The sequence below is a fragment of the Moorena sp. SIO3A2 genome (assembly GCF_010672265.1).
GTDB classification, from domain to species: domain Bacteria; phylum Cyanobacteriota; class Cyanobacteriia; order Cyanobacteriales; family Coleofasciculaceae; genus Moorena; species Moorena producens.
On the sequence record NZ_JAAHHC010000014.1, the window covers coordinates 1 to 57,186 of the forward strand.

56 protein-coding genes, 1 tRNA gene and 1 pseudogene (1 of these 58 only partly in view) are annotated in these 57,186 nt (G+C 43.5%); 20 read left to right on the forward strand and 38 right to left on the reverse strand.

The window, feature by feature from the left end:
* The first annotated feature begins 278 nt into the window (after positions 1-278).
* Positions 279-563, forward strand: coding sequence for a hypothetical protein (locus F6K64_RS16820; RefSeq protein ID WP_287249866.1), 285 nt, complete (start codon positions 279-281; stop codon positions 561-563).
* Between the two features lie 33 nt (positions 564-596).
* Here the strand turns inward: F6K64_RS16820 and F6K64_RS16825 are convergent, their stop codons facing one another.
* On the reverse strand, positions 597-1,610 hold the full coding sequence (locus F6K64_RS16825; RefSeq protein ID WP_287249868.1) for an IS701 family transposase: 1,014 nt from the start codon (positions 1,608-1,610) through the stop codon (positions 597-599).
* Positions 1,611-1,722: 112 nt separating this feature from the next.
* Here F6K64_RS16825 and F6K64_RS16830 point away from each other — a divergent pair, with 112 nt between their 5' ends.
* Positions 1,723-1,974 (forward strand): hypothetical protein, encoded by a 252-nt coding sequence (locus F6K64_RS16830; protein ID WP_287265882.1) that lies wholly within the window; start codon positions 1,723-1,725, stop codon positions 1,972-1,974.
* A gap of 7 nt (positions 1,975-1,981) precedes the next feature.
* Here the strand turns inward: F6K64_RS16830 and F6K64_RS38925 are convergent.
* Positions 1,982-2,161: pseudogene (locus F6K64_RS38925) on the reverse strand (PQQ-dependent sugar dehydrogenase); the annotation flags it as partial.
* A gap of 121 nt (positions 2,162-2,282) precedes the next feature.
* On the opposite strand from F6K64_RS38925, the gene F6K64_RS16840 reads away from it, so the two are divergent.
* Positions 2,283-2,585 (forward strand): hypothetical protein, encoded by a 303-nt coding sequence (locus F6K64_RS16840; protein WP_287265883.1) that lies wholly within the window; start codon positions 2,283-2,285, stop codon positions 2,583-2,585.
* An 84-nt stretch (positions 2,586-2,669) separates the two neighbouring features.
* Entirely contained in the window at positions 2,670-2,816 is a 147-nt protein-coding gene (locus F6K64_RS16845; RefSeq protein ID WP_287249872.1) for a CAB/ELIP/HLIP family chlorophyll-binding protein, read from the forward strand.
* A 243-nt stretch (positions 2,817-3,059) separates the two neighbouring features.
* Here the strand turns inward: F6K64_RS16845 and F6K64_RS16850 are convergent, their stop codons facing one another.
* The 4 genes from F6K64_RS16850 to F6K64_RS16865 all read right to left on the reverse strand — a co-directional run bounded on the left by F6K64_RS16850 (position 3,060) and on the right by F6K64_RS16865 (position 7,594).
* Positions 3,060-3,878: a squalene/phytoene synthase family protein gene (locus tag F6K64_RS16850; RefSeq protein ID WP_009148740.1), complete on the reverse strand. Its 819-nt coding sequence runs from the start codon at positions 3,876-3,878 to the stop codon at positions 3,060-3,062.
* A 207-nt stretch (positions 3,879-4,085) separates the two neighbouring features.
* Positions 4,086-5,627 carry a bifunctional phosphoribosylaminoimidazolecarboxamide formyltransferase/IMP cyclohydrolase gene (gene purH / locus F6K64_RS16855; RefSeq protein ID WP_287249894.1) on the reverse strand — a complete coding sequence of 514 codons (1,542 nt, stop codon included), beginning with the start codon at positions 5,625-5,627 and terminating at the stop codon, positions 4,086-4,088.
* 1,184 nt (positions 5,628-6,811) lie between these two features.
* Positions 6,812-6,937, reverse strand: a complete 126-nt coding sequence (psaJ, locus tag F6K64_RS16860) for a photosystem I reaction center subunit IX (RefSeq protein WP_009148746.1) — start codon at positions 6,935-6,937, stop codon at positions 6,812-6,814.
* Positions 6,938-7,099: 162 nt separating this feature from the next.
* Positions 7,100-7,594, reverse strand: coding sequence for a photosystem I reaction centre subunit III (locus F6K64_RS16865; RefSeq protein ID WP_009148748.1), 495 nt, complete (start codon positions 7,592-7,594; stop codon positions 7,100-7,102).
* 151 nt (positions 7,595-7,745) lie between these two features.
* On the opposite strand from F6K64_RS16865, the gene tsaD reads away from it, so the two are divergent.
* Entirely contained in the window at positions 7,746-8,807 is a 1,062-nt protein-coding gene (gene tsaD, locus F6K64_RS16870) for a tRNA (adenosine(37)-N6)-threonylcarbamoyltransferase complex transferase subunit TsaD (protein WP_009148750.1), read from the forward strand.
* A gap of 182 nt (positions 8,808-8,989) precedes the next feature.
* Here the strand turns inward: tsaD and F6K64_RS16875 are convergent.
* Positions 8,990-9,063, reverse strand: a tRNA-Pro gene (locus F6K64_RS16875).
* 131 nt (positions 9,064-9,194) lie between these two features.
* On the opposite strand from F6K64_RS16875, the gene lipA reads away from it, so the two are divergent.
* On the forward strand, positions 9,195-10,064 hold the full coding sequence (gene lipA, locus F6K64_RS16880; protein ID WP_287265884.1) for a lipoyl synthase: 870 nt from the start codon (positions 9,195-9,197) through the stop codon (positions 10,062-10,064).
* Positions 10,065-10,112: 48 nt separating this feature from the next.
* Positions 10,113-11,024, forward strand: coding sequence for an NAD(P)H-dependent glycerol-3-phosphate dehydrogenase (locus tag F6K64_RS16885; RefSeq protein ID WP_287265885.1), 912 nt, complete (start codon positions 10,113-10,115; stop codon positions 11,022-11,024).
* On the opposite strand, the gene F6K64_RS16890 is transcribed toward F6K64_RS16885, so the two are convergent.
* A complete protein-coding gene (locus F6K64_RS16890; protein ID WP_044494286.1) occupies positions 11,001-11,216 on the reverse strand; it encodes a hypothetical protein in 216 nt (71 codons plus the stop codon). The two genes, F6K64_RS16885 and F6K64_RS16890, sit on opposite strands and share 24 nt — an antisense overlap.
* A gap of 729 nt (positions 11,217-11,945) precedes the next feature.
* Here F6K64_RS16890 and sigC point away from each other — a divergent pair.
* Positions 11,946-13,199: an RNA polymerase sigma factor SigC gene (gene sigC, locus F6K64_RS16895; RefSeq protein WP_009148755.1), complete on the forward strand. Its 1,254-nt coding sequence runs from the start codon at positions 11,946-11,948 to the stop codon at positions 13,197-13,199.
* Positions 13,200-13,412: 213 nt separating this feature from the next.
* On the opposite strand, the gene F6K64_RS16900 is transcribed toward sigC, so the two are convergent.
* Complete coding sequence (locus F6K64_RS16900; RefSeq protein ID WP_009148757.1) at positions 13,413-14,594, reverse strand: peptidoglycan-binding domain-containing protein; 1,182 nt, start codon at positions 14,592-14,594, stop codon at positions 13,413-13,415.
* Between the two features lie 183 nt (positions 14,595-14,777).
* On the opposite strand from F6K64_RS16900, the gene F6K64_RS16905 reads away from it, so the two are divergent.
* Complete coding sequence (locus F6K64_RS16905) at positions 14,778-15,659, forward strand: SH3 domain-containing protein (protein WP_009148759.1); 882 nt, start codon at positions 14,778-14,780, stop codon at positions 15,657-15,659.
* Between the two features lie 56 nt (positions 15,660-15,715).
* Here F6K64_RS16905 and F6K64_RS16910 read toward each other — a convergent pair whose 3' ends face one another.
* From F6K64_RS16910 to F6K64_RS16930, 5 genes are all read right to left on the reverse strand, one after another.
* A complete protein-coding gene (locus tag F6K64_RS16910) occupies positions 15,716-15,892 on the reverse strand; it encodes a hypothetical protein (protein WP_009148761.1) in 177 nt (58 codons plus the stop codon).
* 200 nt (positions 15,893-16,092) lie between these two features.
* Positions 16,093-16,560, reverse strand: a complete 468-nt coding sequence (locus F6K64_RS16915; protein WP_009148763.1) for an SH3 domain-containing protein — start codon at positions 16,558-16,560, stop codon at positions 16,093-16,095.
* 526 nt (positions 16,561-17,086) lie between these two features.
* Complete coding sequence (locus tag F6K64_RS16920; RefSeq protein ID WP_009148765.1) at positions 17,087-18,601, reverse strand: Ycf46 family AAA ATPase; 1,515 nt, start codon at positions 18,599-18,601, stop codon at positions 17,087-17,089.
* Positions 18,602-19,523: 922 nt separating this feature from the next.
* Positions 19,524-21,866 carry an eCIS core domain-containing protein gene (locus F6K64_RS16925; protein ID WP_287265887.1) on the reverse strand — a complete coding sequence of 781 codons (2,343 nt, stop codon included), beginning with the start codon at positions 21,864-21,866 and terminating at the stop codon, positions 19,524-19,526.
* Positions 21,867-22,126: 260 nt separating this feature from the next.
* Positions 22,127-23,836, reverse strand: a complete 1,710-nt coding sequence (locus F6K64_RS16930) for an eCIS core domain-containing protein (protein WP_008181763.1) — start codon at positions 23,834-23,836, stop codon at positions 22,127-22,129.
* 302 nt (positions 23,837-24,138) lie between these two features.
* Between F6K64_RS16930 and F6K64_RS16935 the strand changes: the two genes are divergently transcribed.
* On the forward strand, positions 24,139-24,522 hold the full coding sequence (locus tag F6K64_RS16935; protein WP_008181765.1) for a XisI protein: 384 nt from the start codon (positions 24,139-24,141) through the stop codon (positions 24,520-24,522).
* Here the strand turns inward: F6K64_RS16935 and F6K64_RS16940 are convergent, their stop codons facing one another.
* Positions 24,523-24,735 carry a hypothetical protein gene (locus tag F6K64_RS16940; protein WP_071986840.1) on the reverse strand — a complete coding sequence of 71 codons (213 nt, stop codon included), beginning with the start codon at positions 24,733-24,735 and terminating at the stop codon, positions 24,523-24,525.
* A 315-nt stretch (positions 24,736-25,050) separates the two neighbouring features.
* Between F6K64_RS16940 and F6K64_RS16945 the strand changes: the two genes are divergently transcribed.
* Entirely contained in the window at positions 25,051-25,992 is a 942-nt protein-coding gene (locus F6K64_RS16945) for a cobalamin-binding protein (RefSeq protein WP_008181767.1), read from the forward strand.
* A 247-nt stretch (positions 25,993-26,239) separates the two neighbouring features.
* On the opposite strand, the gene F6K64_RS16950 is transcribed toward F6K64_RS16945, so the two are convergent.
* The 3 genes from F6K64_RS16950 to F6K64_RS16960 form a co-directional block, all read right to left on the reverse strand.
* Complete coding sequence (locus tag F6K64_RS16950) at positions 26,240-26,536, reverse strand: SitI3 family protein (protein ID WP_008181769.1); 297 nt, start codon at positions 26,534-26,536, stop codon at positions 26,240-26,242.
* 139 nt (positions 26,537-26,675) lie between these two features.
* On the reverse strand, positions 26,676-26,840 hold the full coding sequence (locus F6K64_RS16955) for a hypothetical protein (RefSeq protein WP_154659727.1): 165 nt from the start codon (positions 26,838-26,840) through the stop codon (positions 26,676-26,678).
* A gap of 18 nt (positions 26,841-26,858) precedes the next feature.
* Positions 26,859-27,038 carry a hypothetical protein gene (locus F6K64_RS16960; RefSeq protein WP_131827158.1) on the reverse strand — a complete coding sequence of 60 codons (180 nt, stop codon included), beginning with the start codon at positions 27,036-27,038 and terminating at the stop codon, positions 26,859-26,861.
* Positions 27,039-27,390: 352 nt separating this feature from the next.
* Here F6K64_RS16960 and F6K64_RS16965 point away from each other — a divergent pair, with 352 nt between their 5' ends.
* Together F6K64_RS16965 and F6K64_RS16970 are read left to right on the forward strand one after the other, a co-directional pair.
* Complete coding sequence (locus F6K64_RS16965) at positions 27,391-27,606, forward strand: hypothetical protein (protein WP_008181771.1); 216 nt, start codon at positions 27,391-27,393, stop codon at positions 27,604-27,606.
* A gap of 36 nt (positions 27,607-27,642) precedes the next feature.
* Positions 27,643-27,768 (forward strand): hypothetical protein, encoded by a 126-nt coding sequence (locus F6K64_RS16970; protein ID WP_267872005.1) that lies wholly within the window; start codon positions 27,643-27,645, stop codon positions 27,766-27,768.
* Between the two features lie 421 nt (positions 27,769-28,189).
* On the opposite strand, the gene F6K64_RS16975 is transcribed toward F6K64_RS16970, so the two are convergent.
* Positions 28,190-29,614 (reverse strand): DUF4139 domain-containing protein, encoded by a 1,425-nt coding sequence (locus F6K64_RS16975; protein ID WP_008181773.1) that lies wholly within the window; start codon positions 29,612-29,614, stop codon positions 28,190-28,192.
* An 870-nt stretch (positions 29,615-30,484) separates the two neighbouring features.
* Here F6K64_RS16975 and F6K64_RS16980 point away from each other — a divergent pair.
* Together F6K64_RS16980 and F6K64_RS16985 are read left to right on the forward strand one after the other, a co-directional pair.
* Complete coding sequence (locus F6K64_RS16980; protein WP_008181775.1) at positions 30,485-31,219, forward strand: hypothetical protein; 735 nt, start codon at positions 30,485-30,487, stop codon at positions 31,217-31,219.
* On the forward strand, positions 31,179-31,502 hold the full coding sequence (locus F6K64_RS16985; RefSeq protein ID WP_207554315.1) for a substrate-binding domain-containing protein: 324 nt from the start codon (positions 31,179-31,181) through the stop codon (positions 31,500-31,502). The genes F6K64_RS16980 and F6K64_RS16985 overlap by 41 nt, the downstream gene beginning before the upstream one ends.
* Before the next feature lie 150 nt (positions 31,503-31,652).
* Here the strand turns inward: F6K64_RS16985 and csaB are convergent, their stop codons facing one another.
* Positions 31,653-32,696: a polysaccharide pyruvyl transferase CsaB gene (gene csaB, locus F6K64_RS16990; RefSeq protein ID WP_008181779.1), complete on the reverse strand. Its 1,044-nt coding sequence runs from the start codon at positions 32,694-32,696 to the stop codon at positions 31,653-31,655.
* A gap of 361 nt (positions 32,697-33,057) precedes the next feature.
* Positions 33,058-34,587, reverse strand: coding sequence for a YifB family Mg chelatase-like AAA ATPase (locus tag F6K64_RS16995; RefSeq protein WP_008181781.1), 1,530 nt, complete (start codon positions 34,585-34,587; stop codon positions 33,058-33,060).
* Positions 34,588-35,130: 543 nt separating this feature from the next.
* Here F6K64_RS16995 and F6K64_RS17000 point away from each other — a divergent pair.
* The 3 genes from F6K64_RS17000 to F6K64_RS17010 all read left to right on the forward strand — a co-directional run bounded on the left by F6K64_RS17000 (position 35,131) and on the right by F6K64_RS17010 (position 36,571).
* Positions 35,131-35,559, forward strand: coding sequence for a hypothetical protein (locus F6K64_RS17000; RefSeq protein WP_008181783.1), 429 nt, complete (start codon positions 35,131-35,133; stop codon positions 35,557-35,559).
* A complete protein-coding gene (locus F6K64_RS17005) occupies positions 35,493-35,981 on the forward strand; it encodes a Fic family protein (RefSeq protein WP_202799176.1) in 489 nt (162 codons plus the stop codon). Before F6K64_RS17000 ends, F6K64_RS17005 begins: the two co-directional genes overlap by 67 nt.
* Before the next feature lie 308 nt (positions 35,982-36,289).
* The gene (locus tag F6K64_RS17010; RefSeq protein ID WP_008181786.1) at positions 36,290-36,571 is read left to right on the forward strand and encodes a hypothetical protein; all 282 of its coding nucleotides are present in this window, start codon (positions 36,290-36,292) and stop codon (positions 36,569-36,571) included.
* 240 nt (positions 36,572-36,811) lie between these two features.
* Here F6K64_RS17010 and F6K64_RS17015 read toward each other — a convergent pair whose 3' ends face one another.
* From F6K64_RS17015 to F6K64_RS17050, 8 genes are all read right to left on the reverse strand, one after another.
* A complete protein-coding gene (locus tag F6K64_RS17015) occupies positions 36,812-39,535 on the reverse strand; it encodes a hybrid sensor histidine kinase/response regulator (RefSeq protein WP_008181787.1) in 2,724 nt (907 codons plus the stop codon).
* 63 nt (positions 39,536-39,598) lie between these two features.
* Positions 39,599-39,763, reverse strand: coding sequence for a hypothetical protein (locus tag F6K64_RS17020; RefSeq protein ID WP_207554316.1), 165 nt, complete (start codon positions 39,761-39,763; stop codon positions 39,599-39,601).
* 115 nt (positions 39,764-39,878) lie between these two features.
* Complete coding sequence (locus F6K64_RS17025) at positions 39,879-41,030, reverse strand: glycosyltransferase family 4 protein (RefSeq protein ID WP_008181789.1); 1,152 nt, start codon at positions 41,028-41,030, stop codon at positions 39,879-39,881.
* A gap of 192 nt (positions 41,031-41,222) precedes the next feature.
* On the reverse strand, positions 41,223-42,338 hold the full coding sequence (locus F6K64_RS17030) for a glycosyltransferase family 4 protein (protein ID WP_008181791.1): 1,116 nt from the start codon (positions 42,336-42,338) through the stop codon (positions 41,223-41,225).
* 149 nt (positions 42,339-42,487) lie between these two features.
* Positions 42,488-44,680: an NHL repeat-containing protein gene (locus F6K64_RS17035; RefSeq protein ID WP_008181792.1), complete on the reverse strand. Its 2,193-nt coding sequence runs from the start codon at positions 44,678-44,680 to the stop codon at positions 42,488-42,490.
* A gap of 74 nt (positions 44,681-44,754) precedes the next feature.
* The gene (locus F6K64_RS17040) at positions 44,755-45,819 is read right to left on the reverse strand and encodes a glycosyltransferase (RefSeq protein ID WP_008181793.1); all 1,065 of its coding nucleotides are present in this window, start codon (positions 45,817-45,819) and stop codon (positions 44,755-44,757) included.
* Positions 45,820-45,964: 145 nt separating this feature from the next.
* Positions 45,965-46,225 (reverse strand): hypothetical protein, encoded by a 261-nt coding sequence (locus F6K64_RS17045; RefSeq protein WP_287263554.1) that lies wholly within the window; start codon positions 46,223-46,225, stop codon positions 45,965-45,967.
* A gap of 19 nt (positions 46,226-46,244) precedes the next feature.
* Entirely contained in the window at positions 46,245-47,714 is a 1,470-nt protein-coding gene (locus F6K64_RS17050) for an O-antigen ligase family protein (RefSeq protein ID WP_008181806.1), read from the reverse strand.
* Positions 47,715-47,950: 236 nt separating this feature from the next.
* Here F6K64_RS17050 and F6K64_RS17055 point away from each other — a divergent pair, with 236 nt between their 5' ends.
* On the forward strand, positions 47,951-48,259 hold the full coding sequence (locus F6K64_RS17055; protein WP_008181807.1) for a hypothetical protein: 309 nt from the start codon (positions 47,951-47,953) through the stop codon (positions 48,257-48,259).
* On the opposite strand, the gene F6K64_RS17060 is transcribed toward F6K64_RS17055, so the two are convergent.
* The 4 genes from F6K64_RS17060 to F6K64_RS17075 form a co-directional block, all read right to left on the reverse strand.
* Positions 48,256-49,188: a glycosyltransferase family 2 protein gene (locus F6K64_RS17060; RefSeq protein ID WP_044492556.1), complete on the reverse strand. Its 933-nt coding sequence runs from the start codon at positions 49,186-49,188 to the stop codon at positions 48,256-48,258. The genes F6K64_RS17055 and F6K64_RS17060 overlap by 4 nt on opposite strands.
* A gap of 161 nt (positions 49,189-49,349) precedes the next feature.
* Positions 49,350-50,375 carry a glycosyltransferase family 2 protein gene (locus F6K64_RS17065; RefSeq protein WP_008181809.1) on the reverse strand — a complete coding sequence of 342 codons (1,026 nt, stop codon included), beginning with the start codon at positions 50,373-50,375 and terminating at the stop codon, positions 49,350-49,352.
* Between the two features lie 144 nt (positions 50,376-50,519).
* Entirely contained in the window at positions 50,520-50,936 is a 417-nt protein-coding gene (locus F6K64_RS17070) for a class I SAM-dependent methyltransferase (protein ID WP_008181810.1), read from the reverse strand.
* The gene (locus tag F6K64_RS17075; protein ID WP_008181811.1) at positions 50,920-51,426 is read right to left on the reverse strand and encodes a hypothetical protein; all 507 of its coding nucleotides are present in this window, start codon (positions 51,424-51,426) and stop codon (positions 50,920-50,922) included. The genes F6K64_RS17070 and F6K64_RS17075 overlap by 17 nt, the downstream gene beginning before the upstream one ends.
* 47 nt (positions 51,427-51,473) lie before the next feature.
* Here F6K64_RS17075 and F6K64_RS17080 point away from each other — a divergent pair, with 47 nt between their 5' ends.
* Complete coding sequence (locus F6K64_RS17080) at positions 51,474-51,692, forward strand: hypothetical protein (RefSeq protein ID WP_008181813.1); 219 nt, start codon at positions 51,474-51,476, stop codon at positions 51,690-51,692.
* Here the strand turns inward: F6K64_RS17080 and F6K64_RS17085 are convergent.
* The 5 genes from F6K64_RS17085 to F6K64_RS17105 all read right to left on the reverse strand — a co-directional run.
* Positions 51,669-52,790, reverse strand: a complete 1,122-nt coding sequence (locus F6K64_RS17085; protein ID WP_044492545.1) for a glycosyltransferase family 4 protein — start codon at positions 52,788-52,790, stop codon at positions 51,669-51,671. The genes F6K64_RS17080 and F6K64_RS17085 overlap by 24 nt on opposite strands.
* A 144-nt stretch (positions 52,791-52,934) precedes the next feature.
* A complete protein-coding gene (locus tag F6K64_RS17090; RefSeq protein WP_008181817.1) occupies positions 52,935-53,858 on the reverse strand; it encodes a beta-1,6-N-acetylglucosaminyltransferase in 924 nt (307 codons plus the stop codon).
* Positions 53,859-54,170: 312 nt separating this feature from the next.
* On the reverse strand, positions 54,171-55,292 hold the full coding sequence (locus F6K64_RS17095) for a polysaccharide pyruvyl transferase family protein (protein ID WP_008181820.1): 1,122 nt from the start codon (positions 55,290-55,292) through the stop codon (positions 54,171-54,173).
* Between the two features lie 17 nt (positions 55,293-55,309).
* Positions 55,310-56,338 (reverse strand): glycosyltransferase family 2 protein, encoded by a 1,029-nt coding sequence (locus F6K64_RS17100; protein ID WP_287265889.1) that lies wholly within the window; start codon positions 56,336-56,338, stop codon positions 55,310-55,312.
* A gap of 39 nt (positions 56,339-56,377) precedes the next feature.
* Positions 56,378-57,186 carry the 3' portion of an alpha-1,2-fucosyltransferase gene (locus tag F6K64_RS17105; RefSeq protein WP_287265891.1) on the reverse strand. It continues 106 nt past the right edge of the window, so only the last 809 of its 915 coding nucleotides appear in the window; its start codon lies off the right edge, out of view; it ends in the stop codon at positions 56,378-56,380.

Consider the following 57,186-nt stretch of genomic DNA (forward strand, 5'->3'; position numbering starts at 1 on the left):
CCAAGGTCGTTTGGCGATTTACTACCGAAGATGCACGAGTCAAACTTAAACACCTATATCCTGTATTTGAACTTGATGAAGACCTAGAATCTAATGCACCAAATTAGCTGTGCCACGCCACTACGCAATATTTTAAAATATGAGATACACCCAAATTATTCAGCTACCACTAATTTTTTACTTAGATGATTAGTGGAAATTATGACAATTGTAAAAGTCATATTATTTAGCTAGTATTTCGTTAAAGATTAAACGTAAAATTTACTCGTGCTACAGTCATGCCAGAAGAAAAGTCTTCTCAACAAGTCAATTTCAACGTTGGTCAAATTTATGATAGCCAAGTTGTAGTAAATGCGGAGAAGGATACAACTCTGACCCAAAATAAACAAATTGGTAAAATTGAATCTTCTCAGCCATTGACTCAAGCCAATGTGGTTGAGGAGATTACTAAGCTTGAAGAACTGTTTCGCAGCTCACAGTTACCGGAGGCAGAGACATCTAAAGCAATCAAGTATTTAGAAGCTGCTAAAGAAGAACAGGACTTACGCAACTGGCACAACTAATGGTGGGGCTAGACTACGGCGAGAGTCTAATAACTAAACTATAGACATAGTAATGTCAGGACGTTTTAGTTGGTTAATTAAGTAATTGGAAAAGAGCCCATGCTTAATTTGATAAATTGTTTGACTACTTTTATAAGCCAAATTTTTGAGTCTGAGCCAAACTAAAATAGCACAAGCAATATGGTTTCTTTGAATACGACCCTTGCGACATTGACATGATTCAATACCAGTCAATTGTTTTAATTCTCGATGAAACTCCTCAACCTTCCATCGAACCTTACACTCTTTTTGTACAACGTCCGTAGAATTTTGAGATAAATCGTTTGTAGCGATAAAATCCGTTTTGTCGGTGGAGACACTTACCCGGAAAAGTTTCACTTTTTTGGAGGCGGTAAATTTTTTTATTTTTACTAATTTACCGGATTTTAACTCTTTTTCATCCCAAACTAATGATTCAATTCTTTGATAATCTTTTTGATTGCCAGTATCATCTACAAGTCGATTACGTTTGAGAGTACAATAATAATATTTTCCCAAATCCTCGATATATAACATTAATTTATTTGTGGCATACCAACTGTCCATCAATACAGTTCTAAATGGCAACTCCTTAGAATACACAAGGTTTTGGATATGCTCCAAAACATGTTCTATTTTTGTCTTACCATCCCGTTCTGGGTCATAAATACGATAGTCTACTACCCAAAACTTTTTGGTTTCGTGATTGACATATATGCAATTTATGAATCCAATTCCTTGAATTATACCATGGGAATTACCACTAGATTGTCGTTGGCTTATCTCTATTTTTCTAGAGTATCGTTTATCAATTACTGTGTCATCAAAAACTAGATAAGCTTGCTCATTTATTTCAATTAAGTCTTTGACATTATCCCACAGTAAGCGTGGGGTCAATTTATCATTTTTTAGATAACGGTTGATTTGATCATGGCTAATCTGCTCTAAATGTTCGGCTAAATTGGTGAGAGTATAATTGAGGTGGCTACTTAATAAGTATTGACAATAGTTAAGTTTAGTAAATTTCATCACTAACTGAATTTTTTAAAGCACCCTCCTCTGATTTGATCAGAAAATTTAAAAAACGAACGACCATTAATTACTATTACTAATCTGAAAAAGGGCTGATCACAGACGGAGCTTGACTATAGTACTAAAGTACTATAGTCAAGCTCCCCACTGTGCCAGTTGCGTAAGTCCTGAAGAAGCACAAGGAGAAGAGCCGGATAAGGATTTTGCTGCTAAGAATTTGCAAAAGGCTTGTACAGCTCTCAAAGGTTTAAAAGAAGCTGGTGAAACGGTTGAAGCAGGAAAAAACTTATGGGAAACAGTTCAGCTTATTATCACTAAGCTTCTGCCTTGGCTCGGGAAAGCTAGCAGCTACTTTATTTAAGGTTAAACAAGTCATCAGGTCTATTGACAGTAGTGTAAAGTTCACCAGTAATTGGATGACAGTCGAGACCGACAAGATTACCTCAGCCATAGGCAAAGGTCTGTTGGTTTGAGCCGTCCAGGTTCATCACCTGTACCGATGCTGGGGGTAAGGGTTCCCGATCGACATTAGACTGTGAACCCATAGAGTTGAAGGTTAGTAGGTTGCCCCTTAGTAGGTGTTGCCCCTTAGTAGGTGTTGCTGGTTAGTAGGTGTTGTCGGTTGAAGGTTAGTAGGTGTTGTCGGTTGAAGGTTAGTACCTTGGCCTATTGGCCACCCTACGCGAACAACCTTCAACAACCTTGGCCAAAAGGCCACGCTACGCGAACAACCTTCAACCAGTTAACCTTCAACCAGTTAACCTTCAACCAGTTAACCTTCAACCAGTTAACCTTCAACCAGTTAACCTTCAACCGGTTAACCTCCAACCAGTTAACCATCAACCAGTTAACCATCAACCTGTTAACCTTGGCCAAAAGGCCACGCTGCGCGTTCAACCCTATCTCCCTATAGCCTCCAGTTATCCCTACTTCAGGCAAAGCGTATCCGCATATACCATATTTTGGTTATAAAAATATAAATAAATGTTGCAAATATCCCCAAAATAGGTTAACTTATATTACAGAAGCTAACAAAACCCTAGGAGATCTATAACAATGACTCAAGAGCAAGAATCTAAGTTCGGTTTCACCAACTTTGCTGAAACCTGGAATGGCCGTTTGGCAATGCTTGGTTTCGCCATTGGCTTGGCTACCGAGTTGCTTACTGGTAACGGAATTCTGGAACAACTAGGTCTGATTTAATCTACCATAAGCAATTGGGCGCACGGTGTGCGCCCCTACAGTTGATTTGTGTTCTACTCAATATTGGAAGCAATATTGGAATTGCTATACCTGCATTTCTGACAGAGATGGCGATCGCAGTCGCTGAAAGCCTTACGCAATCTAGGGTTGACCCCGATTGAAGCTCAGCAAAAAAACGACAGTGTGTTGTTCTTAAGCGATCGCTTAACTATTCCTAATAAAATAGAACACTTTTATACCGATCTACTTAGTTGTTAATTCCTCAACAATACCCATCACTGCACTGCGGGTTAGTTTAGATTGTCCGAGAGCTAAAACATCAAGGGTTGCATGAGCTAAAGCCAGGGGAATTTGGCAAAAATTTCTGGCTGGACTATTCTTCAGTAGAGCATTGGTGTAAGCATCAGCTAAAGAGAGATTTCTCCGAGCATATTTATGTAGCTCTTCTTCGCCCCAGCCGTTGGGAAAAAAATCCACTTGCCTTGTCAAATCTTCAGACCGGTTACGTAGAATGTTGACTGCTTGTAAACCCCGACCAAAACCAACTGCATAACTACGGTTAGTTTGGGTACCATCATACCAAGCCCATAAATCAGAAAGTAACAATCCTACAGAGCCGGCAACGCTATAAGTATAAGCATCCAAATCCATTTCTGTATTAATTTCCCAACCGCATTCAGCCCAAGCTGCCATTCTATCTGCCATAGCTGCGCTAGCTTCCCAAATGCGAGGTGCAATGGTTTCCGGTGCTAGCATTGCCCATTCACCAATCCGAATGGTTACTTCTGGAAGTGGCTGTTCGTGCTTACTCAAGGCTAAAGATAATTCCGAGGCACTGAATCCATTACCTATACCTTGTAGACCGAAACTAATTTTTCGCAACAGTGAAGCCTTGGTAGGGTTATCAAGCTCAAAATCATCTTCAATTTCGTCAATTGCACGCATACATAAGTATGCAGAAGCAACAGATTCTTGTAACCCTCCTGGTAAACAACTAATTGGAATATAGAAAGTTCGACTAGTTTCTTTGAGAATTCCTAAGGCATCTTTACACAGTTGCATGACTTTACCATTCTCATCGTCGCTTTATATGATATTAATAAATTTTAAACGATAAATACTCATAAATATTGAATTTATATGTATTTTTTGTCAAGAGGACTTACAAAGTTTAGTTGGTTTGGCTCCCCTAACCCCCTCTAACAAGGGTAGTTTTTTAAACATAGGGGCAAGTACTTACTTTCATTTTCTTCTGGATAATTTAAATAACTAATGTAAAAAGTGGCGCATACCGGTGAGCACCATTACTAATCCCAGTTCATCTGCTGCCTGAATCGAGTCTTGATCTCGTAAACTCCCACCCGGTTGCACAATTGCCTCAATCCCTGCTTTAGCAGCTGTCCGCACTGAGTCATCGAACGGGAAGAATCCATCACTAGCAAGGATAGCGTTTTTGCTATTTTCCCCAGCCTGTTCTAATGCTATATTGACTGCACCTACCCGATTCATTTGACCCGCACCCACACCTAAGGTTGTGCGATCGCGCGTCACGACGATGGCATTAGACTTTACATGCTTACACACCTTCCAAGCAAATAATAATTCTGCCATTTGGTCAGGAGTAGGTTGCTTTTGGCTTACCACTTGCCAATTCTCAGGATTATCCATGGCATCATCCGCAGCTTGTACCAGAAACCCCCCTGCAATAGCTTTCACAGTTTGCTTTGCTCCGGTCTGTAAGTCTGGTAATAGCAACACCCTTAGCTTCGACTTAGCACTGAGAATTTCTTGAGCTTCTGGTTCACATCCTGGTGCGACTACACATTCTAAGAAAGTTTTCTTTAACGCAACAGCTGTAGCAGCATCAATGGGTTGATTTAATGCCACAATTCCACCGAAGGCAGAAATAGAGTCAGCATTGAATGCCTTCTGATAGGCTTGCGAGAGGGTTTCTGCCAAGGCTACCCCACAAGGATTGGTGTGCTTGAGAATTGCTGCGGCTGGAGTGTCAGTAAATTCATTAATGATCCGCCGTGCAGCTTCTAAATCCACCAGGTTGTTGTAACTGAGTTCCTTACCCTGAAGTTTAGTGGCTGCAGCCCAACCTGTGGGAACCGTTCCGGATTGATACCACGATGCCGGTTGATGGGGATTCTCGCCATAGCGTAGAGATTGGCGCTGTTGTCCAGACAAGGTAAATCGTTTTGGTAGGGAAACTGGATCTTTGTACCCGATCAGGTAGGATGCGATCGCATGGTCATAGGCAGCGGTATGACCAAAAACCTCTATAGCGCAAGCCTGACGGAATTCAGTTGATGGTTGATTTCCATTCTGGCGCAACTCCTCTAAATAATCCTGATACTGACTAGGATTACACAGCACTGTCAGATGAGCATAGTTTTTCGCAGCTGCCCTCAGCAGTGTTGGACCACCGATATCGATAGTTTCAATTGCTTCTGCTAAACTCACGTCCGGTTTAGCAACAGTCTGTTCAAATGGATAGAGATTCACCACCACCAAATCAATGGGACGAATCTGGTTTGTCTCCATTTCTGCCACATCTTCGGGGAAATCTCGCCTTCCCAAAATTCCACCATGAATTCGTGGATGTAGGGTTTTCACCCTGCCACCTAAAATTTCTGGAAAGCCAGTGTAATCAGACACTTTCGTTACCGGCAAACCCTCTGATTGCAAGGCTTTAGCCGTTCCACCACTGCTGATTAAATCAAATTCAAATTCTTCTACTAGCTGACGGGCAAAGTCGATTAGCCCAGTTTTGTCAGATACACTCAGCAGTGCCAGATTTGCCATTTCAAACAATTTTACAAAAGTTGACACTCCCCGCCCTAAAAGAGCGGGGATTCTTAGTTCTAGGACATGCCTTAAAATTAGCTATCCTGAAAGGCAATACTTAAGCCAAATACCCGTTTAAAAACCAAATATCGAGCCTAATTTAACTAACCCCAGTGGGCTTGTCTTCCTAAGCGTTGGGAATTTCCTTGTTCCCGTGTGCCGGAGACGAAACCTTATCAGAGGGTCGCCTTTATGGTTAGTCGGCTATGCGTAAAAGGGTTAAAACTTGTTGATTAAGGCTCCACTCTTCTTACGGTAACTTCTAACCCCACGGTACGTTATATATTTTGAAGTTGTTATTTTACTGGTTTTCGGTATCTGTTAAGACCCATGCGTTTTAGCGGTGCGACCCGTGGCGAATTTAATTCGACGACTGTAAGCACACCGTGAGGTTTTTCGCGCCTCGTGTACTAGCATCGCAAAACGCTCGTTGTTAAATAGGGCAGTACCGACGAATCCTGCCTGTGCTAGGCTACACATTTAAATATAATATACCTTATTTCGGAAAAAGTCGCCCTAGAAGGGAAACTCAAGTAGCGTGGCCTTTGGCCAGGCTTGAAACCCAGACTTTTGGTCAACCGAATTCTGAATTATCGTAAGCATATGCGCTACAGATGGTGCTACTTGAGGTGCCGTCAGCCGTCAGCCGTCAGCTTATTTTATTCAAAAGCACCGATTGCGCTACTTGAGGTGCTGCGCGAACAGTAGCGTCGCACAGGCTTCGACCCTGTGAGTTTCCCCATAAGCACCGATTGCGCTACACGCACGCTGCGCGAACAGTAGCGTGCCCACAAGCCCAAAGCTGATCGCTGATAGCACCTCAAGTAGCACCATCTGTAGCCCATAGGCTAATAGCTGATAGCTGATAGCTGAATGCTTACAATTATCAATTCAGAATGCAGAATTATTAGTTGCTAAATTCAGGATTCAGCAACTTAATAATTCAGAAATAATTAATTCAGAAATATTCAACTTTACTTCTGGATTATGGATTCTGCACTCTGAATTATTTTTTTAAATTGTGAATAGGTTTTTTAGGGTAAATTTAAATAATTCAGCGAACTAAGGTAGGAGCTGTATATTAATTAGCTTACCTACCAATCCGGAATGAATTATTTAAATCTTTTCCCCATTTTTCCTAATTACAACGGATGGAAAAGTAGATCAGGGAAAAAGCGGTTAAATTCAATCAAAATTCCAGCCGTAATGGTCATCCAAACAGCCAACAACACTGGTGCTAGGGACAAATACTTGAGTAAATCCTGCATGGAACATTCTCCTAAAATCGATAACTATTTCAAGACATCTTGGCACATCAATATCATGCCCTGTCTATAAAGCGTGAAAACTTGATTAGCGAGAACGGCACTAGTTTTTAGCTAACTTTTCAGTGCTAAAAGCGTTCCCGCCAGCGAGTCTAAGTATGATTGCTAGCGTGGTGAGACAGGAATCTCATCATCTTTAGCAAACATTTCACCAGTAGTGATTTCTTTGAATGCTAACAAAGGCCATGAGGCAGCCATTAGCATCTTACTAAATGCCACGGGGACATCAATGATGACTTCTTTTTCTTCTGGGTTCTTACCCTTTTGAATCGCTTGTAGATAGCTGCGACCTGCCCAGCCAATCCAGCCAGTGATATAGAGGAAGAGTAAGCTAGGAATGAGGAAGTCACCCATATGGGAGAAACGACCATCCACAATCAAGTGAGGATATCCCTCATCACCACAAAGTGCTTGAGAATACCGCTCAAATCGGTTCGCACCGGAATTGGGGTCACCTGTAGTATTTAGGAACTGAGCCTTCCGGGCTTGAAATGCAGCAGACTCACTACAAGGGGTGAGATGATCCAAAGAAGCAGAGGCTGGGCTGATGGCGCAAAGCCACACAGAGACGGCAAAAATTAAAGCTAACAATCGTCGCATAGAAAGTGTCTCCTTTTGTTAAGAAACAAAAAGTTTTTTGTACAAACCAAGAGATCAAATTATTTGTACACTCAGGCAATCTTACTCTGAGGCGTGTATCTAGTAAAGTTTAATTAACTAAAAGTAGTGTTTCAATAAAGGTCATTGGTGAATGGCTTGTGTTTTAGCAATAGAAACCAGTTGTGATGAAACAGCTGTGGCGATTGTTAACAATCGTAAATGTTGTAGCAATATTGTTGCCTCCCAAATTCCTATGCATCGGCAGTATGGGGGTGTGGTGCCAGAGGTAGCATCCCGTAGCCATCTGGAAACCATCAATAATGCGATCGCGCAAGCCCTAGAAGCAGCTCAACTGGACTGGGGAGCAATTGACGGCATTGCTGCTACCTGCGCTCCCGGCTTAGTGGGCTCTCTACTAGTGGGGGTCACAGCTGCCAAAACCCTGGCCATTGTCCACAACAAGCCCTTTGTAGGTGTCCATCATCTAGAAGGTCATATTTACGCCACCTATCTCAGTGAGCCAGAACTAGAACCACCATTTTTGAGTCTGTTGGTGTCTGGCGGTCACACTAGCTTAATTTATGTCAAAACCTGTGGTAGCTATGAGATACTGGGCGCAACCCGTGACGATGCTGCTGGTGAAGCCTTTGATAAGGTAGCACGATTATTAAAGTTAGGCTATCCCGGAGGACCAGTTATAGATAAGTTAGCACGAGAGGGTAACCCCAAAGCCTTTCCATTGCCAGAAGGTAAGATTTCCCTTGCTAGTGGCGGTTATCATCCCTATGACTCCAGTTTTAGTGGCTTGAAGACAGCGGTGCTAAGGCTGGTGCAAAAACTGGAACAGGAACACTCAGAAATTCCAGTGACCGACATTGCTGCCAGCTTTCAGGAAACTGTAGTGCGATCGCTTACCAAGCGTACCATTGCTTGTGCTCTCGACTATGGTCTGGACACGATTGTGGTTGGGGGTGGGGTGGCTGCCAATAGTGGCTTGAGACAACAGTTACAAGCTGCAGCAACTGAGCATAATTTGCGAGTTATTTTCCCTCCCCTGAAGTTTTGTACCGATAATGCCGCAATGATTGGCTGTGCCGCAACTGACCATTTAAATCAAGGACATACTTCCCCTTTGACTTTGGGAGTGCGATCGCGAATGCCTATCACTAAGGTGATGGAACTTTACTCAGAGGTTGAAGGTTTCAGAGGTTGAAGGTTTCAGAGGTTGAAGGTTTCAGAGGTTGAAGGTTGAAAGTTTCAGAGGTTGAAGGTTTAAGAACCTCTAACCTGTAACCTGCTAACCTGTAACCTGCTAACCTGTAACCTGCTAACCTGCTAACCTGTAACCTGCTAACCTGTAACCTGCTAACTTTTCAAGTTAGTCCAAAAGTACAATCGGGATGACAGGATTTGAACCTGCGACCCCTTCGTCCCGAACGAAGTGCGCTACCAAACTGCGCTACATCCCGATAAAGCCATAATTTAAGATTTCATCTATTTTATCATGCCTTAGGGGCAATCGGCCCCTAGCTTGTTAGGATCAAGATTAAAGTTACGTAACTTAAATTTATATATATATATAGTTGGAGTATAACCAAGAGTGGTAGTTAAACCAGAATGGTTGCGAGTCAAAGCGCCCCAATGGCAGCGTGTCGGCAATATTAAAGAAACCTTAAGAGATTTAGCACTCAATACTGTCTGTGAAGAAGCCTCTTGTCCCAATATCGGAGAGTGCTTCAATGCTGGTACTGCCACCTTTTTAATTATGGGACCAGCCTGCACCCGTGCTTGTCCCTACTGCGATATTGACTTTGAGAAAAAACCCAAAGCTCTTGACTCCACTGAACCCACACGGCTAGCGGAAGCCGTGCAGCGCATGGGTCTAAATCATGTGGTTATTACCTCTGTCAACCGGGATGATTTACCCGATGGTGGAGCTTCCCAGTTTGTACAGTGCATTGAAGCCATTCGCCTGGTCTCACCTGATACCACTATTGAGGTTTTAATCCCAGACTTGTGCGGGAACTGGGATGCCCTCGAAACGATTCTTCAAGCTAAACCCGAAGTCCTCAATCACAATACAGAAACAGTACCCCGACTCTATCGGAAAGTACGCCCTCAAGGGGATTATCAGCGTTCCCTTGAATTACTGTTGCGGACGCGAAACTTGGCTCCATCGGTTTACAGCAAATCTGGTATAATGGTAGGTTTAGGAGAAACTGATGCAGAAGTCCGGCAAGTCATGACGGATTTAAGGCAAGTAGACTGCGACATCTTAACTATTGGTCAGTATCTTCAACCCACTCAAAAACACCTAAAAATTTCTGAATTCATAACCCCTAAACAATTTGATACCTGGAAAGAGTATGGTGAATCCCTCGGTTTCCTGCAAGTTGTTTCATCTCCCCTTACCCGCAGTTCCTATCATGCCGAGCAAGTTCGAGAATTAATGCAGCGCTATCCCCGATGAACGGTTGCATGGTTGCAAGAAAATGGAAAGTAACAACTAACAATCATAATGACCAACATCACTATAATCGGAGCAGGTGTTTGGGGTACAGCCCTCTATAGCCTAGCCTCTAAAAACGGTGATCAGGTTTGTTTGTGGTCCCGTCGGAGTCAGACAAAATTAGCAGATGCTATAAAATCTAGCAGTATTATCTTGTCTGCTGTTTCCATGTCGGGGGTAAATGCTGTAGCGCAACAGCTAAAGTGTTTATCAGTATCTTCTGACGTGATCTTGGTCACAGCGACTAAGGGGTTAGATTTGCAAACCACCCGTACTCCCTCTCAAATCTGGCAAGCTGAATTTCCCAACAATCCTGTAGTGGTGCTATCGGGTCCCAATCTTTCCAAAGAAATTAAACAAGAACTCCCAGCCGCTACAGTAGTAGCTAGCACAGATGTAAAAGCAACTGAGATACTACAACAGGTGTTTTCTTCGCCAAATTTCCGGGTTTACACCAATCGAGACCCCCTCGGTGTAGAACTAGGGGGTACCCTGAAAAATGTGATGGCGATCGCATCTGGAACCTGTGATGGTTTACAACTAGGAACAAATGCCAAAGCAGCTTTGCTAACCCGTGGGCTTACAGAAATGATCCGTATTGGTAAAGATTGGGGTGCTAAGGTAGAAACATTTTACGGTTTGTCGGGACTAGGAGATTTACTCGCAACCTGTAGTAGTCGCCTCAGTCGCAATTATCAAGTTGGTTATCAGCTGGCTGTTGGTCAGAAACTTGCAGATATTCTGGCCAACTTGGAGGGAACAGCAGAAGGGGTCAACACTACAAAGGTTGTGATGGAACGAGCTAAGCTCAAAAGAATTTCAGTACCCATTACTTATCAAGTCCATCGATTGCTCCAAGGGGAGATAACCCCCCAAGCGGCTGTTGAAGCTCTAATGCTACGAGATACTAAGCCAGAATGATGGTCTGATCTCGAGTGCGTTCGCGTAGCGTGACCTACGGTCAATCGCGTAGCGGCTCTGTTCGCGTAGGGTGGCCTTTGGCCTTAAGAGTATCGCAATGATCATGAAAAATTTACCAAACCAGCTAGTATCCCTTGCTGCCTGACTGCGAAAGCTCTCCTGCTCCGGAAGCTCCCCTGCTTTCAAACTCATACAAAAAAACTGAGACAAAAAACTGAGACAAAAATTGAGACATTTTGCTGTTGTCTATCAGGCATCCTGAAAATATAAAATCTTTAGGGACATGCCACTGCTTGAGATAAAGCGACTACATCAAGACATTGCAAACTTTGGTAATGTTTTATCAAGTTTCGTAATATCAGTGCCAATCTAGCAACATAGCTAGGTGGCACTGATATTTGATTACTCTGGTAATTCGGCAATAATTTGGCAATTTTAAACTATGTGTATGCACTTATTCATAAGTTCGTTGTTTCTTCAAACCCATTCGAGCACAGGATATCCGCAAGTAGCTTCCCTACTGCTTAGTCCTTGATATTAGTCCCTGATACCCATAAATAAAATTTTTTCTTGAATTAGCGAGAATCTTTCTGGAATCCCCATGATGCGCACTGTAGATTAATACAGCTTTTGACCAAGGTCTCTATTTTACTATAGAGTTACTTATACAATAGCTGAAATCAGGAGATCCTGTTCCTTTTGCCATCTATAGACCTTTAGCTGAATGCGGCAAGGTAGGGTGGATAGATCGGGTGAACCGTTAGCTACCAATATTAATAAAGGCTACCAGGGATAACCGGTAAGTCTTGCCGGGAGAAAAAATTAAGTAGCTGTTTCTCCGATCATCATGGGTGGGAATTCTAGTACTAAGTGTGACAAACACAATTCCGTGTTGTCACTGGTTGTAATCGAGAGATCATTATGCCAGCCACTCCTTTCTATGCCGACACAGAATTAGATCACGAGACTTCTGCCTATAGCTTTGAGCTTAATGGCCCAAGGGACGATGGGGAAGGATCAGTGGATGACTTAGTTGATGTGGAGATTGAGGGTGCAGACGCGGCTAGCTTAACTAAAAATAGCACCCGTCGCACCACCGACCTAGTTCGGTTATATCTCCAGGAAATTGGTCGGGTTCGTCTACTGAGGCGAGATGAGGAAGTCTCGGAAGCTCAAAAAGTTCAGCGCTACATGAAACTACTACGGCTGCGCAATAATAAGTCGGCTATATCTGAGGATAAAGTCATGGAGCGCTTTGTCCACCTGATTGAAATCCATGATCGTCTAGCGTCCCAGTTAGGTCACCGTCCTTCCTTGGAACGGTGGGCAACGGCTGCAGGAATTGACGTTTCTCAACTGAAGCCGAGTATGTCAGCTGGAAAACTGCGTTGGGCAGAGTTAGCCGAACTAACATCCAAAGAGCTAGAGCAGGTACAAGCTGAAGGGCTCCAAGCTAAGGAACACATGATCAAAGCTAACCTACGTCTGGTAGTGTCAGTAGCGAAGAAGTATCAAAACCGTGGCTTGGAACTCCTAGACTTAATCCAGGAAGGAACTCTGGGATTAGAGCGAGCGGTTGAGAAATTTGACCCGACCAAAGGCTACCGATTTAGCACCTATGCTTACTGGTGGATCCGTCAAGGAATCACCCGGGCGATCGCTACCCAAAGCCGTACCATTCGCCTGCCAGTTCACATTACTGAGAAGCTCAATAAAATCAAAAAAGCCCAACGGAAGATTTCCCAAGAACGTGGGCGCACAGCAACCATTGACGATATTGCTGTGGAATTAGAAATGACTGCGGCTCAGGTACGAGAAGTATTACTACGAGTACCCCGCTCTGTTTCTTTGGAAATTAAAGTTGGTAAGGAACGAGACACCGAACTAGGAGATTTACTCGAAACTGAGGAAACTTCTCCAGAAGAAGTGTTGATGCGAGAAGCCTTACAACGGGATTTACAGCAACTCCTAGCCGATCTAACCAACCGTGAACGGGATGTGATTCGGATGCGGTTTGGCTTGGGAGATAACCAGCCTTACTCTCTAGCTGAGATTGGTCGCGCTTTGGATTTATCTCGCGAGCGGGTACGCCAAATCGAAGCTAAAGCTTTACAAAAGTTGCGGCAACCCAAGCGCCGTAACCGAGTTCGGGATTACCTGGAAGCTTTGAGCTAATCCCTTGGTGACATATTCCCACACTTTCCGATTAACTTACCGATTAGGGAAGTGTGGGCTTCTTGCCAATCCTATCCTAGCTATCACCCTAGCTATCCCTTGTCCTAGGGTTCTAGTTGTTCAAAATTTATTGAATTTATCAATACCTGAGGGAGCACCCCGATTTATTTATTTGTTAGTAGACTTTTTATTTGTTAGTAGACTTGAGCTTACTTAAAAATAGGCTACCCGGGCATCAAATCCTTGCGATCGCAATTCATGGGAACGACTTTCCGCTTCACTACGGCTAGAAAAAGCTCCAGCATTAAAATAACGGCCTCGATCATCGTCAGATATAATACCACCAGTCAGCTTCATCTGATTTCGCACTTCACTTAGCACATTATCATTAGGAATGGGGATCACCACCACATAGCGATTCTTCTCAGCTTCAGGATTTATATTAATAAGTCCCAATGCTTGCAGGGTTTGTAAATCAGCTATCCCGGTTGGAAGTAGATTATTATTACGTATCTGAAATTTAAACACTGCATCCTCAGTTTCTTCGCCATATCTCCCATCAATAGCACCAGGATTAAACCCTCGAGATCTCAACTCTTCCTGAAGCCGTCTAACCTCTGGGCCGCGATCGCCTGGTCGTAGTTCACTGCGACGAATAGGAGTACCAAATGCTATGGGTTGTTGACTGTTAAAGTCAGCAGGAGGAAGAGGGATCTGATCAGGCGGTAATCCAAACGGTTGTGATTGAGTAACTAAAGCATTAGATAGTTCTGCTCTAGTTTGTGATCCCACAATCCCATCCGCCCTGAGACCATAGTCTGTTTGGAATTCAATCACTGCTTGTTCTGTAACTGGACCAAAGTAACCGGTTGGGTCGGCATTGAAATACCCCAGTTGTCTCAACTGTCGCTGCACTTCCGTAACCGCTGATCCACGAGACCCTCGTCTGAGTCCAGATTGAGTAACATTCCTACGGGATGGTGCTGCTCTGGTTTGTGATGGAAAGAGTTTTGCTCTGGTTCGTGGTCCGACTTCCCCATCAGCAGGAAGCCCCTTTTTTCGTTGGAACCGAATCACAGCATTTTTAGTAATTGAACCAAAATAGCCAGTTGGTTGCCGATTGAAATACCCGAGTTCTCGCAAACGACGCTGAACCTCTGTTACATCAGCTCCCCTACGACCTTCCCGCAGCACCCTTTGGGCTAGGGCTTCTTCTGCCATCCCCACAATGCTAAGTATGGCAATTAGCAACAGTAAATAAATCCGATGGTAAGCAACTAGCTTATACTCCTTGAGCCACTGAAACAATTTTTGAATTGACTCCTTCAAAACTGCAGGAGTATCTGCTAGTTCTTCTTCGCTTAAGGCAAGATGAAGATAGGCAAGGGTCTCCATGATTTTTCCAAGGAAACTGTTACCGTTAGTTTAACAAATGACAGTAGAGCATTGGTAATGTTTCGGACAACATAATCTCAGAAATTTTACGTAATCGGATATTAAAGCATGTAGTTATAGAGCAAGACTCTTATCAAAACAGAGCAATTCTCCTCTCTAACCATAACGCAATAGTTTTAAATCATGAGCACTATTCGTCACTGGAGTACATTTGTCCCCCTCCTAGCTTTAGTCTTGAGCAATTTAGGGGGAGTAGGGGCTAGGGCTACCGTAATTCCGAGCACCAATTCCGCCAACAGCATCCCCTCGGCCAAACCAACCCAAGCTCAGACTCAAGGGAAATTTCAACTGGCTCAGGGATTGATGGGTAAATGTCGCGCCGCTGCTGAGTCAACGTTTATCTACAAACAGCGATCAACCTCTAACCTAATGAGAGCCTTAGAGGCTGATGAACAAGTTATTCTGGCCGAAAACAAGGTTAGCCAAGATGGTTGGATTGCGATCAACTTCCCCATTAGTGGATTTGTCCAAGCCCAAAATCTCAAGTTCTGTCCGCCGGGGATAGGAGGAGTAACCCCTACTCAAACACTATCTCTCTGCCGCCAAGCTGCTAAGTCAATGTTTATCTACAAACAGCCATCAATCGAACCAATCAGAACCTTAGAGCCTAATGAAGAAGTTATTCTGGCCGAAAACAAGGTTAGGAAAAATGGTTGGATCGCGATCAACTCCCCCGTTCCTGGATTTGTCCGAGCCAAAGATCTAAAGTTCTGTCAGGACAGAGTAATAGTACGCTCTAATCCAACACCATCTCTCTGTCGCGAAGTTATATATAAAGGTAATGATGGTATAGCTGTCCGTAGAGGACCGAATATTAACTCTTCTCGACTAGGTCTTGTCTCCTATGGAGTGGAAGTACAACTGATCAACGGTTCCCGTCAAGACCAATTTCGCAAGGACTCCCAAGGGCGCGAGTGGGCAAGAATAACTTATCCTGTTAATGGATGGATGTCTAACGGGTTTCCTGCTACGGGTGATCAGAATCTTGTGGTTTGTTCCAATTAGCCCACCAGAAAACACATAACTAGCAAGTTGTTAATTACTTATCATAGGACTTTTATTTATACTAAGTCAGCCTGATGTAACAAGGCACCAACTAAGCCAGCCATAGCAGTAATTCCTATAGCAATCATTGGGTGTTGACCTTGGCTGACAGCAAAAGAGGTGACAATCCCGGCACCCAAAGCAGCAGTCACAGCAGCACCCAAAAGATCTTTATTGGTATTTTTGTTGTACATAAACGTGTTAGCCAGAAATTAAGTTAACCAGAAATTTAACTTTTTTGATGGTGTTAAAAGTTAGTTTCATCACCCTATCATTCTGGATTCTGGCATTAAAGCTAGATCGGCAATATTGCAATCAAGATTAATATTTAGCTATTTTTCTTAACAAAAACAATACTTGTTAAGTATTGAGTGTTGAGTGTTGCTCGAAACTATTAGTTTATTTTTTTGACATTACCTGCTTTAACCCAACCTTTTTGGTCACTACCAGGCAAGCGTACTCTCTGCCATCGCTTATCATCACTGTATCCGAGGATGATCAGGGTCTGATTGTAGCCAATACCACCTATGCGTTGAGCGTTCAGGCTAGGGGAGTCCCGAAGAATCAACCCCTGTGGCCAGGTAACACTGGCTCGATAAGCACCCGGTTCCAGTTTTGGTAAAGGACTAGGACTAGGAATGGGTTTGGGAGTAGTTGCTGGTTTAGACTGCCCAGATGAACTGGTCGGTTGAGCTTTTGGTGATGGTGACTTCTTGGGTCGCTCCTCAGCAAAAACTGGTTTTTCAGGCTCAACTGCTAGTTTAGTAAAGAAGTAATAAACTGTACCAACAGCAGCACCTGCTAAGATGCCAATGCCGAGAATAAAACCAATGATAAACTGAGCTATCTTGGAAAGATTCATGGGAAAGTATTCAAAGATAAAGGTTGAACGCGATCGCGTGACCGAAAGGTCAAGGTTGAAAGGTTGAAGGTTAACAGGTTGAACGCTGAAGGTTGGAGGTTGTTAGGTTGAAAGGTTGAAGGTTAACAGGTTGAACGCGACGCGCGTGCCTATTGGCCAAGGTTGAACGCGACGCGCGTGCCTATTGGCCAAGGTTAACAGGTTGAACGCGATCGCGTGACCGAAAGGTCAAGGTTAACAGGTTAAAGGTTGAACGCGACGCGCGTGCCTATTGGCCAAGGTTAACAGGTTGTTAGGGTGTTCTAGCAAAAGTTCATGATATAATTTACAATTAATCTAGTTTCAATTAATCTAAATAATCTATAGGGTTTCTGATACTTATTAGGTCAAGTCAATTTTATTAGCGCTACTCCCTACTCCCTACTCCCTACTCCCTACTCCCTACTCCCTACTCCCTACTCCCTACTCCCATTAACCCAGGATGAAGTAGCTCACCCAATTGAGAACTACTACTATATATGATTACTTACTGGAGTTGGCGCTGAATGCGATCATTTAAGGGGCTATTGCGAGAAGCCATGCGAGCTTTTCCGGCAGCTGCCCAATCCTGTAAGAATTGGATTTGCTCTTGGGCTGTGCGTGCTAAGGGGATAATTTGGCTAGCGGCTTCGAGAATATCATCTGTGGTGAAGTCTCGGTTTTGGCTAAAGCCGATGTGCATGGCTTCGATCAGGGTCTGCTCAATTTCTGCCCCAGAAAAATCAGGGGTTTCGTAGGCTAATCGGTCTAAAGCGTAACTATTAAGATTATGAGGTCGCAGCCGGGATAGGTGTAGGTCAAAAATAGCACGACGTTCTTCCTGGTTGGGCAAACCAACAAAAAAGATTTCGTCAAATCGACCCTTACGAAGCATTTCTGGGGGTAAGGCTTGGATATTGTTGGCAGTAGCGACCACAAACACTGGGGATTTTTTCTCAGCTAACCAGCTAATAAAGGTACCAAAGACACGACTGGTTGTGCCAGCATCCCCTTTAGAGGATAAACCAGAGAAGGCTTTGTCAATTTCATCAATCCAGAGGATGCAGGGCGCGAGAGCTTCGGCTAGCTGAATCATCTGCCTAGTACGGGATTCTGATTCCCCTACTAAGCCACCAAATAGACGACCGACATCTAAACGTAGCAGGGGTAGGTGCCAGTGGTTTGCGATCGCTTTTGCAGTTAAGGATTTCCCAGTTCCTTGAATCCCCGCTAATAGTAATCCTCGAGGATGAGGTAACCCGTATTGTCGCGCCTGTTCTGTAAATGCTCCACCCCGTCGCAGTAGCCAGTCTTTAAGGTTGTCTAAGCCACCGATGTCGGAAATTTTTTCTTGGGTTGGGTAGAACTCTAGGATCTGGGTTTGCCTAATGGATTGACGCTTTTCTTCTAAAATTAGTTCCACATCTGAAGGTTGGATGGCATTATTAGAGGCAATCCCACGAGCTAGGACCCGACGAATCCTTTCTAAGGAAAGACCAAGAGCCGACCGCACCAGCTCATCAATGATTTTTTCAGTTAGGGTTTGTCCGGTTGCCCCCAACAAACGTTTCACCTCAGCTTTAATTTCCGATGCGGTTGGTAAGGGGAATTCGAGCACTGTCAGGACTTCGGTTAAATCCGAGGGAACCGACACTTGGGGGGTAACGATAACTATATTCTTAGGCTGGGATTTGAGGGTACGTGCCAGATTTCTGAGTTTACGAGCAACTGATACATCTTCTAAGAATCGGTGAAAATCTCTTAATACAAAGATGGCAGCAGCACTTTCGCCAATTCTATCTACAAATTCTAAGGCTTGTAAGGGGTTGCGGCGTCCAAAGCCGATATCATTAGGGTTTCCCTGGTAACCATCTACAAAATCCCAGATATAGACACCACGATTACCCAAACGTTTAGCTGATTGCTTGATCGCTGTTTCTACTCGCTCTTCTTCTAGAGTGGGAATATATAACAAAGGATAGCGAGCACGTAGCAGAAGCTCAAACTCGTCATTGAAATTCATATAGCAAAGGGAACAGGGAACAGGGAATAGGGAACAGGGAGCAGGGAGTAGCGATGCAGCGCGGTCTTGGGGAGGCAGCGCGGTCTTGGGGGTCCCCCGGAGACGAAACCTTAGACAGTTGAGCCTTTATGGTTGGTAGGTTATGCAAAAAAGGGTTAAAACTTATTGATTAAGGCTCAACTNGAACCCTGACTCCACTAAAATCTGCCCCAAACGACTGTTCCATTGGTTTCCGGATACTTAAGGCGATCGGCATCCCCGACCCCCTTGCCTGTTGGATTGAGCTTTCTAACTCTGGGGTAGCCGCCATTCCACCTTCGATGGATTGAAGCTGCACCATTGGCTTCCTCTTGAGTTCCTCTTGCTGACCTTGAGCTTGAATCGACTGATGTTGAGTTGACAAACTAGAAACTGGTGCATTAATCCGGTCCACTACTTCCGATGCTACTCGGTCCGCTTCAAGCTCATACTTATCCCCAGCTTCACCAATAGTTAGCTTCGCCTGTACTGGATTGCCCTGCTGCCAATGACCCATTAACTCATGGGAAAGTCCCCTAAACATTGGCATTCGCTGAATTGGTTGCCCACTAACAGGGGAGACACTATTCAGCAGAGGATCTTGGGAACGATGAACTTCTCCAGATTTGTATTGCTGGGATTTAATTAGATTACCCAGTGCTCGGTTGCCGATTATCCCTTGCAGTTCGTCGATTGGGTGGTATGTTGGCTTCCTATTTCCTGATACTATTGACTGATCTCGAGCTTGTGTCTGTCTAGTTTGGCTTTGTCGTAGATTACCCATGAGCTTGACTAAATCTTAAATAGTTTGCGAAATTAACAACCAATCATATTACCGAGTAGGTTATCGGTGTAGGGGAGTGAAACTGTCAGTCTGGATTGGGAATATCCCCATCCACTTCAACTATTGGGCTTTTTTTATGATGATCTGTTCCAATTCTGCTAAGAAACTCTCGATGGCAGTAATTGTTGATTGTGCCATCCTTTCAACTAGACCTCTCTGAGCATTGGTTATCCTTCGTGGTCTTCCTTGATGAAAATTTGGGAGCAAGTCATTTAAAACTTTTCTAATCTCAGCATTTCCAGAGTTATTAACCTGTTGTTGATAAATTTGCTGAACTCCATACCAATCTAAACCTAGACCCATTCCGACTTGAGTTATCCAGCCTCTTGGGTGGGCATGAGACTGTGCCGATGTCAAAACCTTTCTCAAAGCAGATCGGAGTATATTTGGAGGAATATTCCTTCTTAAAATCAACTGCTTCTCGTGAGGGTTGTAGTTTGGTAGGGGTCTTGCTTTGAGGCGCTCGCCTCCACCTGCTGTTGATGTAGCTATTGCCGCCTTGGGCTTGAAGAAGGCATATTCCTTGAGATCTCCTCGGAGGCCGCCGAGTACATTTTTCATAAGCTCCCTTCCTTCCCCACCTTTGATACCGAACAATCGATTTTTGAGTCCGCTGTTAGGGTCTGTTGGATTCTTTAAGAGTGCTTCATACTTTATAAGTGTATTAGGTTCAGGAAAATATGGTGCCCTAGGATCTACTTTTGAAATAATCCGACGAACCTTCATATCAATTTTATTAGCCAGTACACTCAAATCGTCATCAGCAGGCAAATCTCCACCCTGAGCCCCTTGACGCAGCTCGTACCCACCGCTGGCAAGATAGGGGAGTTGTCTTCCTTTAGTCTGATGACGTGTAAGGAGTTGGTCGTACTTGGAAAATAAACCCATGGGTTGATAATGACCGTGTCGAGATTGCTCCTCTGGAACTTTGAGACTAAGCGCGTCGGCATCCCCAATATGAATATAAATGTTTGGTATGTTAAATCGATTTTTTAGGTCATTCACACATCTTTGAGTGTATTGGCTTTTAGTTATTTCATCCCTAAATACCCCATAAGGTAGATAGTTAGCTTCTTTTAATGTTGCTTCTGCTTGATCCTGCTCCTGAGTATTAAGTGTCCCGAAGTCTGTTTCTATCTGATTTGAATCTGCCTTTTGGTTGGTAGATTTTTTAACCCAAAACGGTTCCCATGTAAATCCAAAAACAATCCCTGGATAGTTAAAATTGCCTGTATTATTAATCACATCTCTGATTTCATCCTCACTTCTAGCCCTCATTAAGCTTTTGTATTTATTCACCCCAACTACTAGCCTAAATCGATAAGACATCTCTGTTTTATCTTCAAACCCCTCCTCATACTTAGTAGCGATTGCGTTTGGAGTTGTACCTCCCGGATAGGTAGGAACATTTGCCACATAGCCGTAATTAAACTGGGGATATGGTTGATTGGGTCGATGACCAACTAACTTGTGATGTACATAGGAAGTCCGAGGAGGATTTTGTCCCTGCTGTTGAACAGTTTTTAGTTCGTACTTGTCTTGGAACTGCATCAAAGACATACACTGGATCCTAGCTACAGGAGCTGCGCTGACCCTAACAGATTGATTAGTCACAACTTTGCCACCTCCTTGCTGCACCACATGAGTCAACTCATGAGCAATTAACTTTTTCCCCTCCTGACTCCCAGGGTTATATTCCCCCTGCCGAAAGAAGATATCTTTACCTGTGGTAAAAGCACGAGCCTGAATTGATTGATTCAACTGGTCAGATTGGGCATCAGCGTGAACCCTGACTCCACTAAAATCTGCCCCAAACGACTGTTCCATTGGTTTCCGGATACTCTGTGCGATCGGCATCCCCGACCCCTTTGCCTGTTGGATTGAGCTTTCCAACTCTGGGGTAGCCGCCATTCCACCTTCGATGGATTTAAGCTGCACCATTGGCTTCCTCATCAGTTCATCTTGCTGACCTTGAGCTTGAATCGACTGATGTTGAGTTGACAAACTAGAAACTGGTGCGTTAATCCGATCCACTACTTCCGATGCTACTCGGTCAGCTTCAAGCTCATACTTATCCCCAGCTTCACCAATAGTTAGCTTCGCCTGTACTGGATTGCCCTGCTGCCAATGGCCCATTAACTCATGGGAAAGTCCCCTAAACATTGGCATTCGCTGAATTGGTTGCCCACTAACAGGGGAGACACTACTCAGCAGAGGATCTTGGGAACGATGAACTTCTCCAGATTTGTATTGCTGGGATTTAATTAGATTACCCAGTGCTCGGTTACCGATTATTCCTTGCAGTTCCTCGACTGGGTGGTATGTTGGCTTCCTACTTCCCGATACAAGAGACTGATCTGGAGTTTGTGTGTTTTTGGTTTGGCTTTGTCGTAGATTACCCATGAGCTTGGTTAAATCTTAAATACTCGGCAAACGTCACCTAATCATGATATAGCCGAATGGCACTGAGGGGGTTCACCTCAAGACCGCGCTACATCCCTACCAACGTGGCATAGCTTCCTTTGTTAACCCAAGCAACAACAGAGCAGGGGTAGGGTGGGCAAATGATGAGAGTTTGGCAATTTAATTAGGAATCATGTCCATTTGCCCACCCTACAGAGTGCGATCGCACTACGAGGCAAGCGATCACGACAGACCTTATTTCATTTACTGGAATTCTCTATCAATTTTTGCAGGGTTTTACTTGCTATTTCCATTCTTTGGGTGTGATCCACTTCTTCTTCCTCGTCAGACTCATCCAGTTCTTCTTCTTCGTCATACTGATCCGCTATGGGAGGGTCTTTGATCATATCCCAATCAAACCTTTCCATTATTTCCTGAAATAATTTCCCTTTCTCTTCGGCTGTTAGACTGCCGATCATATGCTCCAAAAACTTTTTGTCTTGTTTCGTGTCTTCTTTACCTAGTACTAGATTATAGCTATATCTCTCCAAGGATCCAGCTATTAAAGAGTTCCTTCTCATTGTAGGTGGCTGCTTTTCATATCTTGTATTTGGTAATTTTTTGAAATCCTTGGCTCCTTGACGGTAATTTTCATTATTGAGCTCTATTGTTAATAGAGAACCGCGATTTTCTACTTTAGCTCTCTTGCCCATCGCTAACATTGTTACACTCACTGGTGCTTCTTCTTCCAGAGGGAGAAAGTAAAGCAATTGAGGGTACGATTCATCTTCGTTTTCTGTTTTTTCGTAAGCCTTTAGTAACTCTTTCGCCTTTAAGGCATCTTCATAACTCCAAAACTCTAAATCAATATCTTGTGGGGTTCTCTCAAAACCATATTCCGTTTTTGCTGCGAAACTACCACCGATTCTATAGTTTAATGTTTCCAACTGTTTTTTAACAATATCGGCTATCCAGTCAATTAATTGTTTCTTTTGGTCATCCTTTTCCTCAGGAGCTCTTTGCACAGGTTTCTCATAATTGGATATTGGAAACATTGTTAAAGGGGTGTTAAGTATAGAAACAGGATGTTGTAATGCCTCTTTTCCTTTCAAATTTGCTTCCTTTTCAAATCCCGCATCATCGTTTATATTTATCCCACTTTTAAAGTTTATCGTAGACCGCAATTTACCTTGGTTTTGCTGCACCACATGGGTCAATTCATGGGCAATCAATTCCTGCCCTCCTCGACTCCCAGGGTTATATTCCCCCTGCCGAAAGAAGATATCTTTACCTGTAGTAAAAGCACGAGCTTGAATAGATTGATTCAACTGGTCAGATTGGGCATCATTGTGAACCCTGACTCCACTAAAATCTGCCCCAAACGACTGTTCCATTGGTTTCCGGATACTTAAGGCGATCGGCATCCCCGACCCCCTTGCCTGTTGGATTGAGCTTTCTAACTCTGGGGTAGCCGCCATCCCACCTTCTACAGATTGAAGCTGTAACTTTGGCTTCCTCATCAGTTCATCTTGCTGACCTTGAGCTTGAATCGAGTCTGGTTGATTGCTGTGACTAGTCACTGGTGTGTTGATCCGATCCACTACTTCCGATGCTACTCGGTCAGCTTCAAGCTCATATTTATCCCCAGCTTCACCAATAGTTAGCTTCGCCTGCACTCGATTGCCCTGCTGCCAATTGCCCTTTAATTCATGGGAAAGTCCCCTAAACATTGGCATTCGCTGGATTGGTTGCCCACTCACAGGGGAGACACTACTCAGCAGAGGATCTTGGGAACGATGAACTTGTCCAGATAAGTCTGGCTGGGATTTAATTAGATTACCCAGTGCTCGGTTACCAATTATCCCTTGCAGTTCCTCGACTGGGTGGTATGTTGGCTTCCTACTTCCCGATACTATAGACTGATCTCGAGCTTGTGTCGTTCTGGTTTGGCTTTGTCGTAGATTACCCATGAGCTTGGTTAAATTAAGAGTCGGCAAACGTCACATCATCATCATAGAGCCGAACAGTGACTGGATCAAGAACAGTATCATAAAACTACTTTGGCAAGGGCTCTACTATCAGCGATCGCACTGGAATCTGAATTGTTCTATCGTAACCATTCAGCTCATACGCTATAGGCAAGCTATGATAACAGCGTTCAAGCGGATCGCTTCTTTTAAGCTGACTGCTGAGTGCTGATAGCTGTTGGCGTAGCCTGCCCGTAGCGCATATGCTTACTTATTTATGACGCCATTAAAGAGGTGATTTTACAATGTATAACCTAGAGTTTTATCGCCAGATAATTCAGTCGTTGTTGACGGATTATGCTGCCATTCCCATCGCCAATGGAGTGATTGATTGCTACACGGTTTTTGATACGAAACAAGACCACTACATGGTAATGACTGTGGGATGGGATGGCTATCGGCGGGTCTATGGTTGTGTTTTACATTTAGATATTAAGAAGGGAAAGATTTGGATTGAGCAAAATATGACGGAAATGAGAATAGGCCAAGAACTTGTGGATCGAGGGGTAGCGAAGGACGATATTGTGCTGGGGTTTCAAGCACCAGAATTTCGGCAATATACGGACTATGGTGTTGGATACTTTGTAAGTATGGTAGGGTGGGCAAATGATGATAGTTTGGCAATTTAATTAGGAATCATCGACCTTTGCCCACCAGCATGGTAGGGTGGGCTCGTCTTGCGCTTCGAGGATAGATTCATCCCCTTGACGAATGGCTCGTCCATAAGCCAGCACCTCCTCAAATGCCGGTTCATCTTTAAAAGATCCTGTAATTTGTTGTAGCCAATTCATCGGTTGGGGGGTCGAAACTTGCTTCTGTAACTCCGCGATCGCATCCTCTATGGCTGTTAGCCTTTCCTAAGCGAGAAGTGTTGATTGTCATTTGAGTTTTTCGTTAATCAGTAAATCAATTGACATTGTTATAATTCAATATAACAGAATTCGGAATTAGTTGGTTGGATTTTATTCCCTCAAGCCAATCTACAAGATCGGCGTAAGGACTTGTTTTTTTTGGCAATTAATTGTACTATTAAATCGTTTGTTTTGAACAATGCAAATAGATGGTTTGTTACATTTCATGCTATAGATGGTGCGTTACATTTCATTAACGCACCCTACAAGAGATGCGATCGCACTGAATTTATCAAGGTCTAAACTATGCTTTCACAAAACCTGAGAATTGTTACTCTGCTCCCCAGTGCCACGGAAATTGTGGCAGCTTTAGGATTAACTGATGCCATTGTGGGGCGATCCCACGAATGCGACTATCCCGCAACCATCAAAAATCGACCTGTCTGCACCGAGGCTCAAATCAATAGCGACAAACCTAGTGCCGAGATTGATGATGATATAAACAATCTGGTAAAACGTGCCTTGAGTATTTACCAAGTAAAAACTGATGTTTTAGAACAATTGCAACCAACCCACATTGTTACTCAAGATCAATGTGATGTCTGTGCTGTCAACTTCGATGTGGTCGAGAAAGCAGTTGCTAACCTTACTAATAGCCAGCCTCAGATAATTTCCTTGCAGCCAAACTTGCTAGCTGAAGTTTGGGCAGATCTTGAGCGAGTTGCTACCATCTTGGGAGTAGAGTCACAATCTTTACTGAAGCAATTACAGTCTCGCGTCGAAACCTGTAGGCAAAAGACACAGGAAATCTCGGAAAATCACCGCCCTACTGTTGCTTGCATAGAGTGGACTGATCCTCTCATGGCTGCTGGTAACTGGATTCCTGAATTAGTAACAATTGCAGGTGGTAATCCTGTGTTTGGAGCTTTAGGTAAACATTCCCCTTATCTGGAATGGGATGCTCTAGTAAAAGCTGATCCAGACGTAATTATTGTAATGCCTTGCGGCTTTGATTTGGAACGCACAACACAAGAAACCCAACAGATGGCTCAACATTCGCAGTGGTCAAGTTTGCAAGCGGTACGCCAGCGTAAGGTTTTTGTTACTGATGGTAATGCGTATTTCAATCGTCCAGGACCAAGACTAGTAGATTCAGTAGAAATGATAGCGGAAATTTTGCATCCAGACCTGTTCACCTTTGGTTATCAAGGCAGTGGCTGGGAACGGTTTGAGGTAGGAAATGCTTAAGTGCGATCGCATTTTGTAGGGTGGGCATTGCCAGTTTCCCACTCCCCTACCTGCCCGAATTCACCAAAGCAATGCCCACCAAAAAGTCAAGCTACCCACAGTTAATCTATAGCGTTTCTCATACCTATGAGGTACAGTATTCATGGGCGCTTATTACCTTAAGACCTTCTTACTTCTGCCTTCTGCCTTCTGCCTTCTGCCTTAAAAGGATAAGTTTTGTCCTCATGACTCTGAGAATTGCTATAAATCAGGCAGAACAAGGGAACACCTGCAACTCATAGGTTAATTTAAACTGGTCTATTTCAGAAATAATACTAGGCTCCAGCATCTCTTGATTTAAGATTAATTTATCTCCCAAGCGCTGCAATACAACCGTTTCATAATTAAATAGCAAAACAGCTTCTCCGACAGTCTGCTGTAGCAAAGTTATGGTTGCTCGGATCAGAGTACGCAAGCCCCCTTCATAATCTTGATTGGGATTAATCCGAAAACCAACAACTAAAGTAGCTCGAAAACCAAAGTTTTCCTCAGTAACATCTTCCATCGATCTTCTACATCAGCATTAATAAGTATTCCTGGTGCTTTTAAGTTGTCTTGTCGCCACTCCAAACTGGGTTGGAAGCAGTGCGTACACATTTTGTAGGGTGGGCATTGCCTGTTTCCCACTCCGCTACCTGCCCGAATTAACCAAAGCAATGCCCACCAACCACAGATAGAAGATAGTGCGATCGCATTTTGTCGGGTGGGCATTGCCTGTTTCCCACTCCGCTACCTGCCCGAATTAACCAAAGCAATGCCCACCAACCACAGATAGAAGATAGTGCGATCGCATTTTGTCGGGTGGCCATTGCCTGTTTCCCACTCCGCTACCTGCCCGAATTAACCAAAGCAATGCCCACCAACCACAGATAGAAGATAGTGCGATCGCATTTTGTCGGGTGGGCATTGCCTGTTTCCCACTCCCCTACCTGCCCGAATTCACCAAAGCAATGCCCACCAACCACAGATAGAAGATAGTGCGATCGCATTTGGTAGTGCGTAAGCATTTTGTCGGGTGGGCATTGCCAGCCCTACGATTAATTATGATTACCTGTCGGTGGGCAGTGCCTAGTCAATCTCTCTAAAGGTTGACAATTTTTCATAGGCACTGCCCACCCTACGATTAATTATGATTAATTATGATTAATTATGATTAATTATGATTAATTATGATTAATTATATCAAAAATGTAGACAAATAAAATATATTTTATCTTCCTTATTATCCCTTCTACCACACTGCTAACTCTTACCAAATTTTCTCCATATTTCGTAATAAAAAAAATTCCTAAACCCCTTGACAAGTAATTAATTTGTTAATATATTAATAATATACCCAGTTTCAAGGTATAGTTTCCAATGAGCAAAAACATTAATCCGAACTCTGAAAACCCAAGTCGCAAATCTAAGAAAGTCAAGCACATATTGATCGGTTCTCCTGAGGAGGTTAAGAAGACAATTTATGCCATTTATTCCCTTAAATACGCCTATCCCGACGAGTGGAGCAATCCGGAGCCTACCGGAAAGCCTGGAGAGGTTATGACCTTTTTGATTCGATATTTCTACGTAGACTAGGATAGGAATTTGCCAGGGTTTTACGCCCTGGCGACAATGAATAGTGAAAGTTGTTTTGTGGTCAGCATATGCGCTACGCGCACGCTACTTGAGGTGCGGTCAGCGGTCAGCGGTCAGCGGTCAGCCTTGGCCACAAGCCTTTGGCTGATAACTGATAACTGATAGCTGATAGCTGATAGCTGATAGCTAACTCGATCAGAATCTACTAATTGATCAAGAGTTATCTAGATTTGAGTGCAGCTCAGCTGTATTGGAAGCTTATACCATAGAATTCGGTCAAGCATTGGAGTTAACCAGAGCTTGACCGATTTTTTTTATTGCTATAGTTATAGAAGCATTTAGTAGGGTGGGCATTGGTTATTTCAAACTTCCAATCCTTCAATGACATACATTAGCAGCATTTGGTAGGGTGGGCATTGCCTGTTTCCCATCTCCCCTACCTGCCCGAATTCACATAAGCAATGCCCACCAAGCGCAGATCGCATTTGGTAGGGTGGGCATTGCTTGAAACCAACTCCCAACCCTGCCCGAATTCACCTGAGCAATGCCCACCAACCTTTGAAATAATATAGTGCGAGGGGCACTAGTATTTGATCATCACGCTATAGGTTATTTTAACTTCTTCACCGGGGTTGATACTAATCGGAAACTCTACTGTTTTTGCATCTAGTTGATTGTAACTATGGCTGGTTTTTAAAATTTTCCAGTCACCACTAAATCGTTCCACAACCCATACTTGTGCTTGGTCTTCTTTGCGATTGCGGATGGAAATCTCAACGCTGTCTTCTGTCACCCTGTTAGAGATTTGTTTGTGAGCCGTGCGTTTGCGATCGCCTACTACATCAAAGGAGTCACCAATATATAAACCGACCACCTCATCCCTTGGTGTATGATCAATTAAGTCTTCACCTAAAAACTGTAAGTTACCGCGCCGATCAGCTTTATAAACTCTTACCTTTCCCTTAGGCAAAGGCATCCCCATATTATTAGTTTTAGTATTAGCCAACTCTAGGATAACATTAACTTTATCCTGGTGGCTGTCCTCTCCTTGCCCTGGAGGATTTATACGACTATAATACCACTGTTTGCTACTATCAAATATCAGTTTACGGTTTACCTGTACCTCTGCTGCAGAAAGTAATGTCATCTGTTTGGTTTCATTATTTTGTACAGTAGTTGTGCCATCCAAGGTGTAGAGATGATACTCAAAAAACGTTTCTTCTTCAAACTGAGGCTGGGCAGATCGTGCCTTGACAGATTTTAACATCATCACTTGTGCTTGTTCATATTCTTCCACCCGACGAACATCCCCAGCGATTAACTGCAACTGACTGTTTTCATAGGTAGCACCGCTGCGATTGTCCAACGTTACCCAGCCGGTGATATCTACCTTGCTCTCATCGTCACTAACAACTGCTACATAATCAGCTTTCCAGGTAATGGCATTAGCAATATAGGAAACTTCCGTAGCATGGTCTCCTGCTTCACTTACCTCAAGTTTCCAGACCAGAGAAGGACGAGAGACTAATCCCTCTGGCATTTCATTCAGCTCCATTTCACCAGAGGGATTAAGCACAACGTTCCCATTAGGCAAACGAATAGCTAGTTTCTGTGACTGATTGCTACCTCGATAGGAATTTTGGCTAGCCACCGTCACTTCAGGAGGATTCAGCAGCTTACCTTCGAGTATCTCTATCTGTCCATCTGGGTTGACTCGTCTGAAGCGGATAGTCTTGCCAACTGATTTATTCAAGATGGTTATTGGATTAAGTAAATCATACTGGTAGTTTTGTTCACGCACCATCACACTATTAGGTGCAGTCACGGATTTGAAACTAATTGAAGTCGGGTCGATTTGTGCTGCCACATCCTCGTAGCGTACTAAGTTTGTACCCTGCTTCAGAGAAAGCTGGCGCTGCTCCCGGACTACGGCGAAGTTTTGATTATAGATAGTTAGGGAAAAGCCTTGGCTCTGTTTGGCTGTGGAGATAATCGGGTTGTCTGCCATGGTTATTCTAATTTAGGTTATAGCCTCTAGGTTTTAGGCAATAGGATTAAGACTATCGTTTGCTAGCCCCGGCTCAAACACGGAGGCTGTCAACTGCTTTGCTTATACCTAAGACCTAATACCATTAGTCTAATCCCTATAATTTATGTTATAATTACCGTTTTTATGCTATCCCTCAGTTCATAGGTTATTACCCATTACCTATAGCTATTATAAATAGGTTGTGAACTATCACGGAGGCAGGATGCCAACAATAACTATTATTTTGGGTTTCTGGATGTTCACAACTCGTTTATAAACCCTAGCCCATTACCAAATAACTCTAGGTAGCGTTCCTGAGGCTAGTATTGATGTCAGCTATTAGCTATCAGCTATTAGCTATCAGCGTGTCGCGTATCAGCTATCAGCCATTGGCCGTAGGCGACGCTACTTGAGGTGTTTATGCGCTACAGATGGTGCTACTTGAGGTGCTTTTGAATAAAATAAGCTGACTGCTGACGGCTGACTGCTGAATGCTTAAGTATTGATTAATCTTATTTACTTTTAAGACTTAAGAGTGCCAAATCGATTAAGCCAATTTGGCGCTTATTGACTAAATTCAGTCAATTTTGTCTTATGCGATCGCACGCCGATTTTTCGGATTACAAAAGTATGCAAAAGTAAGCGTTTATATATAGATGACTCCTGGTTAAAGTTTCGCTATTTCCACTCTATATATAAACCAAACAAGTCATATTGGCCACATGATTGATTTCACAATACTTAAACTATTAATTAAAAGTATTATGGTCACGGGTTCATAAGGATAGGTTTTTAGAAATCATATCCACCTACCTAGAGGTAAGGTAGTAGAGTTGTCAAGAGACAAAAATGACAAAAATAAAAATCAGACTATCGAAAAGTCATGACCAGGAATTCGATATCACATTGATCATATCTAATCAACCAGAAGACCTGAGAGGTTTTTTACCGCCCCAACCACCAGATTTGCAATCATCATTCAATCAATGGCTGTCCGGCTATCGTAGTTTAGAGGGTGTACGCCTCGAACTCAAAAATGTGATTGTTTCTTCCGATGTTCAGAGCCAGGCTAGGGAAGTGATAGCCTGGGTAAATGAATGGCTCAACTTTGGCAGTAGCCAATGGCAGCCGATCCGGGATAAATTAATCGAAGTAGGAAGCCGATGGCAGGGTGCTAAAAAAGAAGAAATGTACATCATCCTTGATTTTCCCGAGGAGAAGTTTATTCAATTAGGTCGTATCCCTTGGCAAGAGTGGGATTTGTTGAAAAACTACTACTCAGACTCTGAAATAGCTTTAAGGCTTTATGGTAAGCAAGCTCAGACAATTATTACCATTCAAAAATATTGGAAAGTCCGAATTTTGCTGGTTGTGGGAAGGAGTGACGACATCCAAACCGAAAACGATATCAAGATAGTTAAAAATTTAGAAAAAAAAGGAGCAGAGGTTAAGTTATTACTTCAGCCTACCAAAGAAGAACTATCGGAAGCACTTTGGCAAGAACCAGGCTACCAGATTTTCATCTTTAGTGGTCACAGTAGCTGTGATCAGCAGACGCCAATTAGCTGGCTTGAGTCAGGGTAAGCGCAAAGAGGTAGACCAACCGATTCAAAGGATGCAGCCAAAATTAAAATTGAAATACGAGGAAAATGAAACTGAACTACCAGGCTCTGTTACTGGAATAAAAATGTTATTAAACGGGCAGTTATATTTTGCTCAATCCTCTCGGTACATCACAGATAAAGAAAGTTACCAGGCCAGACAAAATGGCTTTAGTATCAGAGCAATCCCCGTCGCCATTAATGGTATTGCTATAGCGGTTAATCCTAACTTAAAAGTAAGCATTCAGCAGTCAGATGACCGCTGAGAGCTGACTGCTGAATGCTTACAAAAGTAAAAAGTCAAAATTAACAATTAACAATAGGGCTCCTAAATCAAATGTGATAATTTTTGATGCCATATTCCCTACTCCCTACTCCCTACTCCCTGTTCCCTTTGCTAAAGTAAAAATTAACAATTAACAAACTTCCATCAGCACATCCTGATGCATCCTTGCCCGGTCTACCAATGACTGAATTTGATCTTTAGTCAATGCTTCACCATTAGCATAGTGTTCTAGCCAGGTTTTACTAATCACATTGGGGTCATCTGGTAAACTAGCAACATCCCATCCAGGTAAATCCAGTTGCTCCATCAAGTAGTTAACTTTGGGGTCATAACTGAGGGCAAAACATCGACATTCTTCCGCTGCTGCCATAATCAAACTGTGGTAGCGCATCCCAATCGCCATTTCCACCCCCCGAAATAATCCTTTCAATTCTCTAGGGTCTTCTATAGAAAAGATCTGATGGGGACCCGTTAACTGAGACGCAATAGATTGGGCAATGGCCAAATCTCGGGAAGCTTGGAAAGGGACTAATAAAATACAGGTTTGTGTGGCTTTCTGAAAATCCACTAAGGCATGGGTCAGATTATTCAGGCGTTTGGGAGTTAGGGTAGAATGCGATCGCAAAGTAACTGCTACTCTTGGTGCTGGTAAATCCCACAATCCTGGTACAGGTTTGGAGTCTAATGCCCAAACTGGATCCGGAGCCATAATAAAGGGAATTTCCCAATCTGCTAGGAGTGTCGCTGAGCCATAATCCCTGACACTGACTGCTGTACATCCGGTGAAGGACCGCTGGGCTAGCCAACCAATCAGCCGACGCTTAATTGGACCAACCCCCTGGGCCCAAGCAATGGTTTTCAGACCCATCCTTTGGGCTAATCCCATTAAACCACAGTAGTAGAGAGGGCTAGCGGCACTAGTCACATCTTGGATTAAACTACCACCCCCCCAGATGAATAGTTCGGAAAGGCGCATAGCTTTGAGCACTGGTAGGGTAGACATGCGATCGCAACTTTCCACTCCATAGCGCTGACGAGTTTGACTAGGGTTACCGGAAAGGACTATCGGCTTCACTGACTTTGGTAGCATTTGCAGCAGTGACGCTAACAATGCTTCATCGCCACCGTTGCCCTTGCCGTAATATCCACATAAAACTGCTTTGACTTGCTTCATGCCTTCAACTCGTCTTGGCTACTACTCCCCATATTCCCATCCGTGAGTGTAAAAAAAATACCAATTAAAGTAGGGTGGGCAAAGTAATATTATCTAGAATACTCATTTGAACCAAACTGTTTTTGCCCACCCTACAAGCTATATTCCCATCTGTTAACCGATCCGTTAACCCATCAATTGCCCCTGATTGCATCCTATTGCATGGGATCAATAGCGTGTAAAAAAAATACCAATTAAAGTAGGGTGGGCAAAGTAATATTATCTAGAATAGTCACGCATAACCAAACTATTTTTGCCCACCCTACCAGCTATATTCCCATCTGTTAGATCGATTAACCCATTAATTGCCCCTAATTGCATCTTATTGCATGCGATCAATAGTACGATATTGAATGGCTTCAGCAACATGTTCAGTTTTAAGGTCATCATTACCACTCAGGTCGGCAATGGTACGGGCAACTTTGAGAATACGGTCGGTGCCTCTAGCAGAAAGACCAAGTTTGCGAATAGCGCTTTCTAATACATTACGGGAAGTATCATCTAATTTACAGAATCGACGTAGATGATGGCTTTGCATCTGAGCATTGCAATGAAGAGTCGGTTCAGTTTGGAAGCGGTCACGAGTGCGATCGCGTGCGACTTGGACTCGTTCTCGCACCGGTGCTGATTCTTCTCCTGTAGACTGTCTAGTGATTTCTTCAGGTTTAAGCCGATTGACAGCTACTTGTAAATCAATGCGATCCATTAATGGTCCTGATAGCTTCGACCAATATTGTTCCCGTTGGCGAGGGGAACAGCTGCAGGGTTGAATTGGGTCACCAAAGTATCCACAGGGACAGGGATTGGTACTAGCCACTAAGGTAAACTGAGCAGGAAACTGTACCGATTGGCGGGTGCGGGAAATAGTGACTTGTCCGTCTTCCAAAGGTTGGCGTAAGAACTCTAACACATTGCGCTTGAATTCTGTCAACTCGTCTAAAAATAGAACTCCCCGGTGGGCTAAGGAAATTTCCCCCGGTTTCGGAAAACTACCACCACCGACAAGAGACGGACCAGAGGCGGAATGATGGGGACTGCGAAAAGGGCGATCGCAGATCAGTTTGCCGCGATTTTTCAATAAGCCAGCAACAGAATAAATTTGAGTGACCTCCAAAGCTTCAGCAAAACTCAACGGTGGCAAAATTCCCGGTAATCGTCGCGCCAACATGGTTTTACCACTGCCAGGAGGACCGACAAAGATTAAATTATGTCCCCCAGCCGCAGCAATTTCTAAAGCTCGACGCCCATGAGCCTGACCTTTAACATCCTTTAAATCCGGTGCAGTAGACTGGGTTACTTGCAACTCCCCCACGCTATCAATCTCTACCGGTGAATAGCGGTTTGGCTGGTCAAGGAAATCAGCAACATCGGATAGGTGCTCAAATCCATACACAGTGATGCCATTCACCACTGCAGCTTCTGTAGCATTGTCAGCAGGAACCACTAAGCCACTAATTCCCATTTGCTTTGCTGCCGCAGCAATTGGAAGTACACCAGCCACAGGTCGCAAACTGCCATCAAGAGACACTTCTCCGAGAAATAGGTGGTCTCCCAATAACTGAGGATTTAACTGTTCCGATGCCGCTAAAATCCCGACACTGATTGGTAAATCAAAACTAGGACCTTCTTTCCGTAAGTCAGCCGGGGTCAGGTTAATCACAATCTTGCGTATCGGAAAGGCAAAACCAGCATTTTTCAGTGCTGCTTTCACCCGTTCTCTAGACTCTTGGACAGCGGTATCCGGTAAACCAACGACTACAATTCCCGGTAAGCCACCAGACACATCTACTTCAACCCCTACTTTTACAGCATCAATGCCGATAATTGAACCACTCCAAACCCTAGCCAGCATAGTGTTAGCCTGATAAGTGTTTTGGGACAAGGAAAATCAAATAAGGGGAGAGTAGGAAAACTCCCCATCTCCCCATTACCAGTCTCACTTTTTCCTTCGTTTCTCTTTTTACGAACCTTCACTTAAAGGCAAGTATAGTGCTTATCGCCTGGAGAGTTTAACCGGGAAATTACATAAATCAAGAGTACTGATCTCCTTTCCATAAAAGGGATGTAACCTAGGATTTTCCGGGAATCGGGACTCGGGAATCAGTAATTGGGACTCGGGAATCAGTAATCAGTAATCAGTAATCTTACGACCATTAGCCATTAGCCATTACCTATTACCAAAAATCCAGGGACTATTTGGGAAGACATTAATCGAAGTTGATATTACAGATAGTTTTCCACTAACGCAACAATTATAGTAGACCTCTTACAAAAGTATTGTTCTGATAGTGTTTGTCTCAATTCTTGTTCAGGTGATCCGCTGCTCCGAAGTTCCCTGTTCCCTACAACTGCCGCCAAGTCTAGTATACTGAGGTTGGGTTGATAGGAATTACCCATGCAGTCGTTTGAACCAGGTTTTATTGAGCGCCAGCTGATTACTCAAAATCTACTGCGTACTATCCGGCTGATTGGTGAGTACAAAGGCAAGCAAGAACTGTTCAAAGAACAGTCACCCCAAGTTTTGCAAACACTACGTCAGGCGGCGATTATTCAGAGTACGGAGTCCTCCAACCGCATAGAAGGCATTACAGTGCCCCTGGAACGCATCAAGGAACTGGTAGCGGAAAAAACTACGCCCCGCGATGAAGCTTCGCTTCCGCTAAAAGCGATCGCTCCGAACAAGAAATTGCTGGCTATCGAGATGTACTTAGTACCATCCACAGCAGCTATGCTAACATCCCTTTCACTCCAGGGGTGGTGTTACAGCTGCATCGTGACCTTTATCAGTTTTCTGTTGGTGAGGGTGGGCGCTGGAAGTCGGTAGATAATCAAATCAGCCAAACTTACCCAGATGGTACAAAGGTTGTGAGGTTTCAACCACTTGCGGCTTATGCTACACCATCCGCGATGGAACGCTTGCATGAACAATTCAATCGCCTCTGGCAGTCTGAGCAAATCGAACCCTTACTGCTCATCCCCACCTACGTCTTAGATTTTCTGTGCATCCACCCTTTTAGTGATGGCAATGGACGGATGGCTCGGCTGCTGACACTACTGTTACTATACAAAGCTGGTTACGAGGTGGGGCGGTTTATTAGTTTGGAACGCATTGTAGAACGGACAAAGGAAAGCTACTACGATACACTTTACCAAAAACTTTGGGTAATCGCGCCCCATCCTTCTAGGACTGCTTTTCCTTTTGTGTGCTATAATAAGAGTATAATTAATAAACTTTTCTTTAGATAGGTATGATCTAATCATAAGTAGACAACGTAAAAAATATGTATTAGATACGTATTGCGTAATTTGGTCTAACGACTATAACGTCTATGAAAAATTAGATAAGAAAAAGTATCTGTCTATCCATATAAAAAGGTACGGTGGGGCACACCGAAACCTGGATCCATGATCTAAACGCTCGGGGAGATTTGTCCTCTACTTTTCCTGGTTCCGGCAAGGGATAGCAAGACGAGTCGTAGATCCAAGAATCCCCGTTCTTCTAGGACGGGGAGTGTCAACAGTCCTCCCAAAGCTGGCATCAGGGACAGCATAGTTTGTTACCTTGGTGGGAGTATTTTCTGGGAGTGTTGGTGCTATCAGCGTACCGGGATTTTGAGCAACGGGTTGGGTTAGTAACCTCAACCAAAGGCGCTAAAACAGCGATGGTGCTAGATGCCATTAACAATATAGTTGGAGATTTTTCGATCAAGCATTTACAGGATCAATGTCCTACTGTAGGAATTGATCTGATTCGTCGTATCTTGCGCCAGGAAAGGAAAGCTGGGCGGCTCGAATGCCTTGGGCGAGGGCCAGATGCCCGTTGGCGGAAGAAATAGGTACTGTACCTATTAAATAGGTACTGACAAGCTAGTTAGTACCTATTTAAGGGGAATTTCCGTTGGAGAAGCTGTGTGCTCAGGCTTATGTCCGCACCTTCAAAGCCCAGTGGCAAGCACAACAGTTGCTGATCTGACTCCCCATCTCCCCACACTTAAAAAACTTACAACACTTAACACACTTAACACACTTGAAACACTTACAACACCTCGTTCTCTTTCCCTGTTCCCTGCTAGATATTACAAATATTGTTCCACTAAGGCAAGAATCTTATCTTCTTGAAACCCTTGGGCTAACTCTTTGAGGTTGTTAGCAAAAGCCATATATTTGTGATCCAGTTCTTCCAGGTAGATAGCTCGCTCCCGAATTTTTTTCATACTGCCCAACATCGCCAACTCATACAGCACTTCCATCTCTTCTAGTGGCGGAATCACTAGTTCAGTTGGCTCCACTGAACCGTTTTCAGGGTTTATCTTTGAAACCTGATCATTCTGTTCGTAAACCCACTCCAGATGTAAATACTTTCCTAACAAGCTCAATAACTTTGGTTCATCTACGGGTTTGGACAAAAAGGCATCACAACCAGCAATTTGACTCTTTTTCTGATCCATATCCAGTACACTAGCAGAGATAGCAATAATTGGCACTTCCCTAATCTCTGGGATTTGGCGAATTTCCTTAATGGCTTCAAACCCACTTTTAACCGGCATAACTAAATCGCTCAAAATCAGATCCGGTTGGATTTGTTGAGCCAAGTCAACTTCCTGCTCACCATCTTCACCAGTGACCACCTCAAATCCCAAGGGTGCAAGCATATTCTCAAGAACTAAGCGGTTTTCGAGTTTGTCATCTACCACCAATAGCCTACGTTTTTTACCTCGATATCCTATAATTTTATCTGGTATTTCAGCTTTAGTTTCCCCACTGATCGCTGCCAGATTAAAACTAACTTCAAACCAGAATTTTGACCCTTTACCCAATTCACTGGTGACCTTGAGTTCACCACCCATCAATTCTACTAATTGTTTAGTGATAGCTAATCCTAAACCTGTGCCCTCAGAGCGGCGTTGAGTATCACCCACTTGTTCAAAAGGTAGGAATATTTTATGTAACTGCTGGGGATTCATACCTACCCCAGTGTCAATAATATCAAAACAAATAGTAGAAGTATTAACTTGATACTCCTTAACCCTCACCCCCAAGGTTACTTGACCTTGCTCGGTAAATTTAATGGCGTTTCCTAACAAGTTTAGTAATACTTGTCGAAGTCGTTTTTCATCAGCTATAATTCCAATAGGTAAGTTAGATTCAGTTTGGTATTTGAACAAAATATCTTTCTCCAACGCCCGCATTTTTATCACTCCCACAACACTGTCGAGGAAGTTAGCAAAATGGATATCATCGGGGTAGAGTTCCATTTTACGGGCTTCGATTTTGGATAGGTCTAAGATGTCGTTGATTAGGGTCAACAAATGAATCCCGCTTTTGTGGATAATTTCTAAACCATCAGTTTGGCGGAAACTGAGATTATGTTCTCGCTTAAGAATTTGAGCATAGCCAAGAATGCCGTTGAGGGGGGTGCGCAATTCATGACTCATATTCGAGAGAAATTCGCTTTTAGCCTGGTTGGCAACTTCTGCTTTGTCTTTCGCCTCTGCGATTTCCGCCGTGCGTGCTTCCACCCGTTGCTCTAAGGTTTCAAAGGATTCTTTAAGTTGCCGTGCCATTTGGTTAAAGGATTCACTCAATTCCCCGACTTCATCGGAGCGCTTAATAGTTAAAGTTTTATTCCATTTCCCTTTAGCAATGTCTTTAGCAGCCCTATTGAGATGTAAAATCGGTTTTATTACCCACCGTGCTGTAAAAATGCCAATGATTGTTGCTATAATTAGAGCGTAAATACACAACAGTATGGAGAGCCTGGTATTGGCGTTAATTTCCGCCATAAAATCTGACTCTGGGATGACAACTACCACTAGCCAATCCAAACCGCGCTGGTTATTCAGAGGAGTAATTTGGACAAATTGACGTTCTCCATCAAGCTTAAAGTTAAACTGCTGTGCTGCTTCAATTTTGGAAAGATTGCCAAGGTTTTCAAGCAAATACTGTGCTGTAATTTGGGTTAATGGGTTTTGACTGTCTGTGGCCTTCAATCGTTTAGGTGGATTGTCTTGATGGCTGAGTACAAATGGTTGTTCAGATGTTGAACTAGCAATTAACTCTCCTGACGGTTCTAAAAGAAAAACTTGACCAGAAGGACTGATGGTGAGTCCCCGCAGGAAATCACTAATCAGGCTAAGAATAAGATCAACAGCTATAACACCACGAAAATTTCCTGTCTCGTCTTGAACAGGGGCAGACAAAGTGATTCCGAGTTTACCATCATCAGAAAAGTTGTAAATTTTGCTCCATCTGGGTAATGGTGACTCTACCGCACTGATATACCAGGGCCTTTTGCGCGGATAGAAGGGTTTGGAGACCAACAACTGAGTCCGCTGACCTTGGTCGTCTAAAGCATAGGTATTGCGCATCGGAAAATCTCCGAAGTCCTTAACAACGAATTTTCCATCTGGTTCCCGTCTGGCAAAGGCATATTCTAGCTTTTCCGGATTGCCTGCAATATAAATGGAACGAACAGACTCAAATAGTTTGACTTGTTTCCAGAGGTGACGTTCCAAGACAGCAAGATTGTTAAAACTTAATTGTTGGAGCTGCCAAGCATTGATATTACTTTGAACAATAATATAAGGGTACTCTAAGTAATTATTCAGATGCTCTTGGACGCGGTTAGTGATTTCGCTCTGTAACTGGAGTGCAAGTTTATTAACCGCTTTCTCGCCATTTCTAAAGGAGAGATATCCTACTAATCCAACCGCTGTGAAGATCTGCAATACAAAAGGAACAATCAGGACAGTTCCTAAGGAAACCTTGGAAACCAAACGGTTGAGGGGTTTGATGGTCATCGTCATGACTTTGAAAAAAACAATTGCTCTTCAACCTTGAGCTAGATTTCAGTTTGGCTGAAATCATGGTATTGGTAGCAATCGGCTGTTGACGATGAGATCGTGATCAGGATTGCTCTGATCTGAGTCTTCCCCAAAAAAAGAACGAAATACCAGCTTTTTTTGCCAAGTTTGCTTCTTATTTCTAGCGCTTATAGCGTTTTCAATTGGGTATTGAATGTACCTCATCAGTATCAGGAACGCTATAACAATCTTTCCCATCTCCCCGCGCCCGGGCCCCACACTCCCCGCGCCCGGGTCCCACACTCCCCACACTCCCCGCGCCCGGGCCCCACACACAGCGCTATACCTTGTTCAGAGCTTGGTCAAAGGTCATCAACAGGGATTCCAGGGAAAAAGTAGACTTAGCATGGATATAACCATCTTTGGCTAGCCTATCTGCAGCCCTTGGATCACTGAGCAATTCACCAATCACCTTCGCCAGTGCTACTGAATCTCCTGGCGATACCAAGTGACCAGTCTCGCCATCCTGAATCAATTCCACTGCACCACCAGCCGCAGCAGCAACTACGGGTCGTTTTGCCAACTGACCCTCCACAATCACCCGACCAAAGGGTTCCGGTTCAGTAGAGGTATGGACTACAATATTACAAGCAGACATCAATGCTGGCACGTCATTGCGAAATCCCAGCATGTGAACACGACCAGCAAGTTCTGGTGCCGCAGCCATAGCTTCGAGCCGTGAGGCGTATTCTGCTTCACCAAATAGGGCTTCACCAACCAACAGCGCGTGTACATTGGGGAGTTCCTGTAAGGCTTCTAGTAGAATATGCTGACCTTTCCAGTAAGATAGCCGACTGAATACACCAACAAGTGGAGCATCACCAATGCCGAGCTGGTCACGGATTTGAGCTGATTGATCCGATGCCAGATTATCGAAGGGGTCTGAACCAATACCGCCGTAAACCAGTGTTACTAGGTCTTTACGTCCCCCAGCAGCGATAAAGGCTTGACCAGTAGCACGAGAATTGACCAATACTTGAGATGCTAGACGATTAGCTAGGAAAACGGCTATGGCACGATTGAGGGAGCTAAAGTGTGGTGCGGTCACAATATCTCGCAGGTGCCAAACCACGGGAGGACCGCCCATCAATGTTGCGATCGCAGCAGCAATGAAAGCTTTTTGGGAGTTGGCGTGTACTAGCTCAAACTCACGTCCAACTGCTGCTATTCGACAAGCCATCCACCACAGGGGAGGTAATGCCTTGAGAGCGGCGCTGAGTCCCCCTGAACTCCTTACGGATAAGATGGCTTGGGGTGCAGGTATGACCTTGACCTTCACCTGTGCAGCTTCGAGCCGTTCCCGGAACGGGCCATCGGCAAACAGTAGTACTTCGCTGGTGTCCCGGTAGGCAGTGGCCAGATCCAGCAGGCTCAACTCAGCTCCGCCCAAAACGGCGGCATGATCGACAAAAAGGACTCGACGGCGCTTCATAAAAGTGGGTAGTCCAAAAAAGAGTGTTTCAAACGTGCAAAAGCTGACAAGCTAATCTCATAACTGATCTCAGCTATAGCGTTTTCTAATTTAATGAGGTACATTCCCTTTTTTTTACTTGCTTGCTTATCGCAGCTCCCTGCTCCCTAAAACCAATAATGAAAGTACCTCACCTGATTAAAAATTGCTATATTAATCCATGGCAGCTTGATAAACAGATTTAATTCGTTGAGCAATCACCGGCCAAGTATAGTGCTCATGAACATAAGCTTCACAAGCCTCAGAGCTAGGTAGTTGACGCTGACCAGAAAATACCTCGATCATGCCCTGAGCAAGTTGATCAACAGAAGTCCCTTCAAACAATAAGTCTTCCGAAAAAGGCTGTAAAATCTCTGGAATACTATCTACAGGTGTTCCAAGAACTGGCGTTCCATTCACCAATGACTCAATAACAATCAGACCAAAGCCTTCCCATGCCACGGTTGGCACAACTGAGAAAGTTGCAGCACGGTAAGCTAGGGCTAAATCTTGGTCCGACACAAAACCTAACAAGCGGACATGCTCAGTGAGTCCTAATGCTTCAATCTGTGCTTGCAAGGTTGGCATCAGTGTGCCTTTACCCGCTATCAGTAACAGCACGTCTGGATAGCGCTTACGCACCTGATCCACTGCTGCAATTAAATTTTCTAAGCCCATGCGTTTAGCTAACCGTCGCACAGCTAAGATAATTGGTCGATCTTGAGGCCAGCCTAGTTTTGACCGTGCTTCCTGGGGTGTAATGGTGGTGTCGAAACGCTCGGTATCAACCCCCGGAGGAATGATGTGAATGCGCTCTAGTGGGATATGATACTCTTGGTGCAAGGTGTTGCGGAAAGCCTCAGAAAGTACGATAAACTGGGCTATCCGTTTGTACGTCACCCGCTCTAGCATCCATTTTAACCGAGTCGCAACGGTATTGCTGCCTTCTACATGCCCTTCTAAGGCCCAAGGCCCTTGGAAGTGCATCACCATTGGGCGACTGTCTAATTGATCGAGGATTGGAAAGGTATATAAAGCGAAGTGGGACACTACTAGGGGGTAGTCTTCCTCCTTCAGCACTCGATGCATTGCCTGTCGGATACTGCTCCAGCGTTGCCAGAGAGGAGATTGATGGCTAGCAAAGGCTTGGACTTGACCACCGGAGTTTTCAGATACAGCGGTTGAGCCTGCCACTAAGCCATGCATCTCCACACCAGCTTGGGGTAAGTAACGAGTGCAATCGTAATAAACCCGGTTGAGTCCTCCTGCTTGTTCAGGGAACCAACCCATACCGATTTGAAGTGTTTTCACAGTACTAGAGCCTCGATAGTGTTTGTTAAAGCAAAGGGAGTAGGGAGTAGGGAGTAGGGAGTAGGGAGTAGGGAGTAGAGTGTGGGGAGAGGGGGGAGGGAAGAAGTAGTTTTCGAGCAGACTTGATATTAGGGGTCTATCTTTATGCGGTACATTAAAGCTTTAGCGTAAAAATCCTCTTCGGCAAATAGCAAGTATTCTCCATTTTTTATTCGCACTACTCTTAAGGCCATCGGGACATCCAGCCAACCTGTGGTTGATTTTACTTCTGGGCCGGGATTTATTTTGCCAATCTCTTGACCTGTGCGAAAATCATAAACTCGCACTTTAGGGTATCGATTCGGATCTTTTTCAAAACTATTATCGACATAGCCGACAAATAAATAGTCTCCATAAACAGCCATACTTTTCGGTAAATCTGGTCTGACTCCTTTGGAGTTTTGATTGTAAGCAATGACTATTTCACCGGCTTTTTGTGGCGCTTTACTCCAATTGATATATTTGACAGCTCTGTTACCAATCAATCCCCAATCACCCCTGGTATTAAACGTCGGAGAATATCCAGCAATATACATGGTATCGGTTTTTGGATGATACTCAAGTCGTTGAATAATTTTAAATTCCTTTGGCATTTCAAAGGATTTTTGGTGGTTAATATCGTAAATCGGGCTGCCGTAAGAATCAAACCGTTTAAGGGATAGTTTTTTAATCCCGTTTCTTGATGTACCTATCCAGATATTACCGTCATCATCAGGCCAAAATGCCCAACCCCGATAATTTTGTCCTTGATTATATTGACCTTGTTCAGCCTGTTCCTCTTGTCCATTACCGTTTTTATCTTGCCAATAGCGATAATCCAATTGACTTCCCCAAAATGAGGCAGTGGGAATAGCGACTTCCCCATCAGTTGCCGGATTAAACCGATAAACATGGATACCAGCTGACTCGGTATACATACTATTGGTAAACATCAGCTTCCGACCCTTAACCCGGCGAATCATCGCACCAGCATTATGCTTGATAGTCTTCTTAATTCGATTATCATTAGGATACTTAAAGGGATTAACGGTATGGGCGACATGAGTCCATTCTTGACCTGATGATTTACTGTAATCTAGTTTAAACTGTTGATTTTTCGTATGAACAACAGTTTCAGCCGCTGGATCAATATCAGGAATGTCAATAAATAAGAGACCTTGCAATTTCCAATTGAGAGTCCCATCCAGTTTGTAGCTATCCACGGTTAATCCACCTGCTTGCCAAGCGTAAATCCGACTGGGATCACTGGCGACATAAATATTATTATCCTGATCGACTCCAATCCCGGTAATGGAATTAAAATGTAAGGGTCTGATTTTTCCAATTTCCCGAGGACTTCCGGCATAAATTCCCCCTTTAACACCAAAGGTTCCATCAGGAGTTGGATTGCCACTGCTGTCTAGATTTTTAAATATTTTAATCTGATTATCAGGTCCACCATCTCCTACTAAGAGGCGATTTTGATTATCCACAACAATAGCTGTAGGGATGCTAACCGAATCAAGTTTGCCTTGAACTTTGCCCGTTTCTGTATTTAACTTAAGGATCTTATTGGTCTTGTTCTGAATAACCCACAAGGATCCAGTTTTATCTAAGGCTAACTTACCCGGTTGATTTACTGACCATTCTTTAACCGGTTTCATGGTCTGGGCATCATAAACTTTGATTTTATTGTTAGGCGTATCACTAACATATAAGCGACTATTATCTGCTGCGATTCCCCGAATCAAACCTTGATTGGTATTGATAATCAACATACTCTTATCATAGCCATTACCCCCCTTAAACTTTGCTCCTTTATAATTACTTCTGTTATAGCGACGAACACAATACCATTTATCATCAGAATTAGGATACCCTACCCCATAGCGACCCTTTTGTGTCATCGCCATGTAAATATAGTTATCATTAACTGCGATCGCAGTTCCCCCGGATCGTCCCCAACCATGGGTAGCATCCAGTTGACCAAGAACATCACCATTTTTATAAACCCCCCCTTCTCTACCAGCTTCATCCCAGGGAGCATTACCATAAACCGTACCATCGGGACTTACAGCCATCGCTAACATCGATAGCTGGACATGTTTATCCTTGCCCGGAAGATCACCTCCGGGACCATAGGTATTACCGATCCAAGAGGTAGTGTAAGTCAAGCGTTGGCTTGGGTTGGATTCAGCAGTTATAGTGTCATTGTTGCTAATCACAGAATGGACAATAATTACCAAAACAGCGATCAGAGGAACAATCGCAGCATATTGCCATTCCGGGATACGTATTGACATAGTTTTTTCCCTGAACTCGAAACTATTTAAAAGACTGGAGCCTGCAACCTGGGGTAGCTAGCCGTCAAGCTTCCTTAGGAACGTTTTAGAAGCTGATGGTAGACAGTAATAATCTTCTCCACCATAGTGGTGACGGTTAGTTCCTCAATGTTTTGCTGTGCTGCACGTCTTAATCTATCCTGTTCAGACGGACTAGCCAGAAGCATCTCGATCTGATCTGCCAGTGCGATCGCATTTTTAGGAGGAACTAGCACTCCTGCCTTTCCGTAATCTAGTACTTCAGGAATACCATCCACCCTAGTAGCAACAATCGGGCAACCCACCTGTCGTGCTTCCATCAAAACCAGACCGAAAGACTCACGGTGTGAAGCCAGGACAAAAACATCCGCTGCCATCATGTAAGCTTGAGGATTTTTTTGAAAACCCTCGAAGTGGATACGATCAGCAACTGACGATGCCGCAGCTTGAGTTTCAAACATTTGACGGTCGGGACCATCTCCGACTAAATACAAATGTGCCTTAGGAGAACTCTTAGCAACCGGCTCAAAAGCGCTAATTAACTCAGTAATTCCTTTACGTCGGTTCATGCCAGCTACTGTCACAATAGCCGGATGTTCCAAAGCTTTAGCAGTGCAGGTATCTAAAGCAGGTAATCGGGGACTGCCTAGAGTGCAATTCTTGATCACAGGCATTTTCCCCATGGGAATACCCCGCTTAGACATCGAGATTGCTACTGCATCACTCACGGAAATCACCCGTTCAGCCAATCCCATCACTACTGAGCTACGTTGGTGAACATTGTGAATATGGGATACTAGCTTATACTTTGCTGAACCCCGTAGGAACCGAGCTAGGACTACTCCCGTCATCATGTGTCCATGGACAATATCTGGCTGAAATTCTGCGATTATCCCTCGATAACGCCCAGCAGCCTTGAGCAGATGCAACGGTTTTCGGGTCTGATCGAGTTCAAAGTGAGTGACGCCATAACGGCTTAGCAATGTTTCATATCCGCCGCCAGCAGAGGCAATAGCAACCTCATGACCCGCTTTGGCTTGCTCACAGGCAACGTCAATCGCTACATTGACAATACCATTACCAGTTTGTTTAATATGGTTTAAGATATGGAGTATACGCATCAAACCTCTCCCAAAAAGCAAAGCACCGCCATATTTGACCTATGAGTTAGTTTATAAGTTAGTTAGGAATTGGTAGTTGAAACATCCGGCGTAAGCATTCAGCCGTCAGCCGTCAGCCGTCAGCCGTCAGCCGTGAGCTAAAAGCTCACGCTACTTGAGGTGCTTTGTGGCACAGGCCACAAGGGATTTGACTTTCGTGACTATTAAACCAATGCTTACCTGTTTGATTCAAAAGCTGATAGCATCTCAAGTAACGTGCCCATTCCCGTAGGGTGGCCATAGGCCAAGGCCTTTGACTGATAGCTGATAGCTGATAGCTGATAGCTGATAGCTGATAGCTGATAGCTGATAGCTGATAGCTGATAGCTGATAGCTGAATACTTACCATCCGGCTGTTCCTTTCCATCTCCTACTTCTGTTATTCTTCAGTCAGTGCTATTGATCAGAAAATTTTCATAATTCTTATCTTTAGCAGTCTTCACTTCAGCAATACTTTCCATTTCAGAAGAAAGCTTATTTTGATGCTGGTGATACTTATGTGCTGCCATAGTTAGACCCAAAAATCCCCAAATATAACATCCCCCAACACCAAGCATAGCGCTACCAATCGGTAGCCCGATTAAATTACTCAAACCAATAGCACGAGCAGCACTCATGAAGGAATCACGGCGAATCTCAGGATATTGGAAAACACTATATACCAGCAGGAGCAATCCAGACATATACGGGAGAGTTCCAAACCAGCCTAGGGTAAAAAACATATCTAAAATGCCACTGTCAATCACAACGCTTCGGATTTCCCCTTGTTCGATAGTGAATGTATTTCCAATCCCATTACCTAAAGCCATAGAAAGAGCTTTGCCAAGACTCTCTTCATAGATCTGTTGTCTAACTTCCGCACTGTGATCATTTCCAAGGTCAGAAAATGTTGCCAAACGACTACCAATTACCTCCGAGAATGGCTCAATCGTGGTTAACGGCACGATACAAATTGCCATGACCAGGATAGAAATAATGATGCGCATCTGGATTTTGGGTTTGAGTGAACTGGTTAGGGAAGCTAGTCCAAAGAACCAGCTCGCCCACATCGTCCGTGACAACGTGAGTAGAAAAGACAAGTAACCAGCTATGGAAGCAGGAATACGTAAAGGACTTTGATTATTAAATAACAACAGCAGACCCACCATCATGGTTGCGGCAAACGGTCCAGTGGAATTCATCGTGCTCCACAAACGAATACCAAACGGTTCGGGATTCCCCATCGAGAACATTCTGGCGTTAATCAGCCAAAATCGATCCCACTCTGGTGCAATCACATATTGCACTATGCCATAGACTCCCATCACCAAGACACCCCAGAGGAATGTGCGCTGAATGTTTTCGCGATAGCGAGGATAATCTCGCCAATTTATAAATAAGTAGAAACCTAACAGAATTGGGGTAAACCAGTCGATCAGTCCTCGAATAGCGAAAATAGGAGTGCTTTTAATCAGACCAATTATAAAGCCATACAAAATACTGGTGAATCCTAAAATAAAAGGCAAACCCCCCTGTTTATAGGCTCTAGGAAGGTATTTTAAAAAGGTATCCACAGTAATCCATGTCACCACAGGCGCTACTAGCAATACTGGACTCGGATTAACCCAGTTACTGCGATAGTCAATTAAACGACGAACCAATGGCATCAGAAACCATAGCCACCACATAAAACCTAAGTAGAGCACAGGATACCGTCGATAGAGAAAAAGGCCCACGGCAAACCCTACCACAGGCAACAGAATACGCAGAATGCTGCCAGCACCAGCAATAATCCCCAGTATTGTAATCACAACAAATAACAGGATAGCTGTCCAAGCAGGGGCTGGTTCTAGTTTGATAGGAATTCCTTTTGTCATTAGGTGTTAGGGATTAGATACACAGTAGTTCTCAATTGGCTGAGGGAAAAAGTCCTAGGTTTTAGGGAGTAGGGAGTAGGGAGTAGGGAGTAGGGGTAATAAAATTAAATGTACTTAATAACTATTAGAAACGCTAGATCTGATAGATTAGAGATTAGTTAGTATTGATTAGAGATTAGTTAGTATTGATTAGAGATTAGTTAGTAGTCATTTTTCGACTGCCTGTTCCCTATTTCATGTTCCCTATTTCTTATTCCCTATTTCCTGTTCCCTTTCCACATTTAGTCAACAGTCAACCTTCAATCTTGGCCTTTGGCCACGCTACGCGAACAACCTTCAACCTTGGCCTTTGGCCACGCTACGCGAACAACCTTCAACCTTGGCCTTTGGCCACGCTACGCGAACAACCTTCAACCTTCAATCTTGGCCTTTGGCCACGCTACGCGAACAACCTTCAACCTTGGCCTTTGGCCACGCTACGCGAACAACCTTCAACCTTATTCAACCTTCAACCTTATTCAACCTTCAACAGTCTCTTTTGCTAGCCTAAGCACTTTTTCCAGCTCAACCAACCCTGCCAACGTCCACGCAAAGAAGCAAGCCACTTTTGTCCTGCTAAAAGTCCTTCCTTGGGGAAAGACCGCAAACATTGCAGGAAACCGGGTTTAATTTGCGTTCCCACCAATGTTGACCAAACTATAAATATAATCCGTTGTAGAACAGGGAAGTAATCTAACAAAACTATAGTTTCATTATGTGCCGCATTAATTAGGGCAGTATCGCTAAAAACTATGCCTCGCTGATCCTCATCAAAACGCTGTGCTGGATAGTGGTCTACTGCTACCCCTGGGTCATAAATCAGCTTCCAACCGGCTTTTCTTAGGGCTAGACTAAACCCCAGATCATTATGGACTTGAGCTCCCGTCCCTCGCAGACGCTGATCAAAGCGCAAGCCCGATATAGCAGTTCGTCGATAGCTCATGTTAGCGCCCTTAAGGACATCCACCTCCCGAGGTAAACCTACCCCCAGGTGATGATTACCAATCACCCGTCCATACCATTGCACTCGACCCACTCGTTCTCTAGCACCATTTTCCAGGTAGTTACCCAGATGTACCCAATCCCGTCCACCGACACCCCCGATCCGGTGATCGGACAGGAAGTGAGTTTCAATATAAGCTAACCAATTGCCACGGGGAGCAGCATCATCATCGGTAATGGCAATAATATCTCCCTGTGCTGCATCAAGACCTGCGTTGAGAGCGGCCACTTGCCCGGGAATACTTAATTTCACAGGACGCATGGGTAAAACCTCAGGGTTGAATGCTTCAAGAAACCCCCAAGTTTCAGGATCAGTATCCCGTACAATCACCAAGACCTCATCCACTGGTCGAGTTTGCTTCTCCAGGGCCTCTAAACACCGTTCTAGGTCTTTTGGACGGCGATAGGTGGGGACTATAACAGTTATTCTCATTTCTTCTACGGTTGAGTTAGGTTGAAGGTTGGAGGTTGAAGGTTGTTTGTCAGAATGCAGAATGTAGAATGCAGAATGTAGAATGCAGAATGCAGAATGCAGAATGTAGAATTCGGGCATTCTAAATTCTAAATTCTACATTCTAAATTCTAAACAGATTACTATCCTGCTGTTTGAGACCGTAAATAACTCTGTAGAGTACTTAACCAACCTTTCACCATACCTTTCAACCGTAATTCCATAGAAATTGTCCATTCAAAGACAGGACGAAAGCCCCATCTCGATAAGAACATGCGAAATCGCAAAGCTGGTGAATCTCCTAACTCTTTCAATAGAGCAATCAGCTCCGTGCGTTCTACCTCATTGAACAGTGGACGATAACAGTATGCTGTGTGTCTTAAGGCCAGTTTACGACGCTGCTCCTCAATCACCTTTGTATCCCAACCCCGTCGCTTAAAACCAGGCAAGATACTGTCTTCAAAAACCCGAATACATCCTTGTAATTCAATATTTTTACGCTTAGGACGTAGATTTTTAGCATCAGTCCAAACGCGATAACGCGCTAATATCTCATTGGCATAAACGTTGCCATAACCCGCATCTGCCATTCTGACCCACATGTTATAGTCCTGTACAAAATCGGGACTATCTTCATAAAACCTAACTGCTGGCAACGCTTCAGCCCGAAACATAGCGATATTTGCAGCTACTTTTACGCCAAAAACTGCGGCTCGTAGTGAGTCGTCTGCGCTCTGAAACTCGTGCTGTCTTGCAATACGTCGCACATCTCGATTGTTACTGCGTTCATCAATTTCCTGCACAGCACTATGGGCATAACCCGCCTCTGGATGCTTCTCTAGCAGGGGTAGTAACGTTTCTACATAGTTGGGTAACAGGGCATCATCTGAATCCAAACGAACAATAAATTCAGTGTTTGGCTGTTTCAAAACCCAATTGTTGTTAGCGGCCATACCTAGGTTTTTAGGGTGCCGATAGTACCGTACTTGAGGAAACTGCTGGCATAGTTGTGCCATAACCTCAGGGGTTTCATCAGTGCTAGCGTCGTCTGACACCCAAACTTCCACATTGGGATAGGTTTGACGGCAGGCGCTGCCCACTGACTCCCATAAGTACTGGGATTGATTATAGGTAGGAATGCAAATAGCAACTGGTTTCATATCCTGCATCAGGAGTAGTTCCTTTATACGAAAGTTATGTTAAAATCAAATAACCGTAAGAACTGTTGAATTTTCCTTCGTCAAGAGTGCTATTTTTTGATTCAACAGCAACAAATAGCGATCCGGTTAGTTTCGCAAAAATGCTCTATAGGGTTATTTTTTGACCAAAAAATTCTTAACAAATTGTTTCAATAGTCCTGATTTACCAGACAAATACTCTACTATCACCTTTTTATCTTGCCAGAGAATAAAATAATCCCTTAAAGACCACTTATCGACCTTGGTAAATTCCATAGGTTTAAAGACTGAACTATACCAAGTAAGCACCATGCCCTTTTTCAAAAACATGAAGGGACTTTGACCTTTAAATTTTCGATTTGACTCTAAATGAGTTGGGTGTCTACCTGTAACATCACCATAAGCATCGGTGATCAGTGCAATGCCTTCTGTTTTTAACATGGAGCGTATATTAGCAATGGCGATCCATGGCTCAGTAAGGTGTTCGAGAACATCGAAAGAAATTACAACATCGTACTGATTATCCAAACAGGCTTCATAGGTAGGAATCAAGTTGATACCATATGTCTAACAAGCCATAATGTTTAAATCGCTTGGTGACAAAATCATAGATTTTACTGCCTGGAAAATCGCAGTAATCAACTTGACAACCATTCATCCCTAAGTACAGAGAGTCATTGCCTGTACCATCACCCAGTAACAAAATTTTTAAATCACCAGTTGTCTTCCCTTTCTGTGAGGCATACTTCTGAATCCTTTCTAGGGTTATTTCTATCAATTGCTTTCGTCCAGGTCTAGCCCAAAAAACCATTGTTTCAAATATGAAGCCATACCCATTTTTATAAAGAGCCTCCATATTGGCATCATACTGGTGAGGGGTAACTCCAAAGTTTTGGGCATCTTGACAAACATTCCAGCCTAGTTGCAGCGCTTCCTGCCAGACTCGATGGTTTACCTCGTCTCTGGGCAGTTCGGTAAAGTTACTAATTTCATCAACAATAGGTTCGAGCTCAGTGGGAAGTTTAATTAGTAGGTTAGACATAACTATTGAGAATTGAGAATTGAGAATTGAGAATTGAGAATTGAGAATTGAGAATTTTCTACCTTAAAAATCCTCGGGAGTATCGTTATCTGTTGACCTGCAACCTGCAACCTGCAACCTTCAACCTGCAACCTGCAACCTTCAACCTTCAACCTGCAACCTGCAACCTGCAACCTTCAACCTGCAACCTGCAACCTGCAACCTTCAACCTGCAACCTGCAACCTGCAACATTAAATTTAGACTACCTGATCAGTTCTTCAAATAAATCCACATAGCTTTGTGCCATCTTTTCCCAACTGTATTGGGCGGCTATCATTGGTGCAGCTTGGCTCATCTGTTTCCTTTTTTCAGGATTACTAACCAAAAAGCTTAACTCCTTTGCCAAAGCCTGGGTATCGTTGGGGTCAGACAAGACCACTCCGCAGGCTGGGGTAACCAATTCAGCCCCCCCGGCTGTGCTTGCGGTAATCACTGGCAAGCCGGAAGCCATTGCTTCTAGGAGCACTAGTGTGCAGGCTTCATAGCGGGATGGAAAGACAAATAAATCTACGGCTCGCATGATCTGTGGGAGGTCACGTCGGTACCCCAGAAAATGTACCCGTTCGCTGACATTTAGGGTTGCGGCTAGCTGAGGATAGGGACTACCTTCTGTGATGCCAGCAACAGCCAGGTGTAATTCAGGCACTTGGACTAAGGCGTGCAGAATTGTATCCAAGTTCTTCCGAGGTGTTCGGATGTCTCCAGCAAAAAATGCTAAAGGCACTCCCTCAGGAAGACCCAATTGTTTGCGGTCAGCCACACCGGGATAAAATTCCTGTAAGTCAACACCATTGACAATTACCCGAATGGATTCAGGGGGTACACCAATGTCTACTAATTCTTTCTTGACCTTTCCGGAAACTGCGACTACTACTTTTGCCTGACGGAAGGATTTTTTTTCCCAATGGGCATTCAAGATTGTAACTAGCCACTGGTAAAGACCATACAAATCCCGACGTAGCCGAGAAGTATGGGCAGGCGATCGCAACCAAGAACTGTGGACAAAATGTACAGCATTCACATCTGAGCCAGCTCTGGTAATGGAGCCGTTAACCTTTACTAAGTCCAGCTCACTACGGTGTTGATTTAACCAATTGCCACTCCGCCAGGAAAAAACTAGATGACGAATTAGTGCTGTTGGCCACCTTTTAACTGGAATGAAAATCCAGTTTACCTGATTGCTCTGCTGGAGTTCTGGGGCGACATTACTGGCTAATAAAGTGACGTGATGACCGCGACGAATGGCTTCTTTGGCGACTTCATAGTTGACTCGACCTTGGCCATCATTTTTCATGACTTTGTGGGTAACGATACAGAGTTTCATGAGTAGCTATCCTGTTAAAATTATCGAAAACTCTGACTAGTGCATCCTTCGCAGAAGTCTTTAACTACCTGATCTAGCAATCCTAATTTAAACCTTAAAGACATCAGAAGGACTATAGGTATATTATTCCCTATTATCCCCATCTTACCCAAGATGTTTGTCCAGCATATCGATAACTTTGGCATCTACTTTATCATCGAATTTGCGGGCAAAGTGCTTACCAGAAGTAATCATTGACTCAAAATCTTGGACACCCATGATAGCTGGATAGGGAGGAGTCCAAGAGATATAACGTTTGTTATCATTGAATAGTTTTAGCATCGACTGGTTGAGCAGGATGCTCTGGATGAAAGACTCATCTGGTACGAGTGTGTTTCGATAGTGTTCTACAAATGCTGGGTTACGCTGAACAAATTGATGGATATATTGAATACAGCGGTAGGAAAGTGTGTGCCACTGAGAACCCGCGTAGCACTGAAACTCTGGGGTGAAAGGTGTTGAAACGCAACGGATTGCTATTCTGGCACCAAACTTACCAGCCCTGATCCGGACTAGGGGCTGCCAATTGACAACACGATATAGTTTATACACTATAGCCTTTAGACTAGCTGGCAGCTTATAGTAGCGAAAAAAATAGCGCTCTATGCCCAAATCTTTGCCCCACTGCCAAGCTGTTTCTGGTGGTTCTTGTACCGGAAAATATTCCATAAATCCGTCATATTCGGTGTTCTGCAAGAACTGCTCGATTTGGCTGATTGGCTGAATGGGATAGTCTTGACCAGAGAGGAATATCAACCAGTCAAATGTCACAGAATTATCTATTAACCAGTTGATGCAGCGAAGTTCCATTTCCACCATAGAAAAATCTGCCCACTCAACTGGAACATAGTCTTCCAGGATGTGAACATTGTTGATCTGCTCAAAAGACGTTGGGCTAAGGCTCGACTTAGATTGATCATGGTGAATTAAGACCTGGGACTCAGGGTTACCAGTCTTAATTTTATTGACTAGTCTGACAACTTGGTCTGGATTGCTATGAGAAGCAATTAGGTAAAGGATTTTAGTCATGATTGACTCTTAGGTTTAAACATTAGCGCATTCTATTCCCGTTTTCTCTATCAGGACTTACGCAGTAACTCTACCTGTGGGGTGTGTTATTGTAAGCATTCAGCCGCCAGCGGTCAGCCGTCAGCTTTCCATAACTCAGATTAAACGAATGCTTACTTGTTTTATTCTAAAGCTGTTCGGTGTAGCTTCCTAATAGCCCATAAGCAGATCAAGTAGCGTGCGCCTAGCGCATTAGCTGATAGCTGATAGCTGATAGCTGATAGCTTAATGCTTACGTGTTATTAACGCCCCCTACTACTTAAGTCCTATCTATTACTGCAGTCCTATTGATAAAGGATAGGACTCTAACATTTCTTCTACAGCAAATTCAAGTTCTGAGGGGTCTTTTATAAACCGGCAGAATGGAATTTGTGACGTCCATGCTTCGTAAAATGCTTCATTCTTGTAATAAGAGTTAGGAAGAAAGATATGAGGAATTTCTAAAAGAGTACTAAGGATATGACCATGCAAACGATTAGTTATAATTAAACGATGCCTTTTGAATTGATAGATGCCGCTGTGCATCAGGCCCCAAGATGCTAGATTAATTTGGGAGTTATGGGTTGTTTTAAATTTCGCAGTATTAGTATGAAAATACTTCCAGTTTTGTCGGGATAACCATTCTTTAGGAGTTGCTAATCCTCGCTCATAAACTTCCCGAATTATTCTGACCAATCCTGGAATACGCCAATACCAACCTTTAGAGAGTTGCTTAGTAGTTCTTAGGGTCCATCTATCTGAAACCCAGTCTTCTAAGACGAGATTTTTTATCTGAGAAGAAAGAATCAGGTTACTAGTAGTCTTAAGTTCTTGATCCTTTCGGCAAAGATAAAGACTAGAATCCTCTTGAGCAGGCTGGATGGAGTCAGTAGATAGACCAGCCATTTGAAATGCCATATCAGGGGCTTTAATCACCCGACAATTCCAGAAATTTTGAAGAGCAATTTCATAGCTGACTTGATCTCGGGTAAATAGGGTTAGGTTAGGATGGGAGTTGAAAACTTTTGCCGCTTTTTTGAGGTTTTCGGGATTCCTAAAATAAATAGTCTGAGGAAAAATAATAATTGGTCTATCTCGATAGTTTTCTATAATCGATTCTCTAAAATTTTGAAAACCTTCATATAGATCACCTAATGCGCCTCCTCCATTAAAGATTATGGGGCATTTATCCATTTTTTTTAGGCTGGCATGAGAGAAACCGTTAATACCAGTGGCATACTTGATTTTCGTTTTTAAGGTATCTGTCAAAAATAGTACAGAGCCTAACCAAATCAGGTGGTCACCAATATTGTAATGATCAGGATTGTCTAGCAGTATACATTCTTCAAATTTGTCTAACTGTCCTAGGGAGTTATGAAGAACTTCTTTTACGTTTTTTGGTGTTGAAATATTCATGGTAATTCCTTAAATTATTAATGTAATTTTGAATGTACTTTTGTCTGTTGGATAATTTCCCGTCTGGGAGATATCTCAAAAGGATTTACTAATTGTTGAGGTATAACGGTGAGCATGAGAGCTGCTACAGTTCGCAGACTGAAATTTTGACTCAAGGCACGAAAAAGATAGGGGCGTGCTTCTGCTATCTGTCCATCCCGTATCAGCCCAATACCGAGAGTTGTGTTCGCTTGTGCTAATTTTTGGGTAAAGTAACTCCGATGCTTTTGTAATTGAGGATCTGCTAAAAAGTGTTCGTAGCAAAAAATACCGGATTTGCCTTTGCGGATCTGAGCCTTGGCGTTTCCACTCCCACTAATATGGGTTTCAGATAACTCATGGACGCGGTATCGAGTCAGTCTTTCTGGATAGTAGTACGCGCCATCACCACTGCGGCAAGCTAGATAGGTTAAGTAGTAATCCCAATAGACCCCCACTGACAATAGTTCATCCCAATTAACCTTGTCCCTGCGAATCACAGCAGAGGATGCAGGAGACACTGCTTGGTCTACTAGTCCGATAGTACAGAAAGGCTGATATACCTCTGCTTTAAGTTGGTCACGCTTCCAAAGCCGGGTATGTGCTTCAGTAGTTGCATCATTAATTACGCCATCTGCGTCTATAATATAATGGTCGCAAAAAGCCAAAACTACATTTGGATTCGCTTCTAGGGGAGGAACTAGCTTTTCTAAAAAGTCTGGATTCCACAGGTCATCATCATTTAGACTCGCTACATATTTTCCCTGGGCTTGTTTAAATGCGCCAGCAACATTGGGACCATTTCCTAGATTTTTTGAGTTCCGACGGAATCGGATCCGAGCATCTTGAAAGGACTCAATCATAGCTTGCGGATTCTCAGGGCTACAATCGTCAGAAACGATAATTTCAAGATTTTTGTAGGTCTGCTGGAGTACGCTTTCAACTGCTTGCTTTAGGTAGCTCAAGCGGTTATAGGTGGGGATGATAACACTGACTAGCGGCTCTTGCGCTTCTTGATGTTTTGACATATCCTTGTTATCTTGCCTCTGGTTGTAATAAGGAATTAATTACTGTGCAAATGAAACTGGAGGAGCGACATCTAGTGGCACATCATAAATTTGAAAACTGTCTAAGGATATGTCAGCATTGGGATCTTCAATCCAGTACAAAGGTACCCGTCCATAAAAACCAGCCCACATGTTATAGCTACTTGGGGGACCTATGATATAGTCACACTGAGCAAGTGAGTACATATCTTCTACAATGTGGTTGTTGGCAAAAGCGAAATCTAATTTTGAGAATTTATCTCTGTCCTGGGGCACATTTGAACATAGTAAAAATTTGACTTTTTTTCCTGGAAAAAGACGTTCTGTTTTTTTCATTAAGTTCACATAATCATCAGTGCTGTAGAGATATTTTGCTCCTAGCAATTTTTTATAATCTCCCTGTCTAATATGAACACCAACCAGAATATCACAGGATTGTTTCAGATTATTTACGAGTTTATTGATACTTTCACGGTGTTGTTTTAGTGGCATAAAAAACTTCCTGATTGTTTCTGAATACTTCAAAAATAAAACATGATTTCTAAACCAAAAACCATGAATAAATACCAATTTATTTTTATTGAAAAACTTAGCAAACTTATCATCAAAAATAATTCCCCTGTGTACTCCAGCATCTCTTAATATCTTGATATTGGATAACTTAAAATCTGTATAATCTTTAACCAATAATCGGGTTGAATGGTAAACAACTCTATGAAAATTTCTTTTCAGTTTAAGACTATTGCCTTTAAGAACTGATTGTTGGGCAGGGTATCGACAAAAAAAATCGTTATGGGTTCCCTCAAAAAAAACTGCATATTCATCAAAGG

What these genes read in the sequence shown, in the direction of transcription:
- F6K64_RS16820 (WP_287249866.1), top strand. Translation starts at nt 279, where the DNA reads ATGCCAGAAGAAAAGTCTTCTCAACAAGTCAATTTCAACGTTGGTCAA.
- F6K64_RS16825 (WP_287249868.1), bottom strand. Translation starts at nt 1,610, where the DNA reads ATGAAATTTACTAAACTTAACTATTGTCAATACTTATTAAGTAGCCAC.
- F6K64_RS16845 (WP_287249872.1), top strand. Translation starts at nt 2,670, where the DNA reads ATGACTCAAGAGCAAGAATCTAAGTTCGGTTTCACCAACTTTGCTGAA.
- F6K64_RS16850 (WP_009148740.1), bottom strand. Translation starts at nt 3,878, where the DNA reads ATGCAACTGTGTAAAGATGCCTTAGGAATTCTCAAAGAAACTAGTCGA.
- purH (WP_287249894.1), bottom strand. Translation starts at nt 5,627, where the DNA reads ATGGCAAATCTGGCACTGCTGAGTGTATCTGACAAAACTGGGCTAATC.
- psaJ (WP_009148746.1), bottom strand. Translation starts at nt 6,937, where the DNA reads ATGCAGGATTTACTCAAGTATTTGTCCCTAGCACCAGTGTTGTTGGCT.
- F6K64_RS16865 (WP_009148748.1), bottom strand. Translation starts at nt 7,594, where the DNA reads ATGCGACGATTGTTAGCTTTAATTTTTGCCGTCTCTGTGTGGCTTTGC.
- tsaD (WP_009148750.1), top strand. Translation starts at nt 7,746, where the DNA reads ATGGCTTGTGTTTTAGCAATAGAAACCAGTTGTGATGAAACAGCTGTG.
- F6K64_RS16885 (WP_287265885.1), top strand. Translation starts at nt 10,113, where the DNA reads ATGACCAACATCACTATAATCGGAGCAGGTGTTTGGGGTACAGCCCTC.
- F6K64_RS16890 (WP_044494286.1), bottom strand. Translation starts at nt 11,216, where the DNA reads ATGAGTTTGAAAGCAGGGGAGCTTCCGGAGCAGGAGAGCTTTCGCAGT.
- sigC (WP_009148755.1), top strand. Translation starts at nt 11,946, where the DNA reads ATGCCAGCCACTCCTTTCTATGCCGACACAGAATTAGATCACGAGACT.
- F6K64_RS16900 (WP_009148757.1), bottom strand. Translation starts at nt 14,594, where the DNA reads ATGGAGACCCTTGCCTATCTTCATCTTGCCTTAAGCGAAGAAGAACTA.
- F6K64_RS16905 (WP_009148759.1), top strand. Translation starts at nt 14,778, where the DNA reads ATGAGCACTATTCGTCACTGGAGTACATTTGTCCCCCTCCTAGCTTTA.
- F6K64_RS16910 (WP_009148761.1), bottom strand. Translation starts at nt 15,892, where the DNA reads ATGTACAACAAAAATACCAATAAAGATCTTTTGGGTGCTGCTGTGACT.
- F6K64_RS16915 (WP_009148763.1), bottom strand. Translation starts at nt 16,560, where the DNA reads ATGAATCTTTCCAAGATAGCTCAGTTTATCATTGGTTTTATTCTCGGC.
- F6K64_RS16920 (WP_009148765.1), bottom strand. Translation starts at nt 18,601, where the DNA reads ATGAATTTCAATGACGAGTTTGAGCTTCTGCTACGTGCTCGCTATCCT.
- F6K64_RS16925 (WP_287265887.1), bottom strand. Translation starts at nt 21,866, where the DNA reads ATGGGTAATCTACGACAAAGCCAAACCAAAAACACACAAACTCCAGAT.
- F6K64_RS16930 (WP_008181763.1), bottom strand. Translation starts at nt 23,836, where the DNA reads ATGGGTAATCTACGACAAAGCCAAACCAGAACGACACAAGCTCGAGAT.
- F6K64_RS16935 (WP_008181765.1), top strand. Translation starts at nt 24,139, where the DNA reads ATGTATAACCTAGAGTTTTATCGCCAGATAATTCAGTCGTTGTTGACG.
- F6K64_RS16945 (WP_008181767.1), top strand. Translation starts at nt 25,051, where the DNA reads ATGCTTTCACAAAACCTGAGAATTGTTACTCTGCTCCCCAGTGCCACG.
- F6K64_RS16950 (WP_008181769.1), bottom strand. Translation starts at nt 26,536, where the DNA reads ATGGAAGATGTTACTGAGGAAAACTTTGGTTTTCGAGCTACTTTAGTT.
- F6K64_RS16955 (WP_154659727.1), bottom strand. Translation starts at nt 26,840, where the DNA reads ATGGCCACCCGACAAAATGCGATCGCACTATCTTCTATCTGTGGTTGG.
- F6K64_RS16960 (WP_131827158.1), bottom strand. Translation starts at nt 27,038, where the DNA reads ATGCTTACGCACTACCAAATGCGATCGCACTATCTTCTATCTGTGGTT.
- F6K64_RS16965 (WP_008181771.1), top strand. Translation starts at nt 27,391, where the DNA reads ATGAGCAAAAACATTAATCCGAACTCTGAAAACCCAAGTCGCAAATCT.
- F6K64_RS16970 (WP_267872005.1), top strand. Translation starts at nt 27,643, where the DNA reads ATGAATAGTGAAAGTTGTTTTGTGGTCAGCATATGCGCTACGCGCACG.
- F6K64_RS16975 (WP_008181773.1), bottom strand. Translation starts at nt 29,614, where the DNA reads ATGGCAGACAACCCGATTATCTCCACAGCCAAACAGAGCCAAGGCTTT.
- F6K64_RS16980 (WP_008181775.1), top strand. Translation starts at nt 30,485, where the DNA reads ATGACAAAAATAAAAATCAGACTATCGAAAAGTCATGACCAGGAATTC.
- csaB (WP_008181779.1), bottom strand. Translation starts at nt 32,696, where the DNA reads ATGAAGCAAGTCAAAGCAGTTTTATGTGGATATTACGGCAAGGGCAAC.
- F6K64_RS16995 (WP_008181781.1), bottom strand. Translation starts at nt 34,587, where the DNA reads ATGCTGGCTAGGGTTTGGAGTGGTTCAATTATCGGCATTGATGCTGTA.
- F6K64_RS17000 (WP_008181783.1), top strand. Translation starts at nt 35,131, where the DNA reads ATGCAGTCGTTTGAACCAGGTTTTATTGAGCGCCAGCTGATTACTCAA.
- F6K64_RS17015 (WP_008181787.1), bottom strand. Translation starts at nt 39,535, where the DNA reads ATGACCATCAAACCCCTCAACCGTTTGGTTTCCAAGGTTTCCTTAGGA.
- F6K64_RS17020 (WP_207554316.1), bottom strand. Translation starts at nt 39,763, where the DNA reads ATGAGGTACATTCAATACCCAATTGAAAACGCTATAAGCGCTAGAAAT.
- F6K64_RS17025 (WP_008181789.1), bottom strand. Translation starts at nt 41,030, where the DNA reads ATGAAGCGCCGTCGAGTCCTTTTTGTCGATCATGCCGCCGTTTTGGGC.
- F6K64_RS17030 (WP_008181791.1), bottom strand. Translation starts at nt 42,338, where the DNA reads ATGGGTTGGTTCCCTGAACAAGCAGGAGGACTCAACCGGGTTTATTAC.
- F6K64_RS17035 (WP_008181792.1), bottom strand. Translation starts at nt 44,680, where the DNA reads ATGTCAATACGTATCCCGGAATGGCAATATGCTGCGATTGTTCCTCTG.
- F6K64_RS17040 (WP_008181793.1), bottom strand. Translation starts at nt 45,819, where the DNA reads ATGCGTATACTCCATATCTTAAACCATATTAAACAAACTGGTAATGGT.
- F6K64_RS17045 (WP_287263554.1), bottom strand. Translation starts at nt 46,225, where the DNA reads ATGGAAAGGAACAGCCGGATGGTAAGTATTCAGCTATCAGCTATCAGC.
- F6K64_RS17050 (WP_008181806.1), bottom strand. Translation starts at nt 47,714, where the DNA reads ATGACAAAAGGAATTCCTATCAAACTAGAACCAGCCCCTGCTTGGACA.
- F6K64_RS17055 (WP_008181807.1), top strand. Translation starts at nt 47,951, where the DNA reads ATGTTCCCTATTTCTTATTCCCTATTTCCTGTTCCCTTTCCACATTTA.
- F6K64_RS17060 (WP_044492556.1), bottom strand. Translation starts at nt 49,188, where the DNA reads ATGAGAATAACTGTTATAGTCCCCACCTATCGCCGTCCAAAAGACCTA.
- F6K64_RS17065 (WP_008181809.1), bottom strand. Translation starts at nt 50,375, where the DNA reads ATGCAGGATATGAAACCAGTTGCTATTTGCATTCCTACCTATAATCAA.
- F6K64_RS17075 (WP_008181811.1), bottom strand. Translation starts at nt 51,426, where the DNA reads ATGTCTAACCTACTAATTAAACTTCCCACTGAGCTCGAACCTATTGTT.
- F6K64_RS17085 (WP_044492545.1), bottom strand. Translation starts at nt 52,790, where the DNA reads ATGAAACTCTGTATCGTTACCCACAAAGTCATGAAAAATGATGGCCAA.
- F6K64_RS17090 (WP_008181817.1), bottom strand. Translation starts at nt 53,858, where the DNA reads ATGACTAAAATCCTTTACCTAATTGCTTCTCATAGCAATCCAGACCAA.
- F6K64_RS17095 (WP_008181820.1), bottom strand. Translation starts at nt 55,292, where the DNA reads ATGAATATTTCAACACCAAAAAACGTAAAAGAAGTTCTTCATAACTCC.
- F6K64_RS17100 (WP_287265889.1), bottom strand. Translation starts at nt 56,338, where the DNA reads ATGTCAAAACATCAAGAAGCGCAAGAGCCGCTAGTCAGTGTTATCATC.